44 protein-coding genes, 1 tRNA gene and 1 pseudogene (1 of these 46 cut by a window edge) are annotated in these 53,621 nt (G+C 39.4%); 11 read left to right on the top strand and 35 right to left on the bottom strand.

Annotation, left to right across the window (positions count from 1 at the left end):
• Nucleotides 1–1,181 (top strand): autotransporter domain-containing protein (locus tag ABN217_RS10675; protein WP_349459387.1); only part of this gene is annotated, 1,181 nt, incomplete at its 5' end.
• A 90-nt stretch (nt 1,182–1,271) separates the two neighbouring features.
• On the opposite strand, the gene ABN217_RS10670 is transcribed toward ABN217_RS10675, so the two are convergent.
• The 20 genes from ABN217_RS10670 to efp form a co-directional block, all read right to left on the bottom strand.
• Complete coding sequence (locus ABN217_RS10670; protein ID WP_196554478.1) at nt 1,272–1,907, bottom strand: ATP-binding cassette domain-containing protein; 636 nt, start codon at nt 1,905–1,907, stop codon at nt 1,272–1,274.
• A 59-nt stretch (nt 1,908–1,966) separates the two neighbouring features.
• Nucleotides 1,967–2,764: a nickel ABC transporter ATP-binding protein YntD gene (yntD, locus tag ABN217_RS10665; protein ID WP_072069025.1), complete on the bottom strand. Its 798-nt coding sequence runs from the start codon at nt 2,762–2,764 to the stop codon at nt 1,967–1,969.
• Nucleotides 2,758–3,570: a nickel ABC transporter permease YntC gene (gene yntC, locus ABN217_RS10660; protein WP_115350233.1), complete on the bottom strand. Its 813-nt coding sequence runs from the start codon at nt 3,568–3,570 to the stop codon at nt 2,758–2,760. Before yntC ends, yntD begins: the two co-directional genes overlap by 7 nt.
• A complete protein-coding gene (gene yntB / locus ABN217_RS10655; protein ID WP_371032919.1) occupies nt 3,567–4,550 on the bottom strand; it encodes a nickel ABC transporter permease YntB in 984 nt (327 codons plus the stop codon). Before yntB ends, yntC begins: the two co-directional genes overlap by 4 nt.
• On the bottom strand, nt 4,535–6,118 hold the full coding sequence (locus ABN217_RS10650; RefSeq protein WP_196554480.1) for an ABC transporter substrate-binding protein: 1,584 nt from the start codon (nt 6,116–6,118) through the stop codon (nt 4,535–4,537). The genes yntB and ABN217_RS10650 overlap by 16 nt, the downstream gene beginning before the upstream one ends.
• 402 nt (nt 6,119–6,520) lie before the next feature.
• The gene (locus tag ABN217_RS10645; RefSeq protein ID WP_340893894.1) at nt 6,521–7,510 is read right to left on the bottom strand and encodes a glycosyltransferase; all 990 of its coding nucleotides are present in this window, start codon (nt 7,508–7,510) and stop codon (nt 6,521–6,523) included.
• Between the two features lie 439 nt (nt 7,511–7,949).
• Nucleotides 7,950–8,450: a hydrogenase maturation peptidase HycI gene (gene hycI, locus ABN217_RS10640; RefSeq protein WP_072069030.1), complete on the bottom strand. Its 501-nt coding sequence runs from the start codon at nt 8,448–8,450 to the stop codon at nt 7,950–7,952.
• A complete protein-coding gene (locus tag ABN217_RS10635; RefSeq protein WP_072069031.1) occupies nt 8,447–8,857 on the bottom strand; it encodes a formate hydrogenlyase maturation HycH family protein in 411 nt (136 codons plus the stop codon). The genes hycI and ABN217_RS10635 overlap by 4 nt, the downstream gene beginning before the upstream one ends.
• Nucleotides 8,850–9,632: an NADH-quinone oxidoreductase subunit B family protein gene (locus ABN217_RS10630; RefSeq protein ID WP_072069032.1), complete on the bottom strand. Its 783-nt coding sequence runs from the start codon at nt 9,630–9,632 to the stop codon at nt 8,850–8,852. Before ABN217_RS10630 ends, ABN217_RS10635 begins: the two co-directional genes overlap by 8 nt.
• Nucleotides 9,629–10,183: a hydrogenase 4 subunit H gene (hyfH, locus tag ABN217_RS10625; RefSeq protein WP_036934329.1), complete on the bottom strand. Its 555-nt coding sequence runs from the start codon at nt 10,181–10,183 to the stop codon at nt 9,629–9,631. Before hyfH ends, ABN217_RS10630 begins: the two co-directional genes overlap by 4 nt.
• Before the next feature lie 11 nt (nt 10,184–10,194).
• Complete coding sequence (locus ABN217_RS10620; protein ID WP_196554483.1) at nt 10,195–11,928, bottom strand: hydrogenase large subunit; 1,734 nt, start codon at nt 11,926–11,928, stop codon at nt 10,195–10,197.
• A gap of 1 nt (nt 11,929) precedes the next feature.
• The gene (locus ABN217_RS10615; protein WP_115350237.1) at nt 11,930–13,498 is read right to left on the bottom strand and encodes a hydrogenase 4 subunit F; all 1,569 of its coding nucleotides are present in this window, start codon (nt 13,496–13,498) and stop codon (nt 11,930–11,932) included.
• Between the two features lie 4 nt (nt 13,499–13,502).
• Complete coding sequence (gene hyfE / locus ABN217_RS10610) at nt 13,503–14,153, bottom strand: hydrogenase 4 membrane subunit (RefSeq protein WP_036934333.1); 651 nt, start codon at nt 14,151–14,153, stop codon at nt 13,503–13,505.
• Nucleotides 14,154–14,165: 12 nt separating this feature from the next.
• Nucleotides 14,166–15,617: a hydrogenase 4 subunit D gene (locus ABN217_RS10605; RefSeq protein ID WP_340893901.1), complete on the bottom strand. Its 1,452-nt coding sequence runs from the start codon at nt 15,615–15,617 to the stop codon at nt 14,166–14,168.
• A gap of 6 nt (nt 15,618–15,623) precedes the next feature.
• Nucleotides 15,624–16,574 (bottom strand): respiratory chain complex I subunit 1 family protein, encoded by a 951-nt coding sequence (locus ABN217_RS10600; protein WP_072069036.1) that lies wholly within the window; start codon nt 16,572–16,574, stop codon nt 15,624–15,626.
• A gap of 12 nt (nt 16,575–16,586) precedes the next feature.
• A complete protein-coding gene (gene hyfB, locus ABN217_RS10595; protein ID WP_115350239.1) occupies nt 16,587–18,602 on the bottom strand; it encodes a hydrogenase 4 subunit B in 2,016 nt (671 codons plus the stop codon).
• A gap of 1 nt (nt 18,603) precedes the next feature.
• Nucleotides 18,604–19,224, bottom strand: a complete 621-nt coding sequence (locus ABN217_RS10590) for a 4Fe-4S dicluster domain-containing protein (RefSeq protein ID WP_072069038.1) — start codon at nt 19,222–19,224, stop codon at nt 18,604–18,606.
• Nucleotides 19,225–19,545: 321 nt separating this feature from the next.
• The gene (locus ABN217_RS10585) at nt 19,546–20,442 is read right to left on the bottom strand and encodes a pirin family protein (protein ID WP_197269861.1); all 897 of its coding nucleotides are present in this window, start codon (nt 20,440–20,442) and stop codon (nt 19,546–19,548) included.
• A gap of 159 nt (nt 20,443–20,601) precedes the next feature.
• The gene (locus ABN217_RS10580; protein WP_072069044.1) at nt 20,602–21,078 is read right to left on the bottom strand and encodes an RpiB/LacA/LacB family sugar-phosphate isomerase; all 477 of its coding nucleotides are present in this window, start codon (nt 21,076–21,078) and stop codon (nt 20,602–20,604) included.
• A 731-nt stretch (nt 21,079–21,809) separates the two neighbouring features.
• A complete protein-coding gene (efp, locus tag ABN217_RS10575; protein WP_006536168.1) occupies nt 21,810–22,376 on the bottom strand; it encodes an elongation factor P in 567 nt (188 codons plus the stop codon).
• 44 nt (nt 22,377–22,420) lie between these two features.
• Between efp and epmB the strand changes: the two genes are divergently transcribed.
• Nucleotides 22,421–23,449 (top strand): EF-P beta-lysylation protein EpmB, encoded by a 1,029-nt coding sequence (epmB, locus tag ABN217_RS10570; RefSeq protein WP_196554486.1) that lies wholly within the window; start codon nt 22,421–22,423, stop codon nt 23,447–23,449.
• A 107-nt stretch (nt 23,450–23,556) separates the two neighbouring features.
• Here the strand turns inward: epmB and ABN217_RS10565 are convergent, their stop codons facing one another.
• The 5 genes from ABN217_RS10565 to ABN217_RS10545 form a co-directional block, all read right to left on the bottom strand.
• A complete protein-coding gene (locus tag ABN217_RS10565) occupies nt 23,557–23,901 on the bottom strand; it encodes a DUF4156 domain-containing protein (protein WP_023582946.1) in 345 nt (114 codons plus the stop codon).
• 325 nt (nt 23,902–24,226) lie between these two features.
• A complete protein-coding gene (locus ABN217_RS10560; RefSeq protein WP_196554487.1) occupies nt 24,227–25,858 on the bottom strand; it encodes a Na+/H+ antiporter in 1,632 nt (543 codons plus the stop codon).
• A gap of 242 nt (nt 25,859–26,100) precedes the next feature.
• Nucleotides 26,101–27,747, bottom strand: a complete 1,647-nt coding sequence (gene groL, locus ABN217_RS10555; protein ID WP_196554488.1) for a chaperonin GroEL — start codon at nt 27,745–27,747, stop codon at nt 26,101–26,103.
• A gap of 52 nt (nt 27,748–27,799) precedes the next feature.
• Entirely contained in the window at nt 27,800–28,093 is a 294-nt protein-coding gene (locus tag ABN217_RS10550) for a co-chaperone GroES (protein WP_036914050.1), read from the bottom strand.
• Between the two features lie 169 nt (nt 28,094–28,262).
• Complete coding sequence (locus tag ABN217_RS10545) at nt 28,263–28,769, bottom strand: FxsA family protein (protein ID WP_196554489.1); 507 nt, start codon at nt 28,767–28,769, stop codon at nt 28,263–28,265.
• Between the two features lie 375 nt (nt 28,770–29,144).
• On the opposite strand from ABN217_RS10545, the gene aspA reads away from it, so the two are divergent.
• The 4 genes from aspA (at nt 29,145) to ABN217_RS10525 (ending at nt 33,181) form a co-directional block, all read left to right on the top strand.
• Nucleotides 29,145–30,569, top strand: coding sequence for an aspartate ammonia-lyase (gene aspA / locus ABN217_RS10540; protein WP_196554490.1), 1,425 nt, complete (start codon nt 29,145–29,147; stop codon nt 30,567–30,569).
• A gap of 158 nt (nt 30,570–30,727) precedes the next feature.
• Complete coding sequence (locus tag ABN217_RS10535; protein WP_072069058.1) at nt 30,728–32,053, top strand: anaerobic C4-dicarboxylate transporter; 1,326 nt, start codon at nt 30,728–30,730, stop codon at nt 32,051–32,053.
• 184 nt (nt 32,054–32,237) lie between these two features.
• Nucleotides 32,238–32,810 (top strand): division control transcriptional repressor DicD, encoded by a 573-nt coding sequence (gene dicD / locus ABN217_RS10530; protein WP_196554491.1) that lies wholly within the window; start codon nt 32,238–32,240, stop codon nt 32,808–32,810.
• 295 nt (nt 32,811–33,105) lie between these two features.
• Nucleotides 33,106–33,181, top strand: a tRNA-Phe gene (locus ABN217_RS10525).
• 260 nt (nt 33,182–33,441) lie between these two features.
• Here ABN217_RS10525 and tssD read toward each other — a convergent pair.
• A pseudogene (tssD, locus tag ABN217_RS10520) lies at nt 33,442–33,680 on the bottom strand (type VI secretion system tube protein TssD); the annotation flags it as partial.
• A 207-nt stretch (nt 33,681–33,887) separates the two neighbouring features.
• Between tssD and ABN217_RS10515 the strand changes: the two are divergent.
• The 5 genes from ABN217_RS10515 (at nt 33,888) to ABN217_RS10495 (ending at nt 44,405) form a co-directional block, all read left to right on the top strand.
• Entirely contained in the window at nt 33,888–34,535 is a 648-nt protein-coding gene (locus ABN217_RS10515; RefSeq protein ID WP_197269860.1) for a CPBP family intramembrane glutamic endopeptidase, read from the top strand.
• 303 nt (nt 34,536–34,838) lie between these two features.
• On the top strand, nt 34,839–35,468 hold the full coding sequence (locus tag ABN217_RS10510; protein ID WP_196554493.1) for an OB-fold-containig protein: 630 nt from the start codon (nt 34,839–34,841) through the stop codon (nt 35,466–35,468).
• Nucleotides 35,469–35,555: 87 nt separating this feature from the next.
• Nucleotides 35,556–37,751, top strand: a complete 2,196-nt coding sequence (locus tag ABN217_RS10505) for a flotillin family protein (RefSeq protein ID WP_115350246.1) — start codon at nt 35,556–35,558, stop codon at nt 37,749–37,751.
• An 86-nt stretch (nt 37,752–37,837) separates the two neighbouring features.
• Complete coding sequence (locus tag ABN217_RS10500) at nt 37,838–42,772, top strand: DNA repair ATPase (protein ID WP_349459386.1); 4,935 nt, start codon at nt 37,838–37,840, stop codon at nt 42,770–42,772.
• Between the two features lie 667 nt (nt 42,773–43,439).
• On the top strand, nt 43,440–44,405 hold the full coding sequence (locus tag ABN217_RS10495) for a helix-turn-helix domain-containing protein (protein ID WP_072069064.1): 966 nt from the start codon (nt 43,440–43,442) through the stop codon (nt 44,403–44,405).
• 111 nt (nt 44,406–44,516) lie between these two features.
• Here the strand turns inward: ABN217_RS10495 and ABN217_RS10490 are convergent, their stop codons facing one another.
• The 9 genes from ABN217_RS10490 to ABN217_RS10450 all read right to left on the bottom strand — a co-directional run.
• A complete protein-coding gene (locus ABN217_RS10490; RefSeq protein WP_060556296.1) occupies nt 44,517–44,801 on the bottom strand; it encodes a ferredoxin family protein in 285 nt (94 codons plus the stop codon).
• Entirely contained in the window at nt 44,798–46,084 is a 1,287-nt protein-coding gene (locus tag ABN217_RS10485) for an FAD-dependent oxidoreductase (protein ID WP_072069065.1), read from the bottom strand. The genes ABN217_RS10490 and ABN217_RS10485 overlap by 4 nt, the downstream gene beginning before the upstream one ends.
• Nucleotides 46,085–46,147: 63 nt before the next feature.
• On the bottom strand, nt 46,148–47,089 hold the full coding sequence (locus tag ABN217_RS10480; protein ID WP_196554495.1) for an FAD-binding protein: 942 nt from the start codon (nt 47,087–47,089) through the stop codon (nt 46,148–46,150).
• Nucleotides 47,090–47,100: 11 nt separating this feature from the next.
• The gene (fixA, locus tag ABN217_RS10475; RefSeq protein WP_196554496.1) at nt 47,101–47,877 is read right to left on the bottom strand and encodes a putative electron transfer flavoprotein FixA; all 777 of its coding nucleotides are present in this window, start codon (nt 47,875–47,877) and stop codon (nt 47,101–47,103) included.
• Between the two features lie 54 nt (nt 47,878–47,931).
• A complete protein-coding gene (locus tag ABN217_RS10470) occupies nt 47,932–49,071 on the bottom strand; it encodes an acyl-CoA dehydrogenase family protein (protein WP_072064398.1) in 1,140 nt (379 codons plus the stop codon).
• Nucleotides 49,072–49,166: 95 nt separating this feature from the next.
• Nucleotides 49,167–50,486: a GntP family permease gene (locus ABN217_RS10465; RefSeq protein ID WP_072069069.1), complete on the bottom strand. Its 1,320-nt coding sequence runs from the start codon at nt 50,484–50,486 to the stop codon at nt 49,167–49,169.
• A gap of 80 nt (nt 50,487–50,566) precedes the next feature.
• Nucleotides 50,567–51,700, bottom strand: a complete 1,134-nt coding sequence (locus tag ABN217_RS10460) for a 2-hydroxyacyl-CoA dehydratase subunit D (RefSeq protein ID WP_072069070.1) — start codon at nt 51,698–51,700, stop codon at nt 50,567–50,569.
• Complete coding sequence (locus ABN217_RS10455) at nt 51,700–52,941, bottom strand: 2-hydroxyacyl-CoA dehydratase subunit D (protein WP_109400051.1); 1,242 nt, start codon at nt 52,939–52,941, stop codon at nt 51,700–51,702. The genes ABN217_RS10460 and ABN217_RS10455 overlap by 1 nt, the downstream gene beginning before the upstream one ends.
• Nucleotides 52,938–53,621, bottom strand: partial view of an acyl-CoA dehydratase activase gene (locus tag ABN217_RS10450; RefSeq protein WP_072069072.1) — the 3' portion only. Its footprint extends 144 nt past the window's final position; only the last 684 of its 828 coding nucleotides appear in the window; its start codon lies off the right edge, out of view; the stop codon is at nt 52,938–52,940. The genes ABN217_RS10455 and ABN217_RS10450 overlap by 4 nt, the downstream gene beginning before the upstream one ends.

Raw genomic sequence — 53,621 nt, 5'->3', positions numbered from 1 at the left:
GCTTAGCCAAAGAGCAAGCCGATAAAATTCAAGCGGATAAAGACCGCTTAGCCAAAGAGCAAGCTGATAAAATTCAAGCGGATAAAGACCGCTTAGCCAAAGAGCAAGCTGATAAAATTCAAGCGGATAAAGACCGCTTGGCAAAAGAGCAAGCCGATAAAGCCAAAGCCGAGCAAGACCGCTTAGCTAAAGAAAAAGCAAACACAAAACCCGTTATCGCTATCAGCAATCCCATTGATATAGAAAATACATATCGCTCTATGCAAATGGCGGCTGAAAATGGTTACAAAGCGATAAACATGCAACAAGGACAACTACGTTACCTAGCCTCGGCAACTTGCAACGTTGGATTAGATAAAGCATGTATCAGTGGATTTACACACCACCAGCGTTTAAGTAATGCTAATGCTACACAAACAGGCTTAAGTGGTGCTTACCGTGTAGATATTCGCAATATGCCTGTCGTGTTAGGTCTAGCATTTGATACCGATATTTATTCTTCATTACCTAAAGGCTATCAATATCAAGGTTATCCACTACCTTTAATCGGATTTAGCATCGATTTAATTCCGTCTCTGAGTCTTAAACCAAATAATAATGCGCTACACCTTTCTTTAAAAGGTGCCTATTTAAACCGAAAAGTTTCGATAAAGCGTCCATTATTAACGGATACCGAAGCAGGTAAAGGTGATGCGAAACTTAAAGGATATCACATTGATCTTCAAGGCTATTATCCTTACAGCTTAAAATCCACACTCACATTAACGCCTTTTGCAGGGATCACCTTTACTGAAATGTCGCGTTCAGCTTACAGCGAAACACAAGGCGCTAATTTTGCTGCACACTATGACAAACTCAATACAGACGCTATCTTTGCCAAGTTTGGATTAGGTTTAGAGTATTTATTAGGTTCATCAATGATACTTACTACCAAAGCGGGTATGTATTGGCATATCACACAACATCAGAGTAATTTTAATAGTCATATTGAATATTTAGGTACACAATCTATTGATTATACTGAGAACAAAAAGCAGTTAAAACAACGTCCATTTGCACACACAGGATTAACTTATCAATTTGATAATCGCTCGTCGTTTAATACTTCTGTTAATTGGGAAATGACAACTTATCGCTATCATGATGTACAATTAGGCATGAGCTATACCTATCGTTTTTAAGACTAATTAATCTACTCCCTATCTAATTTTTAGGTAGGGAGTGAAATCTATCGATGGAAAAAACAATAAATAGGGAAGATAAATTGAATATTACTTTTGAAGATACGATGTTGTCGTAAATTGTTTATTGTCATCAACCCACCACACTTTTGTCGAAACCTTCTCAAGTAACGCTTTGTTGTGACTAAAGATTATCAAGCTTAAAGGACGTTTTTGGCTTTCTTCTATTAATACTCGCCAAATATCGGCTTGAATTTGCGCATCTAATTGCGCAGTCACTTCATCGGCAATCAAGATTTGAGTACGAGGATCAAGCGCCCTTAATAAGGCGATACGCGCTAATTCTCCACCAGATAATTCATTCGGTCTACGCGTTAACCACTCTTGTTTTATTCTTAGTTTTTCAAACCAACTTTCAGCAGGCGTCCAAGCATCTCGGAGGCTATCTCCAGTTGTTCGAAAAGGATTAAAGCATTTATCAGGATGTTGAGGAACTAATTGGATAGGGCAATAACCTTTAGTCGATAAAGGCTTTTGGTTAAGTAGGATCTTACCACTGGATGGTGCTTGCCACTGCGCTAGAACTCGACCTAAAGTCGTTTTCCCTGTACCGCTTGGTGCTGAAATACCCAGCCTTTCTCCTGCTTCTAACGAAAAGGAGAGATCTCGCCATAACATCTTACCTGTTTGCTGAACAGATAATTGTTTTAACTCTAAAAGTGGCATAAAGATAACTCCAGAAATAACAGATAAAATGTATAAAAATAATACTTAAAAATACAATATTATAATGGATTAAGTGATGTTTCTTTTGTATTAATAAATTGTTGTTCAGGTAATGCATTCCACAGTGTTTTTAACCATTCGCTACCCTCGTGACGATTAAGCACCGTAGCAGGGATAACTTCATTGACCTCACCTTGATTAAGTACCGCTATCGTATCTGCGAAACGTGCAGCAAGAGCTAAATCATGTGTTACCCAAAGCACTGATTTACCCTGATTGCATAACTCTCTTAAATGCCCAAGCAACAGACATGCATGCTCATCATCAAGCCATGAGGTAATTTCATCAGCCAATATATATTGAGCATTAGATAATGTTGCATTACAGGCTAATACACGTTTTGCCATACCACCTGAAAGTTTGGCCGGATAGGTTTTAACTAACGAGCCTGATAGATGATAAAGCCCTAATTGCTGCACAATATCATCTGATGTAACTTCAGCACCACTCAAATGCGCTGAGCGGCTTAATTGTTCACCGATACAAATTAAAGGATTAAGTGCTGTCACGCCCTGAGGAATATAACAAAAAGTATTACCACGGTATGCAATCAGCTCTCGCTCACTCAATGTATGACCATTCAGTTTAATCGCACCACGCACTCGCATATTTGCAGGCAATAGCCCTAGTGCACTTTGCAATAGTAAGCTTTTACCTTCACCGCTACCGCCAACTAGAGCAAGCATCTTTCCCGGTTTAATATCCAGAGAGATTGATTTTAGCAACGGTTGCCAATTTCGTTTTCCTAGCCAACGAAATTGTGCAATATCAATGGAAAGCTGCTCAAAACTTAACATCCTGCTCCTCTTAACCACAATTGTTGCATTGCTTTAGCAAATTGATCGAAAATCAATACTAGACACATTAAAATCAATCCCGGAAACACCACCATCCACCAAGAACCTGTACTTAAATAGCGTAATGCATCAGCCAATAATAAACCAAGAGAAGGCTCATGAGCTGCTTGTCCAAATCCTAAAAAGCTTAATGCTGCGCTATGTAATACTGCATGAGGAAACATCAGTAACGTTCCCACAATCCACTGCGGTAATAACATGGGGATATAATGTTTTTTTACACATTCAAAAGGTGAATTGCCAATACGACGCGATAACATCACATAATCCGCTTCACGGATACGCTGAATTTCACCTCGTAAAATCAACGCAAGTTTAGGCCAATGAGTTAATGCCACTGCCCAAATCACCCCTTGCTGCCCTCCCCCTAATGTAAAACAGATCAAAATCAACAATAACAAATGTGGTAATGCCAAAAGTGCATCCACAACCCCTCGAACAAAAAAATCACAATAGCGATTGATCGAGGAGATACCGGCAAAAATCAGTGCAATTGCGCCACTGACAACGGCACTTGTCACACCGATATTGAGGCTACTTAACATCCCTTGAAAGCAACGTAACCACAAAGAACGGCCTAGATTATCTGTACCAAACCAATATTGCTCAGATGGCGCTTGGTTTCTTGCCAAAAAGTCCATTGCAATATCAGTATGAGAAACTGAAAAACCGTAAGCCACTAACCCTATCAGAGCGAGGGTAACTAATAACAATCTCAATAAAGGCTTGTTGGGATCGTAAATCATAAGTCTCGCAAAATTCCTTTATTAATACGTCTTAATAATGTGTTAGAAATACTATTACCAAAGAAAATCAAAATAGTGCTGAAAACAACAATCCCCATTAAGAGAGGAATATCGCCTCTTAATCCCGCATCAACCGTCGCTTGCCCTAAGCCTGGATAAGCAAATACTTTTTCAGCCAAAAGAGAGCCACCAAGTAATTCACCAATTGATGCAAACTGTAAGCAAAGTGCGGGCGTAATGGCATGACGTAGAACATGAAATAGCATCATAGCCCAACCTTTATCACCTTGAGCCTTAGCAAAATGGATAAATTCACTGCCCATCACTTCGGCAACTTTCGCACGAGTATGCAGCGCAATATTCCCTGTGCCTAATAATCCAAGCGCAATCATAGGTAAAATAAGATGAGAAAAACGTTGGCTTAACGTTGCTGTTTCGGCACTACTTCCCATTGGCCACGCACAACAAATTGGCGCCCAATGCAAGGTGACAGAAAACAGAGATAACAGCAGTAATCCTACCCAGAAAGTTGGTAACGCGGCTAATAAATAAGATAAAGTAGAAATAATCCTATCTGGCCAGCGATTAAGGTATCGACCAGCCACTAATCCCATCACAACACCAATAACACCTGAAAATACCCACGCTGAAAAAAGTAAAATAAAGGAAGGTCCAGCACGCTCACGAATAACATCAATAACAGGCATGTTATATAGCATGGAATAACCAAAATCCCCTTGAATGATTTGGCTAAACCAAAGCCAAAATCGCATCCATAAAGGCTGATCAATTCCCCAACGTGCTGCGATTAAAGGGTATTGTTCAGGAGGAACATTCAGGAGATCACTGCCGATATAAGCCTTAATAGGATCAATCGGTGAAAAACTTAATAAAATAAAAACACCCGCTGTTGTCACCAACAGCAGGCAGAGTAATCGCAGGAAAAAACCTGCACTTTGACGTATTACTGACAAGTCCACTTCCAAGTATCTACACTATTTAATAATGACCATGAACCATGGATTTCAGGTGTTCCTGTACCCAGATCAACACAAGGATTAGTTAGGTAAGTGTGTTGCACATTCATCAGCCAAGCCCAAGCAGCATCACCTTTTACACCAACGCCATTTTTACCATCCCACTCAACGGCTTTCCAATGAGGAACGGCTTCTTGCCATGTATGAGCATCGAGTGCTGCTTGCAGATGTTTTTCCACTTCAGGATTTTTATAATAACCGGGGTTATAGTAACCAACACCAGCCGCATTTTCGCTGTAGTGATGATATAACTCCATAGGATCAAGACTTCCCCAACCGAATAAAGTTGGATTTGAGTGCATATAACGCTCTACAGTATCCCAGCTCCCTGATTTAAGATCCATTTGGATACCAAGAGGCTGTACTAATGCACGAACTGACTCTGCTAAATCGCGACGTGTCGCATCACCACTGGTATACCACAAGGTTAATTTAGCCTCTAAACCGTCTTTTTCACGAATACCATTTTTATTGAGTTTCCAACCTGCATCTTCAAGAATTTGTTTTGCCTTTTCAACATCACCATCTTTAAATGCTGCTTCAGTTTGATCCCAAGGTAGTCCTTTTACACCGGTATAAGCGGGAACCGCATAACCATCAAGAACTTGTTCTGACAGTAATTTACGGTCAAGAGCATAATTTATAGCTTTACGGATAGCGATATCAGCCGTGATATCATTACCTATATCATAGCCTTGTGCATTCTTTTCACCTGATTTTACCATTGGGAAAACAATACCGCGATTTTCAACACTTGGTCTTTCCCATAATTTTGTATTAGGTAAATTTTTAGCAATAGCCGCGGTTGCTGGTGGAATGCGAACGATGCCTAATTGCCCACTTTGAGCAGCGGCAAAGGCCGCATCTTCATCAAGAAAAACAAAAATGAGCTTTTCAAAATCGTTTTTCTGCCCTGCATAATAAGGGTTAGCCTCAACAATTAATTGTTGGCCCGGTTGGAAACTGACCATGCGATAAGGACCTGCACCAATTGGCTTTTGTGCATAAGTTTTTTCATCATACTTATCAGCAGAGACAATGCCTAACGAACCTAATACATTAACAAACGTACTCTGTGGTGCTTTTAAGGTAATAGTGACATGTAAATCATCATCTGCTTTTGCAGAAAGAAAATTCCCCATATCTACTTTACCGCCACTTGCAGCCGCATTGTTATAAGTAAACACAATATCTTTTGCCGTTAGTGGTAAGCCATCCGAAAATTTTAAATCGGGTTTTAATGCTAATTTCCATGTTTTGCCATCTTCACTTGGCTGGTAGTCGCTTAACATATTGCTATACCAAGAGAGATCCGCATTTTGCTTTAACAATGGGCTATGAAGAAGTAAATAGCTACCATGGCTCCACCCCAACATTGGGTCAAAACCTTCGGTTGGCTCTTCGCCAATAGCCAGTTTTAACGTTTGAGCAGATGTTGCAAAAGGGACGCTTAGTGCGGCTAAGCAAGTTAAAGTTACTAATGATTGCCGCCAACCAAACCGAATAGACATAAAACATTCTCCGATTTTTTAGATACGACTTATCTCCAGTCTCTAATCCCATTAGAAAAGAGGCTGAAATAAGATAAATAACAATGATAATTATGTTGCTCTACAATTATTGCAGATAAAGAATAAATCAGTGACACCATAATAAAATTTTTCATTCAACTACTCGAATAATATTCGACAGTTTATTGATTTTACATAAACTTTTATTAAGCAGTATTACTCATTATGGCAAACTTCTAGCAAGTGCACAGTATTTTTCTGATAAATAAGTTATATATTTATCATTGAATTTATCAGTGAGCGCAAAACTAAATAAAGTGACTTTTTAACGAAATTAGATTATTTCATTTTATTTAATATGCATTAAAAATAAAGAAGGCACATTATTGTGCCTTCTTGTGATTATGAATTTAATATTTTCTTTAATTTAAAATAGCGCCGGCCTAAACGCCAACGTAATCTAAAATCTTTTGCATTCTGCCAGATAAGTGTCCAAATTCCTCTATCAAAAAGCTCTTTAACTATTTGTTTTTTAACTTCAATAGATTGAATAGCGCCGATTGAATGAATAATTCCTAAACCTTCTTTTGCGATTTGCCAATAACATGCATTAATATTTTTAACGATATCCTTATGCTTTTGATTAATAGCATCAAGCATCTCTAATATTTTCATGTAATTATGAATAGTTCGAACATGAATAGTATCATTAGGCGTTGCATGAGAAACAGATTCAGAGTGAATAAAATAGTCGTAATAACGCTCATCAATATATTTAACACGTTTGGCAGTTAATAATGCCTCCGTTGTCCATGGAATATCTTGATGATGTAAGCCTGGCTCAAAATAATAACCATGTGCAAGTAGAAATTCGCGTCGATAAATATTCAACCAAGTTACATGTAAGAATTTTTTAGAGTTTAATGCTATTTTTAACCACTGTGGTCCCGTTAAAACATCCGTTGAATGTAATCGATTAGATGGGAAAATAGGACGTGAAGGACGCCCATCAGCATAAACATAATTACCATTGCAAGTCGCAATATCTAAATCATCAGCAAGAGCGATTTCGAGTAAACGAGAATACATTCTGGCATCAATAACATCGTCTATATCCGGAAAAGCGACATATTTTCCACGGGCAACATGAAAACCAGTGTTACGAGCAACGGAAACGCCTTGGTTTTCTTGTGTCAAAATAGTGACATCAGGGAATTTATCTTTCCATTCATTAAGTATTTTTAGAGAACTATCTTTAGAACCATCATCAACAAGAATAAGCTCCCAACTTTCTAGTTTTTGTGTTTGTAAGTAGCTAAAAAACTGAGGTAAGAATTTTTCGCCATTGTAAACAGCAACAACAATACTTAATTGAGGCGCAAAAGAAGACATAACCAACCTTTTTTTATTCTTAGTAAGAGGAAAATTTAATTGCCATCATTTGACTTAAGGATAACAAACATCATTACCCACATATCAAGCTATTCATGCGATCCTATATTGAGATTTAAGACAAAAAGTGGCTTTTCTACTAATTCGAAGCAAAAATCATTATTAATAAGGAATTAGTATAGTTAACTTTAGAAATACCCGATGAAGAAAAGGTTAAGCAACGCTATTTTTTAAAAGAGATGGCTAAAGGAAAACTTAAGGTTAGAGAGGAGAATAGATGTTATTAGCAATAGAATAACTTAACAATGAGTAATATAAGTTACAAAAAACACTTTTTTATAATTAATGATACTTATATTACTCATTAACGAAAAACATCCGCAAAGCGGATGTTTTAGTTTTTATCTATATGAATAATCTTTGGATACTTGTTCTACTTTTATTCTTCGATATCTTCTTCATCACAAACTTCAAGCTCCGGAAAGTAATCAACTCGCCAAGACTTGATGCCTTGATAAATTTCATCAACGGCATTTTTTACTGCTTCGGTCATTGGGTAATAAAAACCGACTAAATCAGGTTGGATACCTAGAAAAGTGATATCAGGAATATCATCTTTTAATTGATCAATAAGAAAATTCAGCGGCATATTATGGGTGCTCATAATAAACATTTCCGCTATATAATCAGGATCTATCACCCTGATCTCACCCGGATTTAAACCAATATCAGCAGCATCAACAATGACAACACATTGCGGTTGTAGCTCTCTTACTTGGTAAGAAACATTCTCAGGCGCACTTCCCCCATTGATAACAATCCATCCATCAATAGGGTTTGCTTCCATTAACTCGGCAAGCAGAGGGCCTGCACCATCATCCCCCATCATACTATTGCCTACCGTTAATACCACTTTAGGTGCTGTCATTGCTTCACTCATGGTTTTCTCTTCACTATCAAATAAATCGCAGGTTCTGCGTGGATCTCACCCAGTAATTTAATCAGCGTTTGACTCCACTCACTAAAAATAGGATCGTCACTTTTTGTGATAGGATCAAATGCTAACGCTAATAAGTGAGTATGCTCAGAGTTAATATTGATTTCACCAAATGTCAGTAATCCATGCATTTTGCGCTTAGCTTCACCTTCAGGTAATAAATCAATCCACTCTTTATATTTTTCTAAAGGGCAGACTAACTCTGTTTTTAAACAGTCAATCATTCCCACATGGTGGCCAATTGCAAGCGAGTAATACATCACCTGTTGCGCTTGTTCAGGAATATCATCATCACTATCTACAAACTTTTGTCTTAATGACCAAAAGTAAACTTTAGCGTCATCAGGCATATATGCCTCCTTGACTTAAAGAGTAAACCAAGCGTTTTACAATCTCTGATAAACGAGGATCGTTAGCTTGTCGTAACCATTCATCAACACGACCACTCACTTCTTGAATTGTGGCACCTTCAAGTAACGTCAAGAAATGATCACTGATTTGTCTTCCTTGGTAATAACCTGCAAGACGACGCGCTTCACGCTCAATCATTACCCGAGCATCAAGAGGAATAGAAGGTAAAATAAGTGAAGCTTTTTCATTCTCAACTTCTATATGTGATTCGCCTTTTAATTTCTGATCAAGCAAACCTAAAGCAACAGCAAAACCATAAATAGTTGCTGCTGGCGTTGGAGGGCATCCTGGGATCCATACATCAATAGGCACGATAGATTCGCTACCACCCCATACGCAATACAGATCGTGGAAAATACCGCCACCACAGCCACAAGCGCCATAAGAGATACAGATTTTTGGATCTGGCGCTGATTCATAGGCACGTAATGCAGGAACACGCATTTGGCGCGTTACGGCGCCAGTGAATAATAAAATATCAGCGTGACGAGGTGAGGCTACCACTTTGATACCAAAACGTTCAGCATCAAAAACGGGTGTAATTGCAGAGAAAATTTCAATCTCACAACCATTACAACCACCACAGTCAACACGATAAACATAAGCTGAACGCTGAATATCTTTCAACAATGTTTGCTTTAGCTTTTGTACCTGATCATCTAAGGTGATTGGTTGGCTAACATGATGATTAATGGGAATTTCTGGTAGACTCATTTTATTGTACTCCCGATCTCGCCCATACTAATATTTTCACGGCCATCAGATAGTAAGTTATGTTTACGCTTACATTCAGGGCAGGTTTCAAATTGTGGTCGCATTGCTTCCACGGTATTTTCATCCCAACCCGATTGCACTAATAATGCCATCGCATATTCAACGGATTTTTTAGGGGTAAATGGCTGATGGCACTCACGGCAATTCAATAACTTAAACGTTCCTTTTATATAAAGGTCTGATTTTTTCGTCACTGCCGTTTCAAACATATCTGATAAAACAATCGCTCTTGTTGGGCAAACTTCTTCACAGCGACCACAGTAAATACAGCGACCAATAAACAGCTGCCAGTGACGCTCACCTGTTTCTAAATTGGTTTCCATCGTTAATGCATTGGCAGGGCAAGCCGCAGTACAAGCACCACAAACAATACACTGCTGTGGATCATATTCAGGCTTTCCTCTAAAACCATCCGGTAAATCCAGTGGTTTAAATGGATATTTTGTTGTTGCTTCGCCTGTTTTGATTATGGTTTTAAACAATTTTAACATCGTTCATTCCCTCACTTGAGCGGCGAATTTTTACGTTCGATGCTATAACGTTCAATTTCTTTATAAGAAACTGTTTTAGATTTACGTTTTTTCACATCGACGAGCGTTACCCTGTCAGTACAGGAATAGCAAGGGTCAAGGCTACCGATAATCAATGGTGCATCAGATACGGTATTGCCTTGCAACATATAACGTAATACAGGCCAGTTAGCATAAGTCGCAGCGCGACAACGCCAGCGGAAGAGTTTTTGGTTATCACCCAACATACTCCAGTGAACATCTTCACCGCGTGGTGCTTCTGTAAAACCCAGTGCAAATTTATATGGCTGATAGGTAAAGCCTTCTGTTAATAACGGGCCTTCTGGCAGGTTATCTAAGGCATATTCAATCATTGAAAGTGAATCAAGGACTTCTTTAATACGAACCATAACGCGTGAGAATACATCGCCACCTTCATAACTAAAGAGTGTCAGAGGAAGATTGCCATAATCAGCAAATGGGTGGTCAAAACGCACATCACGTTTAAAACCACTTGCTCTGATCATTGGGCCTACAGGGCTAAAATCACGAGCAACTTTTTTATCTAAAATACCCACACCCACAGTCCGTTGTTCCATGTTAGGTGCAGTGAGAAGAACATCGACAAGTTCAGTAACTTCACGACGCATTTCTCTTATTAATTGAATAGTTTTAAGGCGCTGATCTTTTAAGATATCGCGACGAATACCACCAATAAGATTTAAGCCATAGGTTTTACGTGCACCGGTGAGCATTTCTGCAATCTGCATTGATTTTTCACGAATACGGAAAAATTGCATAAAACCAGTATCAAATCCTGTAAAGTGGCTCGCTAAACCGATGTTGAGTAAGTGGCTATGAAGACGTTCAACTTCTAATAAGATTGAACGAATGGTATGCGCACGACGTGGCACTTCAATACCTAACGCATTTTCAACAGAAGTCACATAGGCCACGCTGTGGGTAAATCCGCAGATCCCACAAACACGGTCTGATAAAAAGGTAACTTCATTATAACCCATACGGGTTTCAGCCAGTTTTTCCATACCACGGTGAACATAGAACATGCGGTAATCGGCATCGACAATATTTTCACCGTCTACAAATAAGCGGAAATGTCCAGGCTCATCCGAAGTAATGTGCATAGGGCCGATAGGTACAACACGCGCATCTTGCTTACCTTCATTCACAAAAGGGTAAGTTTCAACTTCGGTTGTTGGTGCCGGACGTTGACGATAATCCATTGCATCTTTACGCAATGGATACATATCTTCTGGCCAGTCATCAGGAAGCACTAAACGACGCTCATCAGGTAAACCAACAGGAATAAGGCCATACATATCACGGATTTCACGTTCACCCCAAACAGCAGCTGGTACTCGCGGTGTTACAGACGGAAATTCTAGCGTAATTGGACTAACATGGGCTTTAACTACAATCCAACATTTTTCACCCTCTTCCATTGATAATGCGTAGTACACGGCATAATCCCCGTTTAAACTACGTTCGTCATTACCAAATAAGACCGGTAACCAACCACCTAAGCCGTAATACAAATATTCCACCACTTCAGGAAGTGATTCTGTTTTTACTGTTATCGTCAATTGATCAGCGGTTTGTCGCTCTTCATCAAGAACAGCTGATGGGAATTTTTCACGAACTTTGGCAACATAATCTCCACCTAGTTCTTTTCCCTCTTTTCTACTGACATAATTTTGGTAGCTCACGTTACATCTCCTGAACTGATGTGGATTGATTGCTGATTAACGTTGTTGGCCATGCATAATTTGGTGATTCATTTTTATCAATATTCATCACGATATTAGCGGCATTTTCTAACAGCTCGCTGACAGGTTTAGGAATGTGAGTTCCCATTAACAACATAAGAGCAATCAGAATGACCATTGGTAATGTGGTTAAGATCCCCAGTTCACCTTTAACAACAACATCAGGTTTTGGACCAAAGACGGTTTTCGCCACCATACGAACTAATCCACCTAATACTATGGTTAATAACAATAATAATAGGATAGTTAAGCCAATGTGCTGAGAAGCTAAACCTGCCACAACAATCATAAATTCACTGATAAAGACGTTGAAAGGAGGCATTCCCCCTAACGCTAACGCGCCACCAGCAAAAAGAGCGGCACTTAATGGCATCACTTTAAACATACCTTTTACGACATTTAAATCACGTGTGCCATATTTCAATAACACGTTACCAGAGCCACAGAACAACAGTGCTTTCGCTAAACTGTGGTTTAAGGTGTGGAATAAAGCAGCCAAAATCCCAATTGGTCCACCAATCCCTAATGCCACGGCAATTAATCCCATGTTCTCCACACTGGAATATGCTAAAAGACGTTTCATATCGCGCTGAATAAGAATAAAGAAAGCCGCGATAGCCACAGAGAGGAAACCAAAAATCAGCAGTAAATTACGTGTAAATTCAGTGCCAATAGCAGCATCAATAATAATGTAGTAACGAATGATGATTAACAGAGCACAATTTAGTAATACAGCCGATAACAAGGCACTGACTGGGCTTGGTGCTTCACTGTGCGCATCGGGTAACCAAGCATGCATTGGGAATAACCCCGTTTTAGTACCAAAGCCGATTAAAATAAAGACAAAAGCTAAATGCATCAGAGTTGGGTCTAACTGGTCCGTATATTTCAACACTTCAGTCCAGAAAATGGCCTGATCTGGATCAGGCATAAAGCTTGCGGCATTGGCATAAACCAAAATAGTACCGAAAAGACCAAACGCGACACCGACACTACAGATGATGATGTACTTCCACGCTGCTTCTAAAGAAGAACGCTGACCATAAATTCCTACTAAGAATGCAGAGCTTAGGGTTGTTGCTTCAATGGCTGCCCACATTAGGATCAGGTTATTACTGGTGATCGCTAATAACATGGTGAATAAAAACAGATGGAAGAAACCATAGTAATTACACAAAGTGCGTACTGAGATTTCACCCTCATCCACTTCGTGACCCATATAGCCAATAGAATAAAGCCCCGTTAAAAAGCCGATAATGCCTAAGATAGCGAGGAATAATGCGCCTAAGCTATCAACGTGAACCCAATTAGCAGCAGCCAATATTTCGCCATGAGACATGACATCTGCCACAGTTCCTAATGCTGCGACTAACAAAACGGTGATACCAATCGCATGAATGCCTGTCACAACAGAACGAGCACCTGCTTTTAATAACGGACTCAGAAACGCTAGTATTGAAAATACCAACGGTGCAAACATTAAAATTGTTAACATGGTTGTTTGGTTCATCTCCTCACCCCTTCAGCGCGGTCAGTTGATCCACGTTCAGTGTGTTGAGCGTGCGGTAAATCTTACGAGCCAACACTGCCATCACAATCACAGCAAAGATGGCGTCAGTAGCAATACCGATTTCGACCAGTTCTGGTGCTCTCCATGCCAATAATGCCAGTGTTAAATGAGAGCCGTTTTCCATTAAACAGTAACCAAAAGCTTGTTTTAGGATATTGCGTTGAGTCACGATGCAAAGTAGCCCCAACATAAAGTGTCCCAGAGAAACTGCGAGTGCAGGTTTCAAATCAACAACCATTGGTATTTGAATTGGCTCAACCACAAACCAACTTAGAATGACGATAACAGCTGCGAGCAACATCAATAGCGCAGGGCTAATAACACTGATATTCGCACTAGGATCAGATAACTTACGAAATGCAAATCCTAAAATAAGTGGAACAAGCAGAACTTTAGTAAAGAAGGCGGTAATCGCCCAAAGTGTCAGTTGGTGTGCATCTAACGTATTCGCCAAGGTGACAAAAATCATCACCAAGACGAAAGATTGCAATGCATAGAACCAACAAGAAGCAATCGGCTTTTTCGCGCCAATTACTAGTAGCGAAGTTATCATCATTAACCCCGCCAAATTATTTACGATAAGTGCTCCAGTCATGATTTATCTCCCTTATCCTAGCCAAGTGACTGCGATAACACTGGATGCAAAGGACATAATAATCAGTATTCCAATGACAATTTGCATCGCCATAGGAACAGATTGTCCTTCCTCAACTTCTTTACTTGGCTTGCCCGGTACAACACGGCCAAACCAGTAGATAAACCAAGTGAAGCTAGCAACAGATTCAATCAGCACCAGCACCATAATTGGTGTCATCACCCAGAAAATACTCGACAACTCAAAACCTGCGGCAAAAATTGGGAATTTACTAAAGAAGCCATTAAGTGGTGGAACACCTGCAATTGCCAACGCGGCGACACAGAAACCCACACCCAATAATGGATATTTATTAATTAGCCCTTTTAAGCGAGGCAACATGCGAGTACCGCAGCTATAACTCAATGCACCAGCAACTAAGAAGAACAAACTTTTAGCGAAGGCATGGTTAAAGATATAAGCAATACCGCCTTCAAACGCTTCACGCGGTCCGAAGATAGAGATAGATAATGCGAGGAAGATATAAGAGAGCTGAGTAATGGTTGACCATGCTAACAGGCGCTTCATATCTTTTTGTGGCAAATACATCATAAAGCCATAAATCAACGTGATAACCGCCATGGTAATACCCACCCACCCAATAAGATGAGGGACATCACCACCTGCTGACATAATGGCACGAGCAAAGATATAAACACCGACTTTCACCATTGATGCTGCGTGTAAGTAAGCACTCACAGGAGTTGGTGCTTCCATCGCATCAGGTAACCAAGCTTGTAGCGGTAGTTGAGCTGATTTACCCCAAGCTGCAAAGAGGATACCGCCAAACACAATCAGTTTGGTTGGCTCATCTAAGGTTGCAATTGCGGTTAATTCAAATGTACCCGTACTCACAAATAAGGTTGCAGCCGCGAGATAAAGACCGATTGAAGCAACGTGAGTGATCAACAACGCTTTCATTGCTGAGCGGAGTGATTTTTCAGATTGGTAGTAACCGATTAATCCCCAAGAACATCCTCCTGTGATTTCGAAAAATAGGAGTTGACCTAAAATAGTCGATGAAAGGACTAAACCAGCCATTGCTCCAATGAAAATCAGCAAGAAGGCATAATAGCGACGAGTACCCTCATGTGGATGCTCACGGTTGCCGTTAGTCAGATAGCCAGTAGAGTAAAAACTCACTAACAACCCTAAGAACACAACAGCGAAAGCAATCAAGGTACTGACACGGTCAATGGTAAAACCAAAGAGCGCAACGTCACCATATTGTATTAGCGTAATTGTGGTATCGACTTTACCTTCAGCGAGGAACTGCCAACCTAAAACAACTGTTCCTAATGTGGCTAATAAAGCGAAAAGTGTACATAACCACTTCGCCATCCGATTTGGCATTAAGGACGTAATCAACGCCCCCGCAAATGGGATGAGTAAGGTCGCAAGAGCTATATTTTCCATTGTAATCATCGCTCCTTATAGACCGGTTAAATAGAAAACAAGAGCCAGTGCCGCAACACCGAATCCTAACCATGTCACATGGTGAGTTAGCAGGAAGCGACCACGCGCTAAACTGTTTTCAACCAATGACGCTAATACAAACACCACTAACAATTTCACAGCCATTAAAACTAACGCTATAAACAGTGCAATAAAGGTGAATTCTGTTGCTTTGCCGAAAGGAATAAATATGGCTAAGAACAGTTCAGCCACTACAACTTGTTTTAAACCAAGACCCAGCTTCACCATGGCAAAACCAGAGCCTGAATACTCAGTTAATGGTCCTTCTTGTAACTCTTGTTCAGCTTCAGCAACGTCAAATGGCATTTTGCCCATTTCGATAAATGCCGCAAAAGCACAAGCTAATAAGGCTAACAGTGTTGCTGTGGGTGATACCCAACCTTGAGCCAGAGTTGCACTGATGGTGCCAACGTTGGTTGAACCCACAATTAAAGCCACCACAATCAGTGATAACACTAAAATTGGCTCGACTAACACACCCAGTGTTAATTCACGGCTAGCACCAATACCCGCAAATGGGCTTCCTGAATCCAGACCTGATAAAGAGAAGAAGAAACGATAAAGTGCAAACAAATAAATCAGTGCGATAAGATCGGCCGCGCCCGCAAACAGTGACGTTGCAGTAAAGACAGGCAGTGCCATGGCAACCACTAACATACTTCCAAGTAACACATACGGCATCACTTGGAAGATCACACCAGATTGCTCAGGTGCTACTGATTGGCGTTTAAACAACTTAAAGATATCTCGATAATCTTGCAAAATTCCAGGGCCTCGACGCGAATGCATCTTGGCGCGAATTGTGCGCGAAATACCTGTACATAACGGGGTTATCGCCAGCAAAAAGAGTGCTTGAATTAGTGCGAATATTCCCATCATTAACGTAGGTGCTTCTTGGAAAGTCATAAGTCCCTCTCCTTACGCTGCGATGACTAAAAGCAAGATGACCAGCGCTGCAACAACGTATAGACAGTAAAGCCTAAAATCCCCGCCTTGTAGGCATTGGATACGTTTTGCAAATCGTTGGATCCCACGAACCAGAGGATAAATAATGCGTTCATCCCAGAATGGTTCGACCTTTTCAGCACCGAGCTGTGTTTTATTAAAACCACGAGACAGCAATGGAGATGGATCAAGCTGTTTACGCATACGATAAAGTGGTGCAAACATGCTACGTAGTGCTTGAGTAAAGCCACCTGCTGACACCGCCATGTCTTTTTCCCATACATAACCACACGCCCAAGGATTACCTTTACGACGAAACGCAGGTTGATTGCCTTTCAGGCCAAGATAAATCAGGAATGGGATAAGCGGTAAGGCAATTAATAAAACAAATGTTAATGCTGGAGAGAACATTGCTTGTGATGCGGTATCAGGAACAAGCATTGCGCCTTGAGTCACAGTTAATGCACTGGTTTCGCTAAGTGACATTGCAATGTTTGCAATAATTGGTGCAACAAAAGCCGCCCCAACACCTAACACAACACAGAAAAGTGCTAATAAACCCATTGCAATCGTCATTGGTAAAGGCACTTCTTTCGCTTTTGTTGCTTGCTCGCTACGCGGGCCACCACAGAAGCTAACACCATAGACTTTAACGAAACACATTGCCGCTAATGCACCCGTAATTGCCAGCATAATAATGGCGATAGGACCACTTAAGCGCATCACAAAGTTACCTTCGTAACTCATCGAAAATAGCGATTGGTAGGTATACCATTCACTCACAAACCCGTTTAGTGGCGGTAAAGCTGAAATGGACATACAACCAATTAAAAAGGCTGTTGCGGTATAAGGCATTAATTTTGCCAATCCGCCCATCTTATCCATATCGCGTGTGTGAATTTGGTTAATGATGGCGCCTGCACCTAAGAATAATAATCCTTTAAACACTGCATGGTTTAATAAGTGGTATAACGCCCCTAATAGACCCAGTGCAGCAATTACAGGATGGTCGGTTGCCATACCAACCATGCCAACACCCACACCCATTAAAATGATGCCGATATTTTCAACGGTATGCCATGCGAGTAAGCGTTTTAAATCGTGCTCTGCTAAGGCGTACATAACGCCTAATACAGAAGAAACGGCACCAAACCCAAGAACAACAATGCCCCACCACATTTCTGTAGCGCCTAATAAATCGATACCGACTTTGATTATCCCGAAGATACCAATTTTAACCATTACACCTGACATTAATGCCGATGCGTGTGAAGGCGCTGCGGGGTGAGCTTTTGGTAACCAACTGTGTAATGGCAACATACCGGCTTTGGCACCAAAACCAAAGAAACCCAGTAAGAACACCACAGAAGCCATTGCAGGAGAAAGAGAGAGCTGGCGGAATGAATCAAAATCAAGGCTACCACTTTCACGCCACATTAAGAAGAAGGCAATCATGATTAACACGGAGCCTGCGTGAGCGATAAAGAAGTAAAGTAAACCTGCGTGAATAGATTCGTCATCTTGGTCAGCAATAACTAAGAACCAAGAAGCCAGTGACATCATTTCGAATAGGATAATAAAGTAAAACGCATTATCCATCACCACTAAGCCAACCATAGAAGCAATAAACAGATTCATAAAGAATCCCATGCTCCAAGCGCCACGTCCTTTATATTCTTGTACATAAGCAAGAGAATAAAGCGCACACACACTGACCAATAATGAAATGACGAACACCATAAAGGCGCCTAACATATCCATGCGTACCACGAAGGCTGCAAATTCAAATGGGCCTGCCGCGGTAAAAGTGGCGATTTCACCACCCAAAATAACCGGTAATGCACTTAAAACACCTAATACACCGCCGATGATTGCGCTGATCCCTGAAATAAGGATTGCCAATCCTTCCTGTTTCTTTAAAAACAGTGCAATAACGCCACCAACAACATACAGGATGACTGACCACAGCAGTAACTGAAGAGGTTCCATATTACTTCCGCTCCTGTGTCAAAGTAGATAAATCGTCAAGACTCGTAATAGGTTCCATCACAGAATCTAAGCGACGCGTTTTCATCTGCTCTTCAAGTTTGTCTTCTTCAACTAAATGCAATGCATCTGTCGGACACACCTTGACACAAGCAGGGCCTTCATCAGAGAAAGCACATAAATCACATTTCACTGCAATTGCACGAATACCCACATTCCACGCAAGAAATGGGTTGGTGGTTGGAAGACTTGCTGGCACATCGGCCAACATTTCTTCAGGAACAAAATGTTCAAAGACAGCTGGTAAGTTAACGGGTTTGCTACCTGATGGTGTAATTGCCCCAAAGGGACAAACCAGACCACATAACTTACAGCCAATACACAGGCTCTCATTAAGAAAGATCATATTATCTTCATGAGTAATGGCATTGACTGGGCACACGCGAGCACAAGGAGCATCCTCACAGTGCCGACAAAGCATCGGGGCTGTCTGATCCTCCACTTTTACCACTGTAAGACGCGGGTGCGCCTGTAATCCCACAGCTTGATGAACTTCCGAACAAGCTGCCATACAGGTATTACACCCTATGCATCGTTGTGGCTCTGCAATTACAAAGCGATTCATTCGCCACATCCTCCGAGAAAAACGTTTAACAGCATGACTGTCGTCAATTTTTCTTTAGATGAAGCATATTTCGTGCCAAGAGGGGATTTATTTTATTTACATTTAAAATCAATGAATTAAAAAATAAAATGAAAATAAAAAATGACGTGTCGACAATTATGACGTTGACAGTGAGTGGTGAGTTCTAAACAACAATTTCGTCGTCACTATGATTAGGTATCAAAAATGGCGAAACACAAAGAAAAAAATAGCTGAATTATCTTTAGATAACTCAGCTAACTTTAAACACGTAATATTAATGTTTTCTTTTATAACATAAGATTAAGGCATTAAAGGAGATACCAGAGGTGTTCTTTCATCATTAACCACTTTACCAAAACGCTCACTGCCTGCATTCCAATCGGTGATTGCTTGTTGAATTTCTTCTTTGCTACGACCAATAAAATTCCACCACATCAAAATTTTTTCATTTAAAGGTTCGCCACCTAAGAAAAGAATTTGTGCATTGTCACTGAGTTCAATTGTTAATGACTCAGCGTTTTGTATCCCAATATAAGCAAGTTCATTCGCAGCAAAGCGTTCCCCTTCTATTGTCATTTCTCCCGTTAAAACAAAAAGCCCATATTCGTATTTAGGATTTAATGATAAAGGAATGCGAGTAGCATGTTTTGACATAATATCCATGCCAACCATGGGTAATAAACATAATACGGGAGAGCTGTGGTTTTGATAATCACCGATGAGTAACGTGAAGTCAGCGCCATCGGCTTGCCATTTAAGCAGATCAGGATAGTGATCAAAGCGCGGTGGCATATTTCTTTTATCGTTTGGTAGTACTATCCATAATTGTGCCAGATGAACTTCTTTTTTATCACCGTGACTATCTTCTGAATGGCTAATACCGTGACCGGCTGTCATTAAATTCACTTGTTGAGGTCGAATAACTTGCTGAAAACCTAAGCTATCACGATGTAAAATTTCGCCTTCTAACATCCAAGTAAAAGTTTGCAAGCCAATATGGGGATGTGGCGAAATAGCTAATTTATCGACAGTATCATTAAAAACGGTGGGGCCTAAATGGTCGAGAAAACACCAAGGTCCAATTAAGCGTTGTTTTTTATCAGGTAAAGCACGATAAGTTTCAATCCCTCCAACATCACGGGTTTTAGAGGTAATACGTAATGGGGCATTTACTGCGTCAGAGTGTTGATGTTCCATTGTTCACCTACTTTTTAATTTATTGTTAAGTCATAAAATACTTTATTTATTATCTAGTATAGATACTAAACCTTTATCTATTTAATAAGCAAAATATATCACTTAAATAAAAAATAAGCCTGATAATTCAGGCTTATAAAAGTGAATAATAAGAATGACTTAAATCTTATAAATTTTCTTTTCTATTTGTCTCATTGAATTTAAGCCAGATTGTAAATCTTCAGGTGTTGCTTCAGAAAAACCTTCTGTAAAGGTTGCTGATAAATAGGCATCAACCATCATTTTAGCTTTAAAAGGTGTTATTAATAAGCCACCCATTGCCATCATATTACAGTTATTAATTACCTTACAAAAACGAGCTGTCGTGATACTTTCACACACACCACAATAAACATTTTTATGTTTATTCGCACTAATACTCACACCCATTCCTGTACCACAGAAAACAAAGCCAATATATTCAGGGTGTTCAGAAACAATCGAACCAACTTTATCGCCCACATCACAATAGCCAATAGGGCCTGATTCTGTGAGATCTTTTATTGTGTAATTTTTTTCTGACAAATAAGATTTAATCGTATTTTTAAGCTCAAATCCTGAAGGATCTGCTCCCATAATAATCGTTCTATTTTCCATATAGCCTCCTAAATTAACTCAAGTACTACTGGTAAATATAACTCATTGATAACATTTAAATTTAAAATAAACTCAAAGGCTATTATTTATATTTAACCTAAATAAAGTATAGATTAAAATTCTATTATTTGTGTTTAAGTATGGGGATTTTACAAAAAAAGAAGAAATAAAGAATGGAAATTAATTCTATAAAGAAGTTAATTAACCTATAAAATAAGTTAATTTTATTACGTTATAAATTGAATTAATAAAAAAATAAAAGAGATATATCAAAGTAAATGTCTATATTGAAAGGGTTTCCCTAGTACAACTAAAATATAAAATAAAGATCAATAATATTACAGGATTAATGTTTTTATCTATACTCTTCAATATCTCTTAAAGGAAAGTCAAAAAACTTAAAGTAAATATTGCTGTGGATAATCTTTACCAAAACAACCTACACACTCATTCTAAGAAAATGGTTATTTTTTACCAATTCCAATATTGAATAGAGCATTCATTTTTGGCATTCTAAATATAATAAAGGGATAAATAAATTATGAACAAAATAATAACATAAAAAATTAAATAATGCAGTAATACAAATTAATCAATTTTTTAGAAAGAAAATAGTATAGTTTATTCAATTATTATAAATTAAAAATAAAAAAATACCGCAGATAGTTAACATTATCTGCGGTAATTAATTATTGTACTTAACGTTACTCTCAGTAAAATAATCTACACGATTATTTTACGCGTGATACGTATTCGCCTGAACGAGTATCAACTTTGATGACTTCACCAATTTGTACAAACAGTGGTACTTTAACGACTGCACCTGTACTTAATGTTGCTGGTTTACCACCTGTACCTGCGGTGTCACCTTTCAGGCCTGGATCAGTATCAACGATTTCTAATTCAACAAAGTTTGGTGGAATAACAGCGATAGGACGATTATCCCACAGAGTTACGATACACTCAGCTTGGTCGATCAACCATTTAGCATTATCACCAACAGCTTTTTCGTCTGCAGCTAATTGCTCAAAAGTTTCGTTGTTCATGAAATGCCAAAACTCACCGTCGTTGTACAGGTAAGTTAAGTTGATATCCATGACATCAGCACCTTCTGCTGAATCAGTAGATTTAAATGTTTTTTCTAGTAATTTGTTAGAGATCAGTTTACGCAGACGTACACGAGCAAATGCCTGACCTTTACCTGGTTTAACAAATTCACATTCAGTAATGACGGCTGGCTCGCCATCTAACATGATTTTAAGACCTGAACGAAAATCGTTGGTATTATAAGAAGCCATGAATATCCTCTAACTTTTTTAATTTAAAATGGCATAGCCAAAAAATGGCACACATTGTAACTCATAATCACCCCACCAGAGAAGTCTGGTTAACACAACTCGCGCAGGCAATCAGTGATCCTGTTGAATTACTCCAACTTTTAGCATTGGAACATCACGCTGATCTCCAAAAAGGGGCTCAGGCGCGACGGCTTTTTCCGCTACGGGTTCCCCGTGAATTCGTTGCACGCATGAAAAAAGGCGATCCTAACGATCCATTACTTTTACAAGTATTAACTGCAAATGCTGAATTTACCATAACACCGGGATTTTCTACGGACCCGTTAGATGAGCAACAAAATGCGGTGCCAGGTTTATTACATAAATATCAGAATCGTGCATTGCTTCTGGTCAAAGGTGGTTGCGCTGTCAATTGCCGCTACTGTTTTCGTCGTCATTTTCCTTATGAAGATAACAAAGGAAACAAGGCAAATTGGCACAAGGCAATAGAGTATATCAAAAATAACCCAAAACTCGATGAAATCATCTTCTCTGGGGGCGATCCTCTTATGGCAAAAGATGATGAACTTGATTGGTTAATAACACAACTAGAAGCAATCCCTCATCTTAAGCGTTTACGCATCCACTCTCGCCTACCTGTGGTTATTCCTGCTCGCGTCACTGATGCGCTATGTCAGCGCTTACAACAATCACGTTTGCAAAATATCATGGTACTGCATATCAATCACGCCAATGAAATTGATGATACATTGAGAGAAGCGTGTTTAAAGTTAAAAAAAGCCAATGTGACTTTATTAAATCAAGGTGTGTTATTGCGGGGGATTAATGACAGCGCTGAAATTCTCGCCGAGCTAAGTCGCGCCTTATTTGATGCTGGTGTTATGCCTTATTACTTGCATGTTCTAGATAAAGTACAAGGCGCGGCCCACTTTATGGTGCCAGACAGAGAAGCTAGAGAAATTATGAAAGGACTTATGAGTTTAGTATCAGGTTATATGGTACCTAAACTCACGCGTGAAATTGGTGGAGAACCAAGTAAAACGTTGTTAGATCTTGGATTACGCCAGCAATAATCAATATGACAGAAACAAAAAAGCTGTAGCTCAATTCAAATAGATGAAGTGACTACAGCTTTTTTATCTATTAGCAGACTAATAAATAGTGAATAAATTAAATGCCCTTATTGGCATTTATAAACTTGTCCACTCATTTTGCTATCTAATGGTGCAAAGCTATCAACAAAGCTACCTGCGCCAGTACCAACATTAAAAATAACGTTACCACCCATTGCAGCTGCTTTATTACGTAAGTCGTTAGCAGCACCTCGCAGTGATTGGCTTTCAGTACGGGAACCTGATAACCAGTTATTTTGAACACCTGTCACTGTTCCTAATAATTGGCATTCACTGCCTGGTTGCGTATCAGTGATTTGTACCTGTGAGCCAGCAGTGCTTAATGTGTTTGTTGCAGAACAGCCTGCTAATAACAACGCTGCAGCAGCTCCCAATAACAATTTAATTCGCATGATCCCCTCATTTATTTGAGTGTCCGTTTAGTCAAGACAACAATATACCTTGTCATCCCTCTTATGCGCAAAAATAAATCATTATTACTATCTCACATTAGCCAATAGCCTTAAGATATTATTTTCGCTTTAAACTTATTTTAACGTACAAATTCGGCTTTGAGATAGACAAAGCAACAATGCCTCTATTCTACACCGCTTTTATGCTTTTAAAATGATCTGTCCTATTTTCAGCCTACACAGTGCGAGAATGAACACACTATTTGTTCATTTTTTAAAAATCGTCAGACAATCAATAATCACCTGACGATAATATTGGCCTAAATTAACTCAAATGATGATTCAGCGCTTCTTCTTTTAAATCTAATTCATGGCGTAAACGATGAAAAATATGCTCACTAATATGACGTGATTTACGCAGTTGTTGTAATGCATCACGTTCAACCTTTAATGCACTACGAGATAATTTACGTTCCATACTAAACAAGCGCTTAAGATCAAGTGCACCTTCTTGCACACTATCTTCACTATCAAGACGACGGCTATAAATTTCTAATAAATGTGAACCTGCCTCATTGCGTAATGACATTTCATCTAAGTCTTCACAAGGTTGATTCATTAATTCATTGATATGTGCAATTGCAGCTTCATTTAAAGCTAAGCGTGTACGAATTTCATCATTTTCATAAGGTAAATCTTCTGATAGCCCTTTAGTTAAAATCGGCAATGCAATTGTTGCGATTAATAATGAGCAAAGAATAACGCCCATAGCAATAAAGATAGCCAGATCACGTGTTGGGAAAGGTGAGCCGTCAGTCATTAATAAAGGAAGTGTTAAAATACCAGCTAATGTAATTGCACCTCTCACCCCAGCAGTTGCCATAATTGCCATCAAACGTAAATCATGACGCGATAAATGCTTATTCGGTGAGCGGAATACCGTTAACCACATTGAGATCCATACCCATGCAAAACGTAGCACAGCAAGGGCTATTGTAATAACAATAATATAACCTAATACAGCCCAAGGATTAGTAGCCCCAGCAGATTGTGTCACTTCAGGTAAAATTTTCCACATTGCCGGAAGTTGTTCACCTAATAAAATAAAGATCATTCCATTAAGCGCAACTTGAACCGTATCCCACACAGCCTTACTTTGCATACGTGTTGCAGCTTGCATACGACCCACAATTTTCTCGTAGTGCATTGCAATACCGGCAACAACAGCAGCAAGAATACCTGACACATGAACATGCTCCGCCAATAAATAAGCAAAAAATGGCATCAGTAAGCTAATCAAGATTTGGATAGCCGGATCTTCACCTGTGCGTCTCACCAAAAACTGATTTAACCGCCCAATAATACCCGCAACAATTAGACCAATTGCCGCCCCGCCTAAAGCCACAACTAAAAACTGTCCTGTGGCTGAAACAATAGAAAAAGATCCCGTTAATGCCGCAACAACCGCAAAGCTAAAACAAACTAAACCAGTTGCGTCATTAAGTAACGATTCCCCTTCTAAAATATGCGTCATACGAGAAGGAAGTGGCGAATTTACAGTCATAGCTGAGACTGAAACAGGATCGGTCGGTGACAAAATTGCCGCTAGAGCAAATGCAATCGCAAGTGAAACAGAAGGAATAAGCCAGTGAATAAAAAAGCCCATGCCAATTACGGTGACAACCACTAAACCGATCGCTAACGACATAATCGGTTTAATCTCTTGGAACAACGCTTCTTTGGGAATACGCCAACCATCTAAAAACAGCAATGGAGGAATAAAGAGGAACAAGAAAAGATGTGGATCAAACGCCACTTCAAAGCCAAAGATCGACAAACAAGCTCCTACAGCTATTTGGATCAACGGCAGAGGAATTTTTTCTGACAGTAATCGTGAGATAAACACACTCACAATCACGGCAAAAAGAAAGATGAGTACAATTGCGACGACAGACATGGTGAACACCCCAATTTATTTAATATTTTTTAAGCGGTGCAGTAAAAACGATCTGTTGTCTAGTTGTAAAGAAATAAGTTGTTTCTAATTATATAAAAAATGAATTATCTGATAATTCCTAAATCAGAGATGTTAAGCAAAATAACCTAACCATTAACCATATCGTTGATTTTTATTTATCGCTGACATAAAAAAACCCGAGCCTAAGCTCGGGTTTTCTTGTAAAACGGTAAGCTGATGAATTACATCATGCCGCCCATTCCACCCATGCCGCCCATACCACCAGCGCCACCTAAATCCATTTTGTCGTCTTTAGGTGAATCGGTGATCATCGCTTCTGTTGTGATCATCAGACCTGCGATAGATGCAGCAAATTGTAATGCAGAACGAGTCACTTTAGTTGGATCTAAGATACCCATATCAATCATATCGCCGTAAGCATCAGTTGCAGCGTTATAACCGTAGTTACCTTCACCCGCTTTCACGTTGTTTACAACAACAGATGGTTCTTCACCTGCGTTAGCAACGATTTGACGCATTGGAGATTCCATTGCACGTAATGCAACGCGGATACCTACTGTTTGTTCTTCGTTATCACCAACCATCTCACGCAGAGCGTTAGCAACACGAACCAGTGCAGTACCACCACCAGCAACAACGCCTTCTTCAACTGCTGCGCGAGTTGCATGCAGAGCATCGTCAACACGAGCACGTTTTTCTTTCATTTCAACTTCAGTTGCTGCACCGACTTTAATTACTGCAACACCGCCAGCTAATTTAGCAACGCGTTCTTGTAATTTTTCACGGTCATAATCTGAAGTTGCATCTTCGATTTGTTGACGGATTTGAGCTACACGACCGCTGATTGCGTCTTGGTCACCTAAACCATCAATGATTGTAGTAGTGTCTTTGTTGATAACAACACGTTTTGCTTGACCTAAGTCTTCTAACGTTGCTTTTTCTAACTCCATGCCGATTTCTTCAGAAATAACAGCACCGTTAGTTAACGTTGCGATATCTTGCAGCATTGCTTTACGGCGATCACCAAAACCAGGTGCTTTAACCGCAGCAACTTTAACGATACCACGCATGTTGTTCACAACTAAGGTTGCTAGTGCTTCGCCTTCAACATCTTCTGCAATGATAAGCAGAGGTTTGTTAGCTTTAGCAACACCTTCTAAAACAGGTAGTAATTCACGGATATTTGATACTTTTTTATCAACTAACAGAATGAATGGGTTTTCTAATTCTGCAGTACCTGTTTCAGGTTTGTTGATGAAGTAAGGAGACAGGTAACCGCGGTCAAACTGCATACCTTCAACAACATCTAGCTCGTCTTCTAAGCCAGTACCTTCTTCAACAGTGATAACGCCTTCTTTACCAACTTTGTCCATCGCCTGCGCGATCAGAGTACCAACGGTTTCATCAGAGTTCGCTGAAATGGTACCAACTTGAGCAATTGCTTTAGTATCTGAACATGGAACAGACAGTTTTTTCAGTTCTTCGACAGCAGCAATAACTGCTTTGTCGATACCACGTTTCAGATCCATTGGGTTCATGCCTGCGGCAACTGCTTTTAAGCCTTCGGCAATGATTGATTGTGCTAATACTGTTGCAGTTGTAGTACCATCACCTGCCGCATCATTGGCTTTAGAAGCGACTTCTTTCACCATCTGCGCACCCATGTTCTCGAATTTATCTTCGAGTTCAATTTCGCGTGCTACAGATACACCATCTTTAGTAATAACAGGTGCACCGAAAGATTTATCTAAAACAACGTTACGACCTTTAGGGCCTAAAGTTACTTTAACTGCATCTGCAAGAACATTAACACCACGTAACATTTTATTACGAGCATCTACACCGAATTTGACGTCTTTAGCTGCCATCGTATATTTCCTTTGAATTCGTTCAGTTTAAGAAGATCTTAAAAGAGAAAAATTATTCTTCTACAATTGCTAAAATGTCGCTTTCAGACATGATAAGCACGTCTTCGTTATCAATTTTTTCTGTTTTAACGCCATAACCGTCGTTAAAAATTACGATATCGCCAACTTTAACATCCAGTGGTTTAACGTCGCCGTTTTCCATAATACGGCCTTGACCTACGGCTAAAATTTCGCCACGAGTAGATTTACCCGCCGCGGTGCCAGTAAGGACGATACCGCCTGCTGATTTAGCTTCGACTTCTTTACGTTTAACAATAACACGGTCATGTAATGGACGAATCTTCATTAATAGTGCTCCTATAAAAAAGTCCATATCAGGATTAAGGTTGATACCAGTGCCTAAGATGAACCAGTACCATGACGATACAGGTGGGGGCATCCGGTAAAACTTCAAGGGGAGAAGTGTGTTTTTTTTTCAAATTTTCCCCTTTTTAGTCGATTATGCTTTGGGCTAATTATTTTTTATCAGAAAAATGGTCGTTATCCTGATCTTCACCCTTATTATTCAGTTGGTTACTCGGTGAATCTTCTTTGCGCTGATACTCACCTTCAAAGGTGGCGCCATTTTGACCAGAAGAAAATCCACTTTGTCCATGATTGCCTGAATAAACACGAATACGAGAAATTAATTTTGTCACTAACAGTGCTTGTAATGGTGGCAGTAACAACAGTAAACCTAAGAAGTCCGTAAAGAAACCGGGGATCAACAATAAAATACCCGCCAGTATTAACGAAACGCTTTTCACCATTTCAGCAGCAGGCACTTCACCCACTGCAAGTTTTTGCTGCATTGAAGCAATATTTTTTACGCCCTGATTTTTTACCAATGAGACACCAACACAAGAAGTCAGCACCACAAGGAATAGTGTTGTAAGTACGCCAATCGAAGATGCTACATTGACGAAAATCACAGCTTCTATATAGATAAGAAGACAAATAACAATTAATGGGAGCCAACGCACTTGGTTCTCCTTTTTATAAAAAAAAGATTCATATTATTAATAGAAAGGAGTGTGAACTACATCTAAGGTGATGGTTTACGAACTCGCTTTTTCTTAGTTTATCTACATAATAATGGGGAGCCTAACACTCCTTTTCAAGGGGCGTTAAAAAGAGAAGTAGAACTGTAAAATCCATGAGATAGATCACAAAAAGAAAATATTTAGACGTTATTTACGTATAAAGTGATCCAGCTTAAAGGTATTTGTTCACAACCCGAATATGATCGTGTCAGTACCAAGCAAAACGGTAAGTTATATTACATTATTAACCGTTAACGATATATTTTATTAACAAGCGCATAACTAGACAGTTAAAATTTTAATAAGAAGGTTCTCATGTCAAATAAAACTCGTATCGAAGAAGACCTGTTAGGTAAAAGAGAAGTTCCTGCTGATGCTTATTATGGCGTCCACACTTTACGTGCAATTGAAAACTTCTACATCAGTGATCGTACCATCAATGATGTTCCAGAATTCATCCGCGGTATGGTAATGGTGAAAAAAGCTGCTGCATTAGCAAACAAAGAACTTCACACTATTCCTCGTGAAATCGCTGATACGATTATCAAAGCCTGTGACGTAGTATTAGAAACAGGTAAACACATGGATCAATTCCCAGTTGATGTATTCCAAGGCGGTGCTGGTACTTCATTAAATATGAATACCAATGAAGTTATCGCAAACATCGGTCTGGAATTAATGGGCCACCAAAAAGGTGAATACCAATACCTGAACCCGAATGACCACGTCAATAAGAGCCAATCAACAAACGACGCTTATCCTTGTGGTTTCCGTGTAGCGGTTTATAACTCTGTTATCAAATTAACTGAATCTATCGAACTGCTGAAAGCTGGTTTTGATAGAAAAGCAGTTGAGTTCAAAGACATCCTGAAAATGGGTCGTACTCAATTACAAGATGCTGTACCAATGACTTTAGGTCAAGAATTCCATGCTTTCTCTGTACTGATGAAAGAAGAAATCAAAAACCTGAAACGCACTGCTGAGTTACTGTTAGAAATGAACTTAGGTGCAACAGCTATCGGTACTGGTCTGAACACAGCTCCTGGTTACCAAAAACTGTCTGTTGAAAAACTGGCAGAAGTCACTGGTTTAGCTTGTGTTCCAGCAGAAGACTTAATTGAAGCAACTTCTGACTGTGGTGCTTATGTAATGGTTCACGGCGCATTAAAACGCTTAGCTGTGAAAATGTCTAAAATCTGTAATGACTTACGTTTACTGTCTTCTGGTCCTCGTGCTGGTCTGAAAGAAATCAATCTTCCAGAACTACAAGCAGGTTCTTCAATTATGCCAGCTAAAGTAAACCCAGTTATTCCAGAAGTTGTTAACCAAGCTTGCTTTAAAGTTATCGGTAATGACACTTGTGTAACTATGGCTGCTGAAGCAGGTCAATTACAATTAAACGTAATGGAACCAGCTATCGGCCAAGCAATGTTCGAATCAATCGCTCTGTTAAGCAACGCTTGCCGTAACTTAGTAGAAAAATGTGTTGATGGTATCACTGCGAATAAAGAAATCTGTGAACACTTCGTATTTAGCTCAATCGGTATCGTTACTTATCTGAACCCATTCATTGGTCACCATAACGGCGACATCGTTGGTAAGATTTGTGCAGAAACTGGTAAGAGCGTACGTGAAGTTGTTCTAGAACGCGGTTTATTAACCGAAGAACAACTGGATGATATCTTCTCTATCGAGAACTTAAAAAACCCGGCTTACAAAGCAAAACGCTTCGATGATTAATAATTGTGTTTTATAACATGACACTGTTAAACATAAGAATGAGCTCTTAAAAATACAAGGCACGAACTCTTTAAGAGGCGTGCCTTTTTACTTGATTGTAAAAACAAAAATTTAACTTATCTTTCTCATTTTTTTAATTATCTCAAGGAGTAAACGCTATGTTAGCCGTAGAATTGATTATCGTTCTGCTGGCCATTTTCCTCGGTGCGAGACTTGGGGGAATTGGTATCGGGTTTGCCGGTGGTTTAGGGGTTTTAGTTTTAGCTGCTATCGGTGTTAAACCTGGTTCAATCCCTTTTGATGTTATCTCCATCATTATGGCTGTTATTGCCGCAATCTCTGCGATGCAGGTTGCTGGTGGTTTGGATTACCTTGTTGGGCAAACTGAAAAACTGTTAAGACGTAATCCAAAATACATCACAATTCTTGCGCCAATTGTGACTTATTTCTTAACTCTATTTGCAGGTACAGGGAACATCTCTTTAGCAACACTGCCAGTTATTGCAGAAGTTGCAAAAGAACAAGGCATTAAGCCTTGCCGTCCTTTATCAACAGGTGTTGTTGCAGCTCAAATCGGTATTACTGCATCTCCTATCTCTGCTGCAGTTGTGTACATGGCATCAGTCATGGAAAACCCAGCAATGGTCGGTGAAGGTAATACAGTAAGCTATATCACACTGTTATCTATCTTATTACCAGCAACCTTCCTAGCAATCATCCTGATGTCATTCATCGTATCTTGGGTATTTAACTCAAAACTATCTGATGATGCTGTCTATCGTGAGCGTTTAGAACAAGGTCTGGTTGAGTTACGTGGTAGCCAAGAACGTAGAGAAACATTACCAGGTGCTAAATCATCTGTAATGCTGTTCTTACTGGGTGTTGTCTGTGTTGTTACTTATGCAATCATCAACAGCCCAAGCTTAGGTATCGTGAAAGAACCGTTAATGAACACCACTAACGCTATTCTTATCATCATGCTGAGTGTTGCAACGCTTATCACTGTTTTCTGTAAAGTTAAAACTGATACCATCCTCAACTCAAGTACTTTTAAAGCAGGTATGAGTGCATGTATCTGTATTCTGGGTGTTGCATGGTTAGGTGATACTTTCGTTTCAAGTAACATTGATTGGATCAAACTGACTGCGGGTGATTTGATCACTGGCCATCCTTGGTTATTAGCCGTTATCTTCTTCTTCTGTTCTGCACTGTTATATTCACAAGCGGCAACAGCAAAAGCATTAATGCCAATGGCTTTAGCGCTAGGTGTATCTCCATTAACTGCAATTGCATCTTTCTCTGCGGTTTCTGGTCTGTTCATCCTGCCAACTTACCCAACACTGGTTGCGGCAGTTCAAATGGATGACACAGGTACAACCCGTATCGGTAAATTAGTCTTCAACCACCCATTCTTTATCCCTGGTACAATTGGTGTGGTATTAGCTGTCGGATTTGGTTTCCTCTTCGGCGGTATGATCCTGTAGTTTGAAGTAAAAAATTAAAACATTGCAAAAAAGCGCCTAGCGCTTACAAGAAATAAAAAAACAAAAAAATACCCTATCACAAGATGGGGTATTTTCATTTTACCCGGTCGCCTCTTACTTTCATTTTTAGTTAAAGTCTGCTAATTATGATGTTTTCGCGACAACGTGATTTAAGGAGATTTCCGTGCAACGTGAAGCGTTATTAGACCACGTACTTATCCAGCTAGAGCAATATGGCTTAGCGGCGACTTTACCAGAGCTTCTTCAAGACTCGGGTATTAATGAATCTCAACTTCACCCATTTTGGCCTGATAGAGATGCCTTAATTTTTGATTGTCTTCGCCATCACGGGCAACAAATTGATATTTGGCAACGCCAAGTTATGCTAGATGAAGAACTGACGATCGAACAAAAGTTACTGGCTCGTTATGATCAGCTCACTATACGTTTAGAGAAAAACCGTTTTCCTGGTTGTTTATTCGTTGCAGCATGTAGTGCATACCCTGATGAACACTCTCAAATCCACCAATTAAGCCAACGTCAAAAACAGAGCTCATTTGATTACTCTAGAACGCTACTACGCGAGCTTGATATCGAAGACAGTGAGTTAGTTGCTAAACAAATGGAACTCATCTTAGAAGGCTGTTTAAGCCGTTTAATGGTCAATCATCATGCTGATGATATTATTACAGCAAAATTATTGGCAGAGGATATTCTTAAGATTGCTCAATGCCGAAAAAATGGTGCATTAAGTTAGTTATAAGTGCAGGAAAACAAGAAAAACGGTCTATTTTTTCGTTTGTACTCAATTTTTCTCTGCTGAGTAGCAAAAAACAATTTAATCATCAAAAAAAGAGAAAGTTTTCTCTTCGATATACAAAAAAGTGAATATCTTTACTGATTGTTATTTAAGCATTTTTTACTAAAAAATCGCTTATGATGAAAATTTAAACTCAAATAGAATAAAAAGAAAGCAAACAAACTTATTTTTGTATTTTTTATTAAAAAGACGTTGACGCATCCCGCTGAATACGGTTTAATGCGCCTCGTTAGCCCGAATAGCTCAGTCGGTAGAGCAGGGGATTGAAAATCCCCGTGTCCTTGGTTCGATTCCGAGTTCGGGCACCATCTTTAGAAAAACCAGCCTTAGGGCTGGTTTTTTGCTTTTATAGACTAAGCTAGTTGTTGTGATTAACAAATACACTTCATCACCTTTTCCCTTTTCTACCTACCTCATTCCTATCTGTTAGAAAGTAGATCAAAATAAATACAACACTATTAATAATATGCTAGTCCAGATATATTTGCCTCATATGAGAATAAGGAAGGTAGATTATGAAAAATGGAATTGAAGGCTTAATGTTAAAGAATGGGTTCACACCAAAATCTTCATTATTAGAAATAGCCATTCCTAATAATGGTGTTGATTTATCTAAAGGTTTTTTTATCATTATGGGGAAATGACTGGCATTTTGAGCTCTTGAAAGTGAATGATTTAATTCATAAATATATATTTTATCTTCCTTCTCATTTTGACAAAGGTTACCAATAGATTCTTGTGTTGAACACCCTGATGAAATTAACCCTTGTTTTTAATTTTTATTGTCAAATAAATAATGTTTTCCATTTTCAACCCTTTTATCAAGAATTTAATCTAAGTATATTTATACTTGCATAGTATATTTCCTCTAATCGTTCATTAATCAAAATAATAAGGTCACTTTGTATATTTAAATTGATTAATGATTTAATCATTTGAACATTTGAACATTTGAACATTGTATTCAATATTCTGTAAAATTAAATGATGCCTCCCATACAAGGACAAACAAAAATGGAATTTCCCAAAGATCGAGTTTACCATTCAGTCATCTGTGTATTTGCCTTTATAGGCTACTTTTTTTCCTCATTTAGTCTCTTGCTCACCCCAGCCCCTGCTACATTGTTTCAATCGCCTTATATCATCTCATTAATCAGTTTTTTTATTTACCTCCCCTACTGCTTGATTATTTGGGTTGCTTATCAAAAAAAGATTAAATTAATGCCATTAGGCCACCTTCAATGGAATTCACTGAAAGCCCCTTTTTTAGCCTTATTGGGATTATATTTTATTAGTTTATTTTTAGGCTCTGAAGATGATTCATGGGTTACAGAAATCGAATCTATTACAGGTTTTGCCTTCTTCTTATTTGCACTCTCAGTTATCTTTATTGCTCCCATTACTGAAGAAGTCATTTTTAGAGGTTTTCTACTAAATGCAGGCATGTGGTATGGCAATATAGGAAAATGGATTGCCATTATTATCTCTTCACTTCTATTTGCCGCTATGCATACTCAATATGAGTCAATTACTACGTTTATCCTTATTTTTGTTGTGGGTGTTGTGTTTTGCCAAATCAGAATAGGGACTCGTTCATTAATCGCGCCGATAGTGATGCATGGAATACACAATACAATTAGTATCGTTTTTTTAATGTTATAGAGTTTTTATTTAATAAATTTATATTTTTTATAACAAAACACTTATTCACTTTATAAGAAATGATATGTAATAGATGAAAATGTTTTTATTATTATTTTAGAGAATGATCTGATTTTATACGCAATAATACCGAATATTATTCATCACTATCTAAATAAGTTATATTAACTTCCATAAAAATAAAATGAAAAAATAAATATAGAATGTGATTATAACTACATGCTTTTTCAGCGTATTAAAGTATGATAAGCGATATTAATATGACAAGGATATTACCATCTTCTTAAATTAAGAGAACTCTATATGAATTTGTTTTTCCAAAATAGCCTAGCTTTTCCTAGCATTATTTTTAGTGCATTACTAATTATTATCTCTTTTTATTGGCTTTGTGCTGCTTTTGGATTATTAGATATTGATTTATTTAATATTGATAGTGAATTAGATGTTGATGCAACAGGTTTCGCAGGTTGGTTAACAAAATTAGGGTTAGCGGGTATCCCAGTTACGATTATTTTAACCTTCTTTACCCTTATAGGCTGGTTTATCAGTTACTTTACTAACTATTGGATTATCAGCGCTATTGAAACAGATTTTATTTATTATTTAGTTGGCTTTATTGCATTAATCATTATCTCTTTTATTTCTCTTAATCTTACTGCGGTATGTTTAAAACCCATTCGTAAAAAGCTCATATCACGTAATAAGCCTAAATCAGTACACCAATTGATAGGCAAATTAGCCATAGTACGATCAGCGAATGTCGCGGAAAACAAAGGTGAAGCCCTTTTAGAAGATGGGGGTGCAGGTTTAATTTTACAAATTAGAGCACCAGAACACGAGAATATTAAACGAGGAGACAACGTTATTATTATTAGTTATGACGCGTCTACTCACAGTTATCAAGTCGTAACGGAAGATGAATTTCATCGCTGATATCCACATTCGATGAAATGTAATTAAGTTAATAAACAAATACGATTAAAAAATGACGGCATCGTCTGAACCTATGGAGAAAAAAGTATGGATTTGGCTTTCGTTATGCCTTTCTTAACTATTGTTGGCTTCGCAATTCTAATTATTTTAGGGTTATTTGGATTATTTAAAGCTTTCTATATAAAAGTGCCTCAAGGTACAGCCTTAATAGTCAATGACATGACCTCACAACCTAAAGTCCATTTTACAGGTGCGCTGGTTTATCCAGTTATCTACAAAAAAGAGTTTATGCGTATTTCTCTTTTAACGTTAGAGGTTGATCGTCGTGGTAAAGATGGTTTGATTTGCCAAGATAACTTACGTGCTGATATTACCGTTGCATTTTATTTACGTGTAAATGAAACCACTGAAGACGTATTAAAAGTCGCAAAAGCCATTGGTGTTGATAGAGCGTCTGATCATCAAGCAGTCAGCACTCTATTTAGTGCTAAATTCTCAGAAGCATTAAAAACAGTAGGTAAACAGTTTGAACTGTCGAAACTTTTTGAAGATAGACAGAATTTCCGTGATCGTATTGTTGATGTTATTGGTAAAGATCTTAATGGTTATGCATTAGAAGACGTTGCTATCGACTATTTAGAACAAACACCAAAATCTGCACTTGATCCTAACAATATTTTTGACTCTGAAGGTATCCGAAAAATCACGGAAATTACCGCTATTCATAATATTGAAACTAACCAAAAAGAGCGTGATCAAGAACTTGCTATTCAAAAGAAAAACGTGGAAACCCGAGAAGCAAGTCTGGCCTTAGAACGCCAACAAGCCGATGCAGAAGCACGCCAAAAACGTGAAATCGATAATATTCGTGCTCGTGAAACATCAGAAACCCTGCGTGTACAAGAAGAAGAGCGCTTAAAAGCAGAACAAGCTCGTATTCAGACTCAACAAGAGATTGAAATTCGTGAAGAAAACCGTATGCGTGAAGTGGAAGTTGCACAACAAAATCGTACTCGTGCAGTCACCATTGAACAAGAACGAGTTAATCGTGCTCGTGAATTAGAAATTGTTGCTCGCGAACGCGAAGTTGAGTTGCAACGTATTGAGAAAGAAAAAGCGTTAGAAGAAGAACGCAAAAATATCTCAAATGTTATCCGTGAACGTGTCGCCGTAGAAAAAACGGTTGCTCAAGAAGAAGAACGTATTAAAGAAGTACGCGAAGTTTCAGAAGCTGAACGTATGCGTCAAGTCACCATCATAAATGCACAAGCAGAAGCAGAAGAGTCTTTAGTCCGCCAAGTGAAAAGAGCCGAAGCTGATGAATCTAGTGCTAAACATAAAGCTGAAGAAATCAGCACGATGGCAAAAGCTGAATTAGAAGCCTCGGTAAAACAATCAGAAGCAAAAAAACGTTTAGCGGAAGGTATTGAAGCTGAGCATGCAGCATTAGGTCTTGCCGAAGCTCGAGTGCGCCAAGCAACCGCAGAAGCCGAAGAGAAGGAAGGCCTTGTATTGGCTAACATCACTGCCGAAAAACTATTAGCAGAAGCACGTGGCATGAAAGAAAAAGGCTTAACTGAAGCGCAAGTGATGGAAGCGAAAGCACAAGCCCAGCAACAACAAGGCCTTGCAGAAGCAAAAATCTTAGAAGAGAAATTAGCCGCTCAAGCGCGTGGTGAAGAACAACAAGCCAATGCAAAAGAGAAATTAGGCCTTGCTGATGCGAAAATTCTTGAAGAGAAACTCGCAGCACAGGCGCGTGGTGAAGGCCAATTAGGATCAGCACAAGCTGAAGTTATTCGTCAACGCTTAAAAGCTGAAGCTGATGGTTTAACAGATAAATTCAAATCTATGGATCACCTCAGTGATACGGCGCGTTCACATGAAGAATTCCGTATGAGTCTTGAAAAACAATTTGAACAAGCGATGGCATCTATTGAAGCCAACAAAGAAATTGCACGCGAACAAGCCGATGTATTGGCAGCTGCACTGAGCAAAACCAATATTGAAATTGTGGGCGGTGATGGCAACTTCTTTAATACCTTCTCTAAAGCATTAAGCTTAGGTAAAGCGGTAGATGGTTTTATGGATAAAAGCAGTTTTGCCAAAGAGAACGTTGAAAAACTGATTAACCGCACTCAACAAGATAAAAAACTCGATATTGCTTCTTTATTAAAAAATCCGGAAGTCCAAGATTTAATTAATGGATTTATGGCAACAAAAGGTGCCAATCCACTGATTAAAGATGTGACAACTAAATCAGGCTCCTCTAAAGAAGAATAATGTTATTTAGAGGGCGAAAGGCATAGAGATATCTCTATGTCTTTTATCTTGTTTTTATCGTTTAAGCCAAGGAAATCCGTTATACCATGTCTGAAATTCTGGATACGAATCGTGAGCAGGAAATACTCGATAGTGCTGTTGCACAAGGTGGCGCGTATGAAATCTTACGCAAACGCCTAACAGAGCAAGGCCAACAACTTCATAAAAAAGCCACTGAATTAAATCAACATCGCTTAGATGAATTTGGTCAAAGCCAAATGGATATTATTGGCCGTATCCGTATTCGTACTGAAAATAACTGCCAAGCCAGAGACATTGTTCGTGTAGGTGAATGGCTACTGTTTGGTTATAACGTTTTCCTTGGATTAAAACGTGAAATTCATCTTGAAGATGTCTTTTCACTTTATCGTTTAACTGAAAGTGAGGGAGAGTTTGATGTTGAAGCCGTCCCTTATGAAGATACTTTTTTAAACGATAATCGTTTTATTCAGGATTTTACTGAGCTTTATACTTATTACAAAAATACACAACTACTACAACTTGTTGAGCGTGATGGAAAACTGCTTGCCAGTTTTCAAATTGGTGCGCGAATTACTGATGTGCGTGTTTTCCGCTGGGCTATCTCAAGTGATAAAAAGCGTATCGACTACATTGATAATCGTGGTGAAAGAGATATTGCCCTCCCTCCTGCTTACGATTTCGAATGGACGAAAACTCAACGTGAAGATACGGTCAATAGTCGTTTTCCTCATATCAATATTCTTGATACCGTTTTTGTCGAAACAACCGGTGGCGATCTAACAGTTAAATGTGAAAATAACACCGAGGATGGTTTAGGGATTTATCGTGAAGCCGTATTAGATAAAAACCAATCTCTCGATGATGCACAAATTGAATATGCTCAAACAGGTAGTTTGATTCTGTTAAAAATCTTACCTTATCGCGAAGAAAACTGGCGTTATTTGGTCTATAACATTTTGACGCAAACCGTACAACGCATTGATGCAATTGGACAAGCTTGTGTTCAATTACCTGAAGATCACGGTATTATTTTCCCTGGTGGTTATTACCTGCAAAATGGCGAATACAAAACCTTTGATCAACCAATGGAAGGGATGTATTTCCGCCGTCTACGCCGTTCGCCTAATGGCGAAGATGTGTTATATGTTTTCTACTCTCCTTCACAAGGTCGCCTTGCGCTTTTCAATTACAATATGATTGAGCGTAAACTTGCTGTGCCTTTAGTTGGTCATGGCTATGCGATGTTAGAAGACGGAAAAATGGTGCTGTTTGAAGGTGAAGGCGAAGAAGCAACTCGCGTTCATCCAATGCAAGTTTGGCAAACTCCCTTCTATTCTGAAGAATTTGCTGATAAACAACCTCCCCGTAATGGTTTTTATGGCCGTATTGGTAATGCTGATTTAGTACGAGGTATTTCCGAAATATTGCATGTCGCAAAAGAAATTGAAGGTAATCAAATCTCTATTGCTCGTTATGAGCAACTCAGCTTACAACCTAAAAACTTATTAGATCTCTATTATTGGTTTAATGACGAGCACTGTTTGGGGATTGGTAAATTATTAAAAGATATCGCTCAAACCAGTGAATTAGTACTTGATGAATATGAAAAAGTGGAAAGTATTCGTCAGCAATCTGCGAAATCAATGCTTGAAGCGATTAATCGCCAAAAATCACTACTGGCCTTAACACTCCCTGATAGTTGGACAGATATTCAACAATTTGTTGATAGCTTAAATTTATTAAATGCCCACCGTGGGCATCTGATTTCCTTGCGTGAATTCCGTTATATGGATTTAACCAAGCTTAGCACCATGGAAACAGAAATTACCGAAACGCAACAACGTGTTTCACAAGCGACCGCACTTTTCCTTGCCAGTGATAAAGCATTACAACCGTTTAAAGCACAACTTGTTACCTTTGAAAACCTTATTGAAAAAGCCCAAAACAGCGCACAACTAGATGTACCAATGAATGACATGGAAAAAATGTCTGCTGATTTGGATATGCTTTCTAACTTAATGGCATCTTTAACATTCCAAGACGTTACCCAACAAACGCACATTATTGATGCAATCTCACAAATCTATGCTCAACTCAATCAATCTCGCGCTCGACTACAACAAAAACGTAAATCACAAAGCAACGTCGAAAGCGTGGCACAATTTGGTGCACAATTTCGCTTATTTAGCCAAGGGCTCACCAATGCTTTATCCCTTGCAACCACACCTGAAGGTTGTGACGATCAACTTTCACGTCTTTTAGTTCAATTAGAAGAGTTAGAAAGTCAATTTAGCCATCATGATGAATTTCTTGATGATATTCTGGCTAAACGTGAAGAGTTAGTCGAAACCTTTGAGTCACACAAACAAGTGTTGCTTGATGATCGCCAACGTCGCTCACAAAGCCTATTAACCGCAGCCAATCGCTTACTGGAAAATCTACAACGCCGAACCTCTCGATTACAGTCACAAGATGAGTTAAATGCCTTTTTCGCATCAGATCCTTTATCACTAAAAACACGAGAGATCATTGAAAAACTAAGAGAAATCAATGATAACGTCAAAGCTGATGATATTGATGCGCGCTTAAAATCCTCTCGTGATCAAGCTATTCGTATTCTGAGGGACAAAACCGATATTTTTGAAGACGGTGGCAATGTTATTAAATTAGGGCCTCGCCATCGCTTTAGCGTTAATACACAAGAACTTGATCTCACTATCTTACCGAAAGAAGATAAGCTCTGGTTATACCTGACAGGAACGGATTACCAAGAACCGATTGAAAATACAGAACTTGCTCAATTACAGCCTTATTGGAATGCCTCACTTGAGTCTGAATCGGATACTGTTTATCGAGCAGAGTACCTCGCTTATTCCATTATTTATGCGGCAGCAAAACGTCAAGATGGTCTTGATTACGAAACGCTAAAAGAAGCACTCACTCTTCCTGAAAAGCTTGAAAAACTCGTGCGTGATTTCGCTACCCCACGTTATAAAGAAGGCTATGAAAAAGGTATCCACGATCACGATGCTATCGCCATATTGAAAAAGCTGATCCCTATTGGCGAAAGTGCTGATCTTCTACGCTATAACCCAACGGCACGTGCAATAGCTGCACTCTTTTGGGAAACTAAACAAAATGAACAATATCCAGCGCTGTGGCCTGAACGTGCAAGAACTGCACTCAATATTCAGCAATTATTCCATACAGACGATGCGTTAACCGATCTGCAAGCAGAGATCGAAGCAGATATACGCCTCTTCCTTCATGATAATCCAATTGAGTGTGAACACTATGTACCGATGCAAGCCTCTGAATATTTAAGCTTTGCGTTGGCGAGAAGCCCCATTGAATTGGTTTATAGCAAATATGCTAAAGAGTTAGTGATTGCATTACAAAGTCGATTAGAAGAAGCCCATATGTGGATAGACTTTAATCGCTCACAACAGAATTTAGGTACGCGATACGCACAGCGTTGGGCGCTGATCCAAAATTGGCTACAAGGGCTGTGCTCTTTGCCTGATTATGCCGAACTTACACCTTATATTCCGGGCGCTATCGCTATCATTATTTTAGATAAAGTCGCATCAGCGCGTTATAGTGAAGCTGATTTATACTTTACAGTAACTGACCTATTAGGCTCCCATCCCACCATTGAAAACCAAGCGTTATCACTCAGTTTGGATGACTATTTCAGCCGAATGCGCGGCCAAAGAAAGAACTTTATTCCTGCATTCAGACAGTACCTCACACTGCGTCAAAAAATAGTCAGTAATGAACGTGAACGCTTAAAACTGCATGAATTTAAAGCCAAACCATTAAGCTCTTTTGTCCGTAATAAGCTAATTAACGATGTCTATTTACCTATTATTGGCGATAATATGGCAAAACAAATTGGTGCGTTAGGCGAAGGTAAGCGCACCGATTTAATGGGATTATTATTAATGATCTCCCCTCCGGGTTACGGCAAAACCACATTAATGGAATATGCAGCCGCACGTTTAGGCCTTATTTTTATGAAGATCAATGGCCCCGCATTAGGACACAGCGTGCTATCTCTCGATCCCGAACAAGCGCCTAATGCAACAGCAAGGCAAGAGCTTGAAAAACTCAACTTAGCATTAGAAATGGGTAATAACGTTATGCTGTATGTGGATGATATTCAGCATACTCACCCTGAATTCTTACAAAAGTTTATTTCTCTCTGTGATGGAACAAGACGTATTGAAGGGGTATGGAAAGGAAAAACCAAAACCTATGATATGCGGGGTAAAAAATTCTGTGTCGTCATGGCGGGTAACCCTTACACCGAATCAGGTGAAGTCTTTCGTATTCCGGATATGTTGGCTAACCGAGCTGATATTTATAACTTAGGTGAAGTATTAGGTGGTATGGATGATGCTTTTGCTCTGAGTTATATCGAAAATAGCTTAACTTCAAATGCGGTATTGGCACCGCTTGCACTGCGTGATCTTAACGATCTCTATATTTTAGTCGATAAAGCGATGGGGAAATCTGTCTCTACCAATACATTAAGTTACCCTTATTCTGATGCTGAAATTAATGAAATAGTCATGGTGCTTAAGCACTTAATTACGCTACGCAATATCATTTTAAAAGTAAATCAGCAATATATCGCCAGTGCGGCACAATCGGATAAATATCGCACAGAACCCGCATTTCGTTTGCAAGGCAGTTACCGCAATATGAATAAGTTAAGTGAAAAAGTGTCTGCGGTAATGAATGATGAAGAAATTGAACGTTTACTTGATGATCACTATCTGGGTGAAGCGCAATTACTGACAACAGGTGCTGAAGAAAATTTATTAAAACTCGCTGAATTACGTGGAAAACTAACTGAAAAAGACACTATTCGTTGGCAACAAATCAAGAAAGACTTTATGCGTAATAAAGCATTGGGTGGTGATAATGCCGATATAGGTGACCGTGTGGTTTCACAGTTAGCCAATTTAGTAGAGAGTGTACAAGGTCTACGCTAAAGATAGAAAACAACCATTTTCAGCCCACTTATTTTAGTGGGCTAAATACTACATAGGTAATATTTTATAAATCGAGAAACCTATTTCACATTCACGATATTAAGATTAAATATATTTACTATTAATAAATCATGATATCAAAGGAAGAATTGTTGTAATATACATTATTAATTCTATTAATAATTAAATTTATAAAAATTTTATTTTATATAATTAATAATGCTATGATTAACAATAAATAACAATATTATTTAACAAACGATTATACCCCGTACATAAAATCCATATTAACTCACACTCTGAAAAGAATGAAATAAATAAGATATTAATAAGAATCACTCTTGATCTATTTATGAGATCTCTCTCTAACTATCAGAAATTACCTAATGATTAATTAGATAGAGGTGATAGCATCAATTATGCTATAAATTAATTATATATTTTTCATGATCCTAGCTCAAATTAATTAAAAAAAATTAAATATCTTATCTTCAATTTATTAACAAACGAAAAAGGATCACTCGTTATTAATTTTATTAGTACATTATGCTAATTTTAAACTTAAAATCATTGCAAAAAATTATTCTATTTTAGTCTGATTTAAGATGTTTTTATTCCAGGCAGATAGCGACACAACAAAAATACTTTCAATAAAAGTGGGCGTACTATGAAAAGCATGTTTACGACTCGGGAGCTCCCTGACGTAGATCGGTTTTCCGTATTCAGGGATACAATAAAAGACCGCTTTTTATCGTCTTATGAATGCAATGAAGTCGAATTGCCTCCTCATTCTCGATTTTATGCCAATATTGTCGAGCAGAAGGTGACAAATATTCGCTTTATTCAACTAGAGTCTAATGGGCACTGGGCAAGCAGCCGTCCTTTAACCCATAAACTGAGCTTAGAAGAACATTTTCAAATTGAGATACAGCGTTCAGGAACCAGCCATCTGACGCAAGATGGAAGAACCGCATTTCTGCGACAAGGCGACTTTTGTATTTTTGATATGGCAAGACCCGTATCCTGGTCTTTTGATAACGACTACTCGTTATTTAAAATTCTGATCCCAAGGGAGAAACTAGCATCTCGTTTAGGGAATACCCAAAATCTTACAGCAAGAGCGATACGTGGTAATAGTATTACCGGCTCTCTCGTTTATAGTTTTGTGATGCGTTATATTCCATTCTTGGATTCAATGCCACCACAACATGCGCAACAACTTGCTGATATTTTATTGAATTTAATTACCTCAGCCTTTAGCGAATTCAGTATTGCGACACCACCGCAAAGCTTAGGAAGATCAACACTGTTTTATTTTGCTCAGCACTATCTTGAGCAACATCTTTCCGATCCCGATTTAAGTGTTAATGAATGTGCTAATGCGTGTGGGATCTCAGTACGCTATTTACAGATGCTATTTAAAGAACAAAATACATCTGTACTTCGTTGGATCTACCAAAAACGTCTTGAGAATTATAAAGCAGCATTGGTTAATCCACTTTTAGCAGAGAAAAATATTACACAACTCGCTTATGAATGTGGGTTTAGTGATATTTCTAATTTAAGCCGAAAATTTAAATCTGAATTTTTTATGACACCTTCAGAGTATCGAAAAATACACTCGTTGAGATAAGTTCTAAAACAAATTTATGGGTTATATATGAATCAATATATAGCCAGTATACTCATTCCCCTCTAGTTTATATTTTGGAGGTTACACTAGAGGGGAAAAGGATCTATTTCATTAGCCGTAACGAAACTCTATGCCTAATGTGCCACATGGGTATTCCCATTTCTTTAAGATCGTCTCGCCACATAACACACGGCAAGTACCACACTCTAAACATCCTGCATAATCAAAAAGATATTGCCCTTTTTCATCTTTTTTATATAAACCTGCTGGGCAAGCTTTCATTAAGATTTCAAATTGCGCAGGATCGATATCATCCTTTAAGACAATATGTGGATTTTCTTCATCCACGTTAAATTTATTGACGCCTAATTTAACGTCTACGTTTACTTGACTCATAAAGAACGTACTCCTTTAAAGCCATCTTTAATTAAGTTCATCACACCGACTTTCTTCACTTGAGACAGGATTTTCTTACGTACTGGTTTTTCTGGGCCATTAATCACGAATAAATCATGCATTACATTAGCGGCCATTTGTGGGTAATCAGTAAAAAATCGGGTGTTATCAAGGAAAGCAGGTAGATCTTTATATAGCTTCATATCTTTCATAACAAAGCTGTCATTTAATAAAGATTGATAACAACTCAGCTCTTTTTGACTATAGCTGTTTTGTTCTTTTGCCATTAATACCGCTTTTGCAGCAGCTTCACCTGAAGCAATCGCCAGATCCATTCCTCTTACGGTATAGCCAACGTTGAGACAAAATCCAGCAGCATCACCCGCAACTAATACGCCGTCTTTCACTAATTCAGACACCATATTCATGCCACCTTCCGGCACCATATGAGCTGAATATTCTAATAATTTTCCGTCTTTGATAAGCGGTGCAACAACAGGATGTTGTTTAAAATCTTCTAATAATTGAGGAACCGTTTTTTCGAACTTATCGACGTTATGTAGCCCTAAAACCAGTCCTAAAGAAACAGTATTTTTATTGGTATATAAAAAACCACCGCCTAAGTATCCCCCTGATGGTGCGCCTGCAAAAAGCCAAGCTAATCCTTCATCATTTGTGCAACCAAATCGGTCTTCCATTTGTTGAGGAGTAAATTCAAGTAGCTCTTTCACACCGACAGCAACAGTATGAGGATTTACTTTCTGTGTCATACCTAATTGCTTCGCTAACAGTGAATTCACACCATCGGCTAAAATCACGACATGCGCTTCAATTTCATCATCACCGGCTTTAACGCCACACACTTTGCCATCTTTTACTAATACTTCATCGACACGAACGCCAGTGATCACTTGTGCGCCAGCATCTTCCGCTTTTTCCATTAACCACTGATCAAACGAAGAGCGTAATACAGTATAAGAACGCGCCGCATCCTCTTCTTGCTGAGTATGTTGATAATCTAACGTAACGCCATCTGTCGGCGTTAACATGGAGATTTTTTCACGCGTCACAAGGCGCTCAACTGGAGCTTCTTCGGCAAAATTGGGGATGATTTTTTCAAGGCTGTGTGCGTATAAACGCCCGCCCGTCATATTTTTACTGCCAGCGAAATTACCTCGCTCAACCACTAACACATCACATCCTGCTTGCGCTAAAACATAGGCAGCAGTACCACCAGCAAGTCCACCACCCACAATAATGGCGTCAAAAATATCGTCTGACATACTTTTCTATCCTTTTATTATGTGTGGTCGCTTAGCACACTTTCACTAAGCGACCGACGGGGATTAGCCGCCAAGTTTTGCTGTTAATGCAGGTAACACTTTGTAGAGGTCGCCGACAATCCCGTAGTCCACCATATTGAAGATAGGCGCATTTTTATCTTTGTTGATACCAACAATAATTTTTGCTCTATCTACACCGACCATATGTTGAATTTGTCCTGAAATACCGACAGCAACATAAACATCAGCACCTAAGGTCACGCCTGAAACACCAATGTAGCGATCGTGTTCCATCCAGCCTTCACCTTCAGCAATTGGACGTGAACAACCCACTTCACCTTGAAGGGCTTTCGCTAATGCTGACGCTAACGCAATATCATCTGCCTTACCGAAGCCACGTCCAACACCAACAACACAATGCGCTTTACCTAAATCAACACTACTACCTTGTTTTGGCTTACGTGCTAACACTTTTAATGTATGCGCAGGGGCGACAAAGGTACCTTGTACCACTGATGCATTGGGAGCATCTGTAATGACTTCCACATCTAATGCACCACCAACGGTAGCAATAGCATAAGGTGAGCGAATTTCTGCTTTAGCATGTGCTAAACCACCATAAACTTGGTGTGTTGCAATCACGGTATTGTTTTCAACGGTTAGGCTTAATGCATCACTGACAACACCCGCTTTTAACGTAACACCAAGGCGAGCTGCAATAGCTTTTGCTCGTTTTGATGATGCTAATAAAACCAATGCATTAGCACCCGCTTCTTTAATAATTTCAGCAAAAGAAGTCGCATAATCTTCAGCAATCACACCTTCTTGTGGTTCAAAGCAATAGACACAATCAGCACCAAGGCTGACACATTCACGAGTGCTTTCATCATCACCGATAAATAACACATTCACTTTTTCACCAAGACCACGAGCAAACGCTATCAACTTCGCTAAATCATCCGCTTTCTCGGCATAAACAAAGGTAGTAGGTAGTAAACTAGCCATTTTTAATCTCCTTATTGATTAACCGCTTGGCGTAAATGCTCAGCAAATGTGGCAATATTTTCATCTGAATCACCTTCTAAAATAATGCCAAGGCGATCAGTCTGTTCTGGTGCGCACACTTGCGTTTGCACTACGGTGAGTGCTGAAAGATCAACACCAATATCTCCTAACCCAAGTTTCTCAACAGGTTTTTTATTAGCCGCTAAAATGGCTTTCATTGACGGTAATTTTGGGGTGTTAATGCTTGATGTCACGCAGACAACGGCAGGTAATGTCAGCTCTAACTCTTCAGTGATATTTTCTAAATCACGTTCAACAATAATTTTTTCACCTTCAACGGTGATTTTATTAACGGCATTAACACAAGGTAAGCCTAAGTATTCGCCTACCGCTAAACCTGTTTGTTGAGCGTATAAGTCACCAGAACCTTCACCGAAAACTAATAAATCAAAACCCACTTTTTGTGCCGCTTGCGCAATAATATTGGCGGTATCTGTTGAATAAAGCGCATTACACGCATCATCAGCAACAAGTGTTAATGCATCAGGGCCACGCGATAAAATATCTTTTTTAATTTTCGCGTTTTCTACCATTGCACTAGTGCCTACACTCAGCGCAGTTACGGTGCTATCACCAAGAGCCGAGGCAATTTCTACTGCCGTTTCAATCGCGTTTAAATCATATAAACTAATTTTTAAACCCGCATTATCAGTTGCGAGTGTACGATCAGGCCGCGTTGTGATGTCTTGTTCGTCATGAACAACCTTACAGCAGGCAATAAGTTTCATAATTCACATTCTCCGTTTTGCTCAATGGAGCAAATTAATAAAATCCCAATGTCATTACGCTAAAATATGTTTAGCGATCACCATGCGTTGCACTTCGCTTGTGCCTTCAAAAATTTCGGTGAGTTTTGCTTCACGCATTAGGCGTTCAACAGGATAAGATTTGGTGTAACCCATACCGCCGTGGAGTTGAACGGCTTTTTGAGTCACATAGGTTGCTGTTTCAGAAGCGTATAATTTGGCTTGCGCTGATTCGCGGGTATAAGGAAGCCCAGCAATTTTTGCCGCAGCTGCGCGATACACCAACATACGAGCACAATCTACACGGGTAGCCATATCCACTAACATCCATTGCACACCTTGGTTGGCCGCAATAGGTTTTCCAAATTGAATACGCTCTTTGGTGTAATCAATCGTGGCATCTAATGCACTTTGTGCGATACCTAATGCAATAGCTGAACAGCTTAAACGACCACCATCTAAGGTTTCCATTGCAATGCTAAAACCTTTACCTTCAGCGCCTAAACGAGCACTAACAGGTACAACACAGTCACTAAAACTGACTGAACAGGTTTCAGAGCCATTCATACCCATTTTTTCTTCAGGTAAACCAATGCTGATCCCTGGATTATCACGCTCAACTAAGAATGCAGTGATCCCTTTAACACCCGCACTTTTATCGGTCATGGCAAATACAATAAAGAATGCACCTTGAGGTGCTGCTGTGATCCACAATTTAGAGCCATTGATCACATAATTATCACCTTGGCGAACAGCCGTTGTTTGTTGAGCAGCAGCATCACAACCTGCGCTTGGTTCTGATAAACAGAAGCAACCAATTTGCTCACCTGAAACTACTCCCGGTAAAATACGTGCTTTGGTTTCTTCATCAGCATATTTTTGAATAACAGGGCCAGTTAATGAACACTGTGAACCCATGATCATGGCGTGTGCAGCACTGACTTTTGCCATTTCTTCTGTTGCTAATACATAGCTAATTGCATCTGCTTCTGTTCCACCATAATTTTCATCAATATTGAAACCAAAGAGTCCTAACTCAGCCATAGGTGCAACGCTTTCACTTGGAAACCGGTGTTCTTTATCGATTTCGCCAGCAATAGGCTTAATATCGTTTTCAACAAACTCTCTGACCATATCGCGGATCAGGACTTGCTCTTCTGTTAGCTGAAAATCCATGTTTATCTTCCTCTGTGAATATATAGGGTTATCTCTATGGCGTGCGATTTCACGTTTGTCGTCTTATCGCACGCATTAATGGGTTAACGTTATTCCTACATCGTCGCTATGGATGCAGGTAAGAAGGTGTACAGCAGCAACATAAACATCATGGCTAACAGTGGGATAGCGAGAGTTAACGTTCCTACAGGGCCATAGCCCTCTTTATGGCTGACACCACAGACGCTAAAGACAGTAATAATCAATCCGTTAAATGGTGGAGTTGTACTCATTGATGCCATTGTGGCCACACGGTGTAAGGAGCCTTGATCAACCACAGTTGCAGGGAACATTGCTGCAATCATTGGCATAGCAATACTTAACGCACCGGAGCCTGAACCACTGATAAACACCAAGGCACCGACTGAAATTGCAGTAACAACAAGTGGATTAAGACCTGATTGAGCAATCGCTTGGAATGATTCTTTAAACGCAGGCAAGGTCATCACTAATGCCCCAAACCCAACAATAACCGCCGTGTTAAAGAGGGAGGTCACCCCTTCCATCGTTCCAGCTGCTAAATTAGGTACAAGCTTTTTCCAATCGAGATAGCGTAAGTACACAATCAAGGCAGCGATAATGGCGCAGAATAAGGCAATAGCAGGGTCCCATTTCAGAATATTCAGCACGACAAGCAAAATAAGCATAGGGAGTAATGCAACAAGCACATTAGGTAATTGACGATCTTTTTTACCTTCTTCGGCTTTGGCTGTTTTTTCATCTTCAACCCAGCCTTCACCTTTCGCTTTTACACGCTTAAATAACCAAGTGAGATAAATAATCACTAAGGTGACTTGGAACAACGCTGTCAACATACCCGGTACTAAACCTGCCGTCGCTGACGTACCTAAGAACTTCATTGGGATAAGGTTTTGGATTTGAGGTGATCCAGGCATTATCATTACAAACGTACCTGCACCGGCAAAATAGACAGCAGGAATAAGTCTGCGAGGAAGATTTGCTTTGCGAAATAAACTCACCATCATCGAATAAACGGTAAACAGTGCAACAAACACTGAAACACCGCCGTAGGCTAAAATGGCACAAGCCGCAACTAATGAAGGAATAACGGCTCTTTCACCAAATTTACCAATAATAAAAGAGGCAACACTATCAGCAGCGCCACTGATAGCGGTTAATTTGCCAAAAATCGCACCGAGTACGAAAATGAAGAAGAAGCTACCAAAATAGCCACCTAACCCACCGGTATACACTTGTAATAGTGCATCGACAGGATTAAGCATATCTGGTGATACAAGCCATGCAGTCACAGCAAGAAATAGGCTGGTGGTAAAGACAGAAATGAAGATATGTATGCCTTTCATACACATAATCATTAATATCGCTAGCCCAATGATTAAACAAATAATACCCATGATTGCCCCACTTATATGTGTTAGGGTTCAATTGACCTGTGCTATTCACACAGGTCTTTTGTGACTATTGATTAATGTTGTTAAGCAGAAAGCACATCAGCAAAAGTTTGCAATGCCGTTCTAGCTTGTTCATACGTTTTAGTTTGCTGATCGATTTCGATAATGATGGAAGGAATGCCTTCTCTATCGAGGAATTTCTTCACTATCGGGGCATCGAATTCTTCAGGATCACAGAATTTTGTTAGCAAATAGACAACACCATCTGCACCTGTGTTTTTCACCATATCGGCAATTAAACGACCACGTTTTTTCTCTGGATCATATAAAAGTGAACACCCTTCAAGCTGAGCGATTTGCTCTGCCATTGCTTCATAAGGGGCGTTATTTTCTGGAATATCTTGACGGAACTGACGAGACTCATGTGCCACTTCATCTGCCACAATCGCCATCTTGTTATCAGCCAAAATTTGTAGAATAGAAGGGCTATCCGCAATAATGCCTGTCACAACAACTTTATGCCCTTTCCAAGGTTCTGGAGATAAGGTTTTGCATTGCGCAACAATGGCTTCAACGGCTTTTGTATGTTCAACAACATCCATAAAATAACCACTTTTGATCACGGTATTACGGCGTTGTGGTGTGATTAAATTTGGATGAAGCGCAGCCATCTCTGAAAACTCGCGTAACGCGGCACGACGCTGATTAAACAGATGAATTGCATTTTTTAGTGCATCATCTGTCACAGGCTGACCTGAAATCTCCCCTAATTGCAGTGCAATTTTTTTGTATTGTTCGGTTAAGAAAGCAATCCCTGCTGGGGTTTTACGATTTTGTGGATGCACCAGTTGGATAAAAGGCACTTGAGGAACACCCGCTTTCCAGTTTTGCCCTAAGCATTTTAAGGTGTCACACAAAGAAGGAATTATGGCTGCTGACAGTTTATTCAGCGCACCATCCAACCCCATCTCAAGAGAAGAAAGCACTAGCGCACAATAGAAAGGAGGAAAGTATTTCTTCGCTTCTGAGATCTCACGGCCTTCCGCACCCCAAATGCCAAAAGGCACCATGCCCGCTGCATAGACAATTTCATTCGGCGTATATTCAGGGAAACAACCAATCACCTTTTTGCCACTACGAATAAAACCTTCTAATTGCGCAACGGGGTTATCCACCACCACTTGCAGCTCATCAAATCTATCCGTTAATGTTTTCATTAGATGTCTCCCTTTTTCATATCTGCTTTATTCGCAGCCATAATTTCTGTTAATGCTTCAACACGGGTGACATACTGCGCTTCTGAGAAAACACGAGGATCTGCTTGGTCGCCATCAAAAGTCACCGTTGGGATCTTAAGTTCATGGCGAATACGGCGCTCAATTTCGGGCATAATGCCACTCCAGAGCTTACAACTGCGGTTAACGTGGATAATCGCGCCATCAACTTTATTTTGACGACTCACATCGATACGCATATCAGCAGCACGCTCAACAGAGACACAGTTAGGCACATAAGAGTAAGCGCGCATCATCTCGTCACTGTTTTGATAAATCACACCAAATGCAGTGGCGTAAACAGTAGCGGTAACGTTGATACCTTGTTCTTTTAACGGGGTAGATGTGGCACGCAAATAAGGCCAGCAGGCAATACCTTCAAAGAGAACACGGTATTTTTCTTCACCGCGGTAAGTCGATTTTTTCTCTTTGATGTTTTGTTCCATCTCTTCACACAGTTGCTCAAAAGCCAGTGCTGCTTCGAGTTTTCCGCGTGCACAAACAGCAACGGCCATATGATTAAACAGATCAAAACCATTCATTGGTGATGGTTCGTATTGGCAATATTCAGCTGCTTTTAACCATGCACGTCCTGTGCGTTGAGAAATTTCACAGACTTCTTTAAATTTCTCTTCAGAGAAGACTTTGCCAGTGACTTTTTCAAGTTGTTTAATCGCATCATCAAATTGCGCTTGAACATACTTCACAGTCACATCATCAGTGTCATAATCATTTTTATAAGGAATATCGATAAGGATCATCGGGATATTCAATTCGTATGCGATATTTTCATACCACTTGATCATGCAGTTACAGATATTGTTGCAGCACAGCAAGAAATCAGGCTGAGGCATATCCATCTCTTCACACTGCTTGATATCCATGTAAGAAAGGCTGATCCGAGCATAAGCACAGATATCATTGGAATATCCCATGCTTTCTGCATGCTCACACATTTTTAAACCTGCACCTTTTGCCGCAATTGCTGCGGCTTGGTTTTCAGGATAAACCACACATAAACCTAATGTTTCCGCAATTTCTTGTGGGAAGTTAGAGGCACACCAGCCTATTTTTTCACCGCTATTTTTAGCATCCCACGCACGCTGATAAGCATCAGCCGCGATTTTTTGCAGTCGTTTTTTCGCAGGAATATAATCCGGCGCATTCATATCTACATTGCTCATTTTGATGTTCCTATTGTTAACGCATCGTCTTCCAGTTGATGGCGGTACGCTTCAAAGGCATAAATGGCGGCACCTATCGCCCCGTTGTATTGTGATAAAGGTGAGGTGGCGATAGAGGCGTTCAACTCTTCGCTTACATAACGAACAACTTCAAAATTACTGGCAACACCGCCTGTCATCACAACAGGGGCTTCAACACCCACTCGTTTTGCAAGACCAGCAATACGGCTAGCTACAGAGCGGTGAATGCCATTAATAACGTCGGGTATTGTTTCGTTATTCGCGAGATGAGAAATCACTTCTGATTCAGAGAACACAGTACAGGTTGAGCTAATCGTGACTTTCTTAGTGGACTTAGCGCCCTCTTGAGCGAGGTCAGAAATCTTGGTTTCTAATACTCTCGACATTACATCTAAAAAGCGTCCTGTACCGGCGGCGCACTTGTCATTCATCACAAAGTTTAATAAACGGCCTGCACCATCCATATGAAGTGCTTTAACGTCTTGACCGCCGATATCAATCACTGTTTTGACGCCCGGAAAAAGAAAGTGCGCGCCTTTGGCATGACAGCTCAGTTCACTCACTTCTTTATTGGCTTCTTTCAGAGAATTACGCCCATAACCTGTTGCACAGATCCAACTGATCTGACTGAGGGAGCCACCAAATTGGCTTAATACTTC

It is taken from the genome of Proteus sp. fly-1067 (assembly GCF_040139345.1).
Classification (GTDB): Bacteria; Pseudomonadota; Gammaproteobacteria; order Enterobacterales; family Enterobacteriaceae; genus Proteus; species Proteus vulgaris_B.
This window is presented reverse-complemented; position numbering and strand designations above follow the sequence as displayed.

Coding starts and splice junctions, on each gene's coding strand:
- ABN217_RS10670 (WP_196554478.1), bottom strand. CDS start 1,907: ATGCCACTTTTAGAGTTAAAACAATTATCTGTTCAGCAAACAGGTAAG.
- yntD (WP_072069025.1), bottom strand. CDS start 2,764: ATGTTAAGTTTTGAGCAGCTTTCCATTGATATTGCACAATTTCGTTGG.
- yntC (WP_115350233.1), bottom strand. CDS start 3,570: ATGATTTACGATCCCAACAAGCCTTTATTGAGATTGTTATTAGTTACC.
- ABN217_RS10650 (WP_196554480.1), bottom strand. CDS start 6,118: ATGTCTATTCGGTTTGGTTGGCGGCAATCATTAGTAACTTTAACTTGC.
- ABN217_RS10645 (WP_340893894.1), bottom strand. CDS start 7,510: ATGTCTTCTTTTGCGCCTCAATTAAGTATTGTTGTTGCTGTTTACAAT.
- hycI (WP_072069030.1), bottom strand. CDS start 8,450: ATGAGTGAAGCAATGACAGCACCTAAAGTGGTATTAACGGTAGGCAAT.
- ABN217_RS10635 (WP_072069031.1), bottom strand. CDS start 8,857: ATGCCTGATGACGCTAAAGTTTACTTTTGGTCATTAAGACAAAAGTTT.
- ABN217_RS10630 (WP_072069032.1), bottom strand. CDS start 9,632: ATGAGTCTACCAGAAATTCCCATTAATCATCATGTTAGCCAACCAATC.
- hyfH (WP_036934329.1), bottom strand. CDS start 10,183: ATGTTAAAATTGTTTAAAACCATAATCAAAACAGGCGAAGCAACAACA.
- ABN217_RS10615 (WP_115350237.1), bottom strand. CDS start 13,498: ATGAACCAAACAACCATGTTAACAATTTTAATGTTTGCACCGTTGGTA.
- hyfE (WP_036934333.1), bottom strand. CDS start 14,153: ATGACTGGAGCACTTATCGTAAATAATTTGGCGGGGTTAATGATGATA.
- ABN217_RS10605 (WP_340893901.1), bottom strand. CDS start 15,617: ATGATTACAATGGAAAATATAGCTCTTGCGACCTTACTCATCCCATTT.
- ABN217_RS10600 (WP_072069036.1), bottom strand. CDS start 16,574: ATGACTTTCCAAGAAGCACCTACGTTAATGATGGGAATATTCGCACTA.
- hyfB (WP_115350239.1), bottom strand. CDS start 18,602: ATGGAACCTCTTCAGTTACTGCTGTGGTCAGTCATCCTGTATGTTGTT.
- ABN217_RS10590 (WP_072069038.1), bottom strand. CDS start 19,224: ATGAATCGCTTTGTAATTGCAGAGCCACAACGATGCATAGGGTGTAAT.
- ABN217_RS10585 (WP_197269861.1), bottom strand. CDS start 20,442: ATGGAACATCAACACTCTGACGCAGTAAATGCCCCATTACGTATTACC.
- ABN217_RS10580 (WP_072069044.1), bottom strand. CDS start 21,078: ATGGAAAATAGAACGATTATTATGGGAGCAGATCCTTCAGGATTTGAG.
- efp (WP_006536168.1), bottom strand. CDS start 22,376: ATGGCTTCTTATAATACCAACGATTTTCGTTCAGGTCTTAAAATCATG.
- epmB (WP_196554486.1), top strand. CDS start 22,421: ATGGCACACATTGTAACTCATAATCACCCCACCAGAGAAGTCTGGTTA.
- ABN217_RS10565 (WP_023582946.1), bottom strand. CDS start 23,901: ATGCGAATTAAATTGTTATTGGGAGCTGCTGCAGCGTTGTTATTAGCA.
- ABN217_RS10560 (WP_196554487.1), bottom strand. CDS start 25,858: ATGTCTGTCGTCGCAATTGTACTCATCTTTCTTTTTGCCGTGATTGTG.
- groL (WP_196554488.1), bottom strand. CDS start 27,747: ATGGCAGCTAAAGACGTCAAATTCGGTGTAGATGCTCGTAATAAAATG.
- ABN217_RS10550 (WP_036914050.1), bottom strand. CDS start 28,093: ATGAAGATTCGTCCATTACATGACCGTGTTATTGTTAAACGTAAAGAA.
- aspA (WP_196554490.1), top strand. CDS start 29,145: ATGTCAAATAAAACTCGTATCGAAGAAGACCTGTTAGGTAAAAGAGAA.
- ABN217_RS10535 (WP_072069058.1), top strand. CDS start 30,728: ATGTTAGCCGTAGAATTGATTATCGTTCTGCTGGCCATTTTCCTCGGT.
- ABN217_RS10515 (WP_197269860.1), top strand. CDS start 33,888: ATGGAATTTCCCAAAGATCGAGTTTACCATTCAGTCATCTGTGTATTT.
- ABN217_RS10510 (WP_196554493.1), top strand. CDS start 34,839: ATGAATTTGTTTTTCCAAAATAGCCTAGCTTTTCCTAGCATTATTTTT.
- ABN217_RS10505 (WP_115350246.1), top strand. CDS start 35,556: ATGGATTTGGCTTTCGTTATGCCTTTCTTAACTATTGTTGGCTTCGCA.
- ABN217_RS10500 (WP_349459386.1), top strand. CDS start 37,838: ATGTCTGAAATTCTGGATACGAATCGTGAGCAGGAAATACTCGATAGT.
- ABN217_RS10495 (WP_072069064.1), top strand. CDS start 43,440: ATGAAAAGCATGTTTACGACTCGGGAGCTCCCTGACGTAGATCGGTTT.
- ABN217_RS10490 (WP_060556296.1), bottom strand. CDS start 44,801: ATGAGTCAAGTAAACGTAGACGTTAAATTAGGCGTCAATAAATTTAAC.
- ABN217_RS10485 (WP_072069065.1), bottom strand. CDS start 46,084: ATGTCAGACGATATTTTTGACGCCATTATTGTGGGTGGTGGACTTGCT.
- ABN217_RS10480 (WP_196554495.1), bottom strand. CDS start 47,089: ATGGCTAGTTTACTACCTACTACCTTTGTTTATGCCGAGAAAGCGGAT.
- fixA (WP_196554496.1), bottom strand. CDS start 47,877: ATGAAACTTATTGCCTGCTGTAAGGTTGTTCATGACGAACAAGACATC.
- ABN217_RS10470 (WP_072064398.1), bottom strand. CDS start 49,071: ATGGATTTTCAGCTAACAGAAGAGCAAGTCCTGATCCGCGATATGGTC.
- ABN217_RS10465 (WP_072069069.1), bottom strand. CDS start 50,486: ATGGGTATTATTTGTTTAATCATTGGGCTAGCGATATTAATGATTATG.
- ABN217_RS10460 (WP_072069070.1), bottom strand. CDS start 51,700: ATGAAAACATTAACGGATAGATTTGATGAGCTGCAAGTGGTGGTGGAT.
- ABN217_RS10455 (WP_109400051.1), bottom strand. CDS start 52,941: ATGAGCAATGTAGATATGAATGCGCCGGATTATATTCCTGCGAAAAAA.